We start from the raw sequence: 57,671 nt of genomic DNA on the forward strand, positions 1-57,671 counted from the left end.
AACACCGGCGAAACCGATGTCACGCGGTTCCTGCGCGAGCGTGCCACGGCGGCTTACCGTATTGTCGACGCGCACCTGGCGAAGACGCCATTCATGGTCGGTGGCCGGTTGACCATTGCCGACCTGTCGTTGGCGGGGTATGTGTTCATGCCAGAAGACACCGGTATCCCGTTGGCAGCGTTCACGCACATCGAGGCCTGGAAAGCCCGGATCCAGGCGCTGCCGGGGTGGAAACACCCGTATGAGCTGATGCCGCGCACGGCATCCTGACTCATTCGCGACTAAAACCGCCTGCACAGCGGCTACGCCAAATCATGTGTGTGGCACACCCCGAGTGGGTGCGCCGCCCGCATACTCTGGCTTCAGGTGCCCTTGCTCATCCAGCAGATAAGCATCCATCACTTCCCGCACCACCGGTCCTGCGACCCGGCCTCCAGCCTCACCGTTCTCGATCATGACCGCCACCACCACACTGGGGTGCTCAGCCGGAGCAAAGCCGACAAACAGGGCGTTGTCGCGGTGGCGCTCCAGGGTCTTGTTGCGGTTGTAACGCTCACCCTGTTTGATCGCCACCACCTGCGCGGTACCACTCTTGCCGGCGATCCGATACTGCGCGCCTGCTGCTGCGGCGCGGGCAATGCCGCGCGGGTCGTGCATGACCATCTGCATGCCCTGGCTGACCTGGTCCCAGGCATGCTTGTCGTGCAGCACGATGTCGGGCATGGGGTTTGGGTCGATCGGCGTATCGCCACCCACGGTCATGGCCAGGTGCGGGCGGTGCCACACGCCCTTGCTTGCCAGCAGGCTGGTGGCCTGGGCCAGCTGCAGGGGGGTGACCTGCATGTAACCCTGGCCAATGCCAAGGATCAGCGTCTCGCCCGGGAACCAGGCCTGGCGTCGTGTGGCGCGCTTCCACTCGGCCGAGGGCATCAGCCCGGAGGCTTCCTCGAACATGTCCAGCGACACCTTCTGACCCAGGCCGAACTCGGCCATGTAGTCGTGCAGGCGGTCGATGCCCAGCTTGTGCGCCAGGTCGTAGAAGTAGGTGTCGTTGGAGCGCATGATGGCGGTGTACATGTCCACCCAGCCGTCGCCGCTGCGGTTCCAGTTGCGGTACTTGTGGTCATAGTTGGGCAGTTCGTAGTAGCCCGGGTCGAACACCCGGCTGCCAGGGGTGATCACCCCGCTGTCGAGGCCAGCGATGGCCACTTCAGGCTTCACGGTCGAGCCAGGCGCATACAGGCCGCGCAGGACGCGGTTGAACAGTGGGCGGTCGATGGAGTCGCGCAGCGCGGCATACTGCTTGAAGCTGATGCCCTTGACGAACAGGTTGGGGTCGAAGCTGGGGTTGCTGACCATCGCCAGTACGTCACCATTGGCCGGGTCCAATACCACCACCGAGCCACGGCGGTCACCCAGCGCTTTTTCTGCGGCTATCTGCAAATGGGCGTCCAGGGTGAGGACTATATCCTGCCCTGGGGTCGGGTCCTTGTGGTTGAGCACGCGCATCACCCGCCCCTGAGCGTTGGTCTCGACCTCTTCGTAGCCCACGTGGCCATGCAGCTGGCTTTCGTAAAAACGCTCGATGCCGGTTTTGCCAATCGATTGGGTGCCGCGGTACTCCGTGCTGTCGAGCGTCTTGGCTTCTTTCTCGTTGATGCGCCCCACATAGCCCACTGAATGCGCGAAATGCCCGGCCAGTGGGTACTCGCGGATGAACTGCGGCTCCACCTCCAGGCCCGGCAGGCGGAACTGGTTCACCGCTACCAGGGCGATCTGCTCCTCGCTCAGGCCCACCATAAGGGTTACGGGCTCGAACGGTTTGCGGCCACGGCGCAGGTCCTTGTCGAACTGCTTACGGTCGTCTTCGGTCAGGCCCAGCACCTGCGTCAGGGTGTCGAGCACCTTGGCCGAGTCGCCGCCGGCCCGCTCACGAGTCATGGTCAGGTCGAAGCTGGGCTTGTTGTCGGCCAGTACCACGCCGTTGCGGTCATATATCAGCCCGCGTTCGGGGGCGATGGGCAGCACGTGCACGCGGTTGTTTTCCGACACGGCCGTTTGTTGGTCGTGCTGCAGCACTTGCAGCACATAGAGCCGGCCCACCAGGACGGCACACAGGCTGAACACCATGGCAGCGCAGGCCAGAAGCCGACGGTTGACCAGGTGCTTTTCCTTTTCGTGGTCCTTTAGCGGGATGGGTTGCGGCATCTGTGAATCGATCCTGAGGGGTGGCAATACGCGCGCGATCGTGCCGCGGATGCTACGCAACCCGTACCGCACCCTCAAGACGAGTCCCGGCTGCCCGCTGGCTGGCATCGGCTGTGCCCCCCATGATCAGGGCGCTGAGGGGGAATATGAAGATTTGTTCATTGCGGAGTCATGATGGCAGATCAGGGGTGGTTTCTGATGATTTGTGGATCCACAATTCGATTCTGTTCGGTAACCGAACATCAAGTTTCTTTGGTTGTAAATTTATAAGCTATTGAATTTATTTATAAAAAATATGCTTTTTGCTAGCGATGAACTGAAATTGGTCGAGCCTGATTGATAGGCAGTGCTTTCGTCACGTTGTCTGTGGATCCATTATCTGGTTGATTAGCGCCTGACAACGGCCGGAGCCCTCCTGCCGTATGCGATAACAATTACAAAAAGGGTCCAGTCATGAATGGCTATCCAGCGGCACTGAACCGTCAGGGTTCCTCCCGTTGCGCCTGCGCGTGCGCATCGTTCCTCTCGCCTGTGGCCAAGCCTGGCCGGCAGGTGACCCCATGAATACCGATCTCAAGCAACGTCTGGACAACGACCCGATGGGGCGCTTTCAGTGCCTGGCCATTGGTATTTGCATCATCCTCAACATGATCGATGGCTTCGACGTGCTGGTCATGGCCTTCACCGCCGCCTCGGTGTCTGCCGAGTGGGGCCTGAATGGGGCGCAGGTCGGGCTTCTGCTCAGTGCCGGCTTGTTCGGTATGGCGGCCGGGTCATTGTTCATCGCGCCGTGGGCTGACCGCTTTGGCCGACGCCCGCTGATCCTGCTGTGCCTGGCGCTGTCCGGTATCGGCATGCTGCTCTCGGCACTGAGCCAGAGCCCGCTGCAACTGGCGCTGCTGCGTGGCCTGACCGGGCTGGGCATCGGTGGCATCCTGGCCAGCAGCAATGTGATTGCCAGTGAATATGCCAGCAAACGCTGGCGCGGCTTGGCGGTGAGCCTGCAGTCCACTGGCTATGCGCTGGGTGCGACCCTGGGCGGTTTGCTGGCGGTATGGCTGCTGGGGCATTGGGGCTGGCGCTCGGTATTTCTGTTTGGCGGCATCGTCACCGTACTGGTAATCCCGCTGGTACTGCTGTGGTTGCCAGAGTCGCTGGACTTTCTGCTGGCACGCCGGCCGGCCAATGCGCTGGCCCGGGTCAACCGCCTGGCCGTACGCCTCGGCCAGCCGGCATTGGCGCAACTGCCGGCTGTTGCCGCACGGGCAGAAGGTGCCAGCAGGGGTTTCAAGCAGCTGCTGGCGCCGGCCATGCGCCGCACCACGCTGGTGATCTGGTTGCTGTTCTTCCTGGTCATGTTCGGCTTCTACTTCGTCATGAGCTGGACGCCGAAACTGTTGGTGGCCGCCGGCTTGTCGGCCCAGCAAGGCATCACCGGCGGGGTGCTGTTGAGCGTGGGCGGCATCGTTGGCGCGGCGCTGATCGGCGGCCTGGCTTCGCGCTGGCCACTGACGCGCGTGCTGGCGTTGTTCATGCTCATCACCGCCGCGCTGCTGGTGCTGTTCGTGGCCAATGGCGCCTCGGTCACTGCGGCGCTGGCGTTGGGCCTGCTGATCGGGCTGTTTTCCAACGGCTGCGTGGCTGGGCTGTATGCCTTGTCGCCGGTGGTCTATGACGCATCGGTACGTACCACCGGTGTGGGTTGGGGGATCGGCATCGGCCGCATGGGCGCAATCCTGTCGCCGACCGTGGCTGGCGTGCTGCTCGATGGTGGCTGGCAACCCCTGCATCTGTACGGCGTGTTTGCCAGCGTGTTCGTGCTTGCCGCGGGTTGCCTGCTGCTGTTGCGCCCAACGACCAAGCCTGCGTCCGCCTTGTCTGCTGATGCACTGAGCCACTGAGTGCAACCCGGCCTGGCCGGGTATCTGAATGCAACTTACTGCTCCGGGTCATGCTGGCCTGGGGCGGTCTGCTGCGCCTATTGAACGCGGAGAACAATAATAATGATGGACACAACTTGTACGCTGGCCCGTTCGGCCCTGGCAGTTTCGTTGGCGTTTGGCCTTGGTTTGCCGGCCTGGGCGCAAGAGGGGGGCTTCTTTGAAGATGCCAAGGGTGGGCTGACACTGCGCAACTACTACTTCAACCGCGATTTCCGCGACCCGGGGGCCGCCAAGGGCAAGGTTGAAGAATGGGCCCAGGGTTTCATCTTCAAGTTCAGCTCTGGCTACACCCCGGGGCTGATCGGTTTTGGCCTGGATGGTATCGCCCTGTTCGGCGTGAAGCTGGACAGCGGCGGCGGTACCAGCGGCTCAGAACTGTTGCCGGTGCACGATGACGGGCGAGCGGCCGACGACTACGGTCGGGCCGGGCTGGCAGCGAAGCTGCGTATGTCCGCGACTGAGCTGAAGGTGGGGGAGTTGTTGCCGGATATTCCGATGTTGCGTTACGACGATGGCCGCCTGCTGCCGCAGACCTTCCGTGGTGCCATGCTCGACTCGCGGGAAATCGAAGGCCTGAGCCTGCAGGCCGGCCAGTACCGCGAGGTGAGCCTGCGCCACTCTTCGGACATGCAGGACCTGTCTGCCTGGGCCGCGCCCGGGGTCACCTCGGACGGCTTCAACTACGCCGGCGCCGAGTACCGCTTCAACCAGCAGCGAACACTGATCGGCGCCTGGCACTCGCAGTTGGAGGACATCTACCAGCAAAGCTACTTCAACCTGCTGCACAGTCAGCGGGTAGGGGAGTGGACGTTGGGGGCCAACCTTGGCTACTTCATCGACCGGGATGACGGACAGGCGCGCATCGGCGACATCCAGAGCCGCACCGGCTACGCCTTGCTGTCAGCTTCGTACAGTGGCCACACGCTGTACCTGGGGTTGCAGAAGGTCAGTGGTGACAGCCAGTGGATGTCGGTGTATGGCAGCAGTGGGCGAACCTTGGGCAACGACATGTTCAACGGCAACTTCAGCAATGCTGACGAGCGTTCGTGGCAAGTGCGTTACGACTACAACTTTGCCGCGCTCGGTGTGCCAGGGCTGCTGGCCATGGTGCGGTACGGGCATGGCGAGAACGCCACCACGGCGGCGGGCAGCAATGGCAAGGAGTGGGAGCGCGATACCGAGGTGAACTACACCTTCCAGAGCGGGTTTTTGAAGAACCTCAACATCCGGCTGAACAACGCGACCAACCGGCGCAGCTTCAACAGCGATTTCGACCAGACGCGACTGATCGTCAGCTACCCGCTGACCTTGTAGGAACGGGTTCAGCCGCGAACACCGGCGCAGCCGGTGCCATGTTCCGTGTTGCCTGCTTCGCGGGTAAACCCGCTCCTACATCTACGGCGCCTGTTTCGAGACAGGTTGGTTTCTTGGCGCGCGCTCTGCCCGTAGGAGCGGGTTCACCCGCGAACACCGGCGCAGCCGGTGCCATGTTCCGCGTCGCCTGCTTCGCGGGTAAACCCGCTCCTACATTTACGGCGCATGTCTTGCGCCCGCTTGGTTTCTTGGCGCGCGCCCCCCCCCGTAGGAGCGGGTTCACCCGCGAACACCGGCGCAGCCGGTGCCATGTTCCGCGTCGCCTGCTTCGCGGGTAAACCCGCTCCTACAACAGGTCAGCAGCAACCCCACGGCTTGCGCTAAGATGCCCGCTCATGTCTTTGGAAGTCGCCTGGATGAGCAAACCCGGTCAAATGGTGCTGGTTGCGTTGCGCAAGATGATCGCTTCGGGCGAGCTGGCGGCCGGCGAGCGCTTGATGGAAGTCCCAACCGCCGAACTGTTCGGCGTTTCACGCATGCCGGTGCGCATGGCATTTCGCACCCTCGAACAGGAAGGCCTGCTGGTGCGCTTTGGTGGCCGGGGGTTCCAGGTGCGTTCGGTCAGCGCCGATGACATCGCGGGTGCGGTCGAGGTGCGCGGTGTGCTGGAGGGGTTGGCGGCGCGTCAGGCTGCAGAACGTGGCTTGTCGGTGCAAGCACGCGTTGCGCTGCAACAGTGCCTGGTCGACGGCGATCAGCTGTTCGACAAGGGCTTTGTGAGCGAAGACGACTTGCAGGTCTATCACGACCTGAACATGCGCTTTCATCAGGTGATCATCGACGCCAGCCACAACCCGGCCATTGCCGTTGCCCTGGCGCGCAACGATCACCTGCCATTCGCCTCGGTCACCGCACTGGCGGTGGACCGCCATGATCTGGCTCGCGAGTACCGGCGCTTCAACTTCGCCCATATGCAGCACCACGCCGTGTTCGACGCCCTGGTCAACCGCCAGGGTGCCCGCGCCGAAGCGATCATGCGCGAGCACGCCAATGCCACCTTGCGCTATGCCGAAACCTTTGGCGGGGCAGCGGCGGACGCGGGCATGAAAGTCATCCTGCCCTCGTCGTAAGCCGGGTCAGATGTCCAGCACCAGCAGCGGCGTCTTCGAGCGCGAGCAGCAGGGCGTGAACTGATCGTTCAGGGCCTGTTCCTCTTCAGTGAGAAACAGATCGCGATGGTCCGGTGTGCCCTGCAGCACGCGTGTCAGGCAGGTGCCGCAAATACCCTGCTCGCACGACATGGCGATCTCGATACCGTTCTCTTCCAGCACCTGCACCACGGTCCGGTCGGCTGGCACCTCGAACACCTGGCCCGTGCTGCCCACCTGCACCGAGAAACTGCCGTCGTTGCTGGCATCCACCGGTGCTGCGGCGAAGTACTCGCGGTGCAGGTTGGCCTCCTGCCAGCCCAGCCCCTTCGCGCTGTCCAGCACATGCTGCATGAACCCGCCGGGCCCGCATACATACAGGTGCACATCAGTTTGCGGGTTGCCCAGCACCTGGGCGATGTCCAGCGCCGTTTCCGGCTGCTCGTCAAAATGCACGAACAGCCGATCAGCGAACGGCGCGCTGCGAATCCGCTCGACAAACGCCGCCCGCTCGCTGGAGCGGGCACAGTAGTGCAGCTCGAAGGCCTGGCCGCAGTGGGACAGCTGCTCGGCCATGCACAGGATTGGGGTAATGCCGATGCCGCCGGCAAACAGCACACTGCGCTGCGCCCCCTCGGCCAGCGGGAACAGGTTGCGCGGCGCACTGATACGCAGCCGGGCACCGGCCTGCACCTGCTCGTGCAGGCTACGTGAGCCGCCCCGCGAAGCCGGGTCGTTGAGCACGCCTATCAGATAGCGATGGCGTTCTTCGGGGTGGTTGCACAGCGAATACTGGCGCACCAGCCCGTCGGGCAGGTGCACGTCGATATGGGCGCCGGCGCTGAACGCTGGCAGCAGGCTGCCATCTGCCGCTGCCAGCTCGAAGCTGCAGATACCCTGCGCTTCATCGTTACGGGATACCACTACGGCATCGATCATGTCGGCTGTTCCTCAGGCAGGGGTGGCGCTGGTGGCGATCAGTTGCGGATGCGGCGCCCGCTCTTTGGCGATGATCCGCTCCAGCACTTTGCGTGACTGCACGCCGCCGGCATCGATGTTCAGCTTCAGCAAGTTGCGCTCGGGGTAGGCCAGCAGGTTTTGCTGCTGGCGTTCGAGCATTTCCAGGTCTTCGCTGAAAATCTTGCCCTGGCCCTCACGAATGTTGTCGGTCAGGGTCTGGTCGTGCGCAGCGAAATTGCGTGCCATGCCCCAGAAGTACCAGATCGAGGTATCGCTTTCCGGGGTGATGAAGTCGACCACGATGCTCGATGCCTTGTGCTGTGCCTCGGCGTGGTAGCCGCCCTTGCCGGCATGCGCTACACCCACTTCGATCAGCACATGGCTAGGTGGGGTGAAACGGCAGATCTGCCAGCGGTCCACCGGTACATCGTCGGCCAGGCCGTTGCCACGCAAGGCCATGCGCCAGAACGGCGGCGCCATGATGTTTTCCATGTGCCGGGCGGTGACCACTTCGTCGCCGGTGACGGTGGTCACCGGCGGTGCCTCGTCGATCTCCTTCTGGCCGATGCTGGAGGCGTGCACATAGGTTTCATGGGTGAGGTCCATGAGGTTGTCGATCATCAGGCGGTAGTCGCAACCGATGTGGAACAGCCCGCCGCCGTAGGCCCAGTCATCATTCACCGCCCATTCCAGATGCGGAATCAGCGCCGGGTCGGCCTGCGCCTGGTCACCGGGCCAGACCCAGATGAAGCCATAGCGCTCGACGGCCGCAAAGGTCTTGTTGCAGGGGAAGCCACGCACCCGTTGGCCCGGCATCGACACGGTCTTGCCGTCGCAACCCATCACCAGGCCGTGGTAGCCGCACACCAGGTTGCCGTCCTCGACATAGCCCAACGACAACGGTGCGCCGCGGTGCGGGCAGAAGTCCTCGACGGCGGCGACTTGGTTCTCTCGGGCGCGGTAGAACACGATTTTTTCCCCGCAGATCTGCCGGCCCAGGGGTTTGGTGGCGATTTCGTCGGGGGTGCAGGCGACGTACCAGGTGTTTTTAGGGTACATGGGAGGCTCTCCGGGGTTTTGTTTTTATTTAATGGATCCATTAAGGCTGCGACTGGCGGACCTGGTCAATGCATTTTGCTTTGTTAATGCGGATTCTGTGCGATTATCGGTTTTTAGTGGATCCATTGAGGGGCGCCCCTGCGATTCTAGGGGGCGGCCGCAGCAGCACGTCGTCTGAACAGGAAGGCACCGGCGAGATCGATCAAAGCGGCCGGTGCAGGAGCAGGCTTGGCCGAACCTGCTATGCCTAAAGGGACACCCCACCCATCAAGGCCACTCGATGCTAGCCATCGAACAACTCTACAAATCATTCCCCACCCCCCAAGGCCCGCTTCCCATATTGCAGGGGGTGGACATGCGCCTGGCGCGGGGCAGCAGCCTGGCGCTGATGGGCGAGTCGGGCAGCGGCAAGAGCACTTTGCTGCACCTGGTGGCTGGCCTGGACCGAGCGGACAGCGGCCGTATTCTGATCGACGATGTTCCGCTCGATGGCCGTTCGGAAGCGTCGCTGGCGCAGTGGCGGCGGGAGGGGATCGGCCTGGTGTTTCAGCAGTACAACCTGATCAGCAGCCTGGACGTGGGCCTGAACCTTACCTTCCAGGCCCGTCTCGCCGGGCGGCATGACCCGCATTGGGCGGCTTACCTGGCGCAGCGCCTGGGCCTGGCGGACCTGCTTGAGCGTTACCCGGAACAACTGTCTGGCGGCCAGCAGCAGCGGGTCGCCATCGGCCGTGCGCTTGCCGGGCGCCCGGCCTGGCTGTTGGCTGACGAACCGACCGGCAGCCTTGACGAGGCCAGCAGTGACGAGGTGCTGAGTTTGTTGTTGCAGTTGGTCGCCGAAGCCGGCAGCGGGGTACTGATGGTGACCCACAGCCCGCGGCTGGCGGCGCGTTTGCAGCGCCGTTGCTACCTGCAGGCCGGCCGTGTGCGGCCCGAGCAGGGCTGATGAAGCTTTTGTCGCTGGCCCTGTTGGCGCTGCTCAGCCACTGGCGGCGCCATCGTGTGCAGTGCTTCAGCATCTTCACTGGCCTGTGGCTGGCCACGGCACTGTGGACCGGTGTGCAGGCATTGAACAGCCAGGCACGCAGCGACTATGCCCGGGCCAGCGCGGTACTGACCGGGCCGTTGCAGGCGCAACTGATCGCGCGCAATGGCGAGCGCTTCGATCAGGCGTTGTACGTGCAACTGCGCAGGCAGGGCTGGGCTGTTTCGCCGGTGCTGGAAGGGCGCTTGCGCTTGCCGGGCGAGCCCGCACGCAGTGTGCGACTGATCGGCATCGAGCCGTTGAGCCTGCCGCCTGCCAGCAGCATTGCCGGGGTGCAGGTGCAGGCATTCGACCTGCAAGCGTTCATCGGCACGCCCGGGCAAGCCTGGGTTGGGCCAGACACCTTGCGTCAACTGAACACAAGCCCCGGGCAGCCGACCCGCGACAGTGAAGGGCAGTTGCTGCCGCCTATGGTTTTGCAGCCTGCGTTGGCACCCGGGGTCATCGTGGTGGACATCGGCCACGCGCAGGCGTTGCTGAACGCACCGGGGCAGTTGTCTCGTCTGCTGCTGGCTGATACGCCCGGGCCGTTGCCTGCGGATATTGCCCGCCACCTTGAACTGCAGCCGCGGCAGGACGATGGCGGCTTGCAGCGCCTCACCGACAGTTTCCACCTCAACCTGACCGCCCTCGGCCTGCTGGCGTTCGTTGTCGGCTTGTTCATCGCCCACGCCGCGATCGGTCTGGCGCTGGAGCAGCGCCGTGGGCTGATCCGCAACCTGCGCGCGTGCGGCATCAGCCTGAAGACCCTGCTGGGTGCCCTGGTGCTGGAGCTGGGCCTGTTCGCGGCAGTGGGTGGGCTGGCCGGGGTGGTCAGTGGTTACGCATTGGCCGCGTGGCTGTTGCCCGACGTGGCCGCCAGCCTGCGTGGTCTGTATGGCGCCCAGGTCGCCGGCACGTTGAGCCTGCCGGCGGGGTGGTGGCTGCTGGGTGTGCTGGTAAGTGTACTCGGGGCATTGCTGGCAGGGCTGGAGAGTGTAATGCGTGCTGCCCGGTTGCCTTTGCTGGCGCTGGCGCAACCCCAGGCCTGGCGACTGGCGCAGGGGCCATGGTTGCAACGGCAGACTTTGCTAGCGGGCCTGCTGCTGTTGCTGGCCTTGGGCTGTGGTGTCTTCGGGGCTGGCCTGCTTAGCGCGTTCGGCATGCTGGCAGGGTTGTTGCTGGCGGCGGCGCTGCTGTTGCCGGCCTTGCTCGATCGGGTACTGGCGTGGCTGGCGCGTCGTTGCCACCGGCCATTGGCGCAATGGTTCGTGGCTGACAGCCGCCAGCAGCTGCCAGCCTTGAGCCTGGCGTTGGTCGCCCTTTTGCTGGCGCTGGCTGCCAGTGTTGGCGTGGGCAGCATGACCGAGGGTTTTCGCAAGACGTTTGTCGGTTGGCTTGACCTGCGCCTCTCCGCCGACCTGTATGTCACCCCGCGGGACACGGCCCAAGGCTTGCAGATAGTCGAGTGGCTCAAGCAGCAACCTGTGGCCAGCGTGGTCCTGCCTGGCTGGCGCGCAGACATGCAGCTGCAAGGTTGGCCGGTGCAAGTGCAGGGCATTGTCGATCACCCCGCCTATGGAACGCGCTGGCCATTGCTGGAACAGCATTCGCGCGCCTGGCAGCAACTGGCCAGTGGACAAGCCGTGATGCTCAGTGAGCAGTTGGCCAGGCGACTGAACCTGCAACTGGGCGACAGCCTGCAGCTGCCCGCAGACACGCCAGCCTTGCCCGTGGTCGGGATCTACGCCGATTACGGCAACCCCAAGGGGCATGTACTGGTCAATGCCGGCTGGTTGCGCGCCCACTGGCCACAGGCAACCCTGGCCGGCTTGAGTGTCGACCTGAGCGCTGAACGGGTGCCGGTGCTCAAGGCCGCGCTGCAACAGCACTTTGCCCTGGATGACAGCCGGGTGGTCGAGCAGGCGCGCCTGAAACGCTGGTCGACCGACGTGTTCAACCGCACCTTTGCCGCCACCGCAGCCCTCAACAGCCTTACCCTTGGCGTGGCCGGTGTGGCGTTGTTCATCAACCTGCTGACCCTGGGCCAGGCCCGGCTGGGCCAGTTGGCACCGCTGTGGGCGCTGGGGGTGCGGCGCATGCAACTGGTCTGGCTGAGCCTGGGGCAGACACTCATGCTCAGCAGCTTCACCGTGCTGCTGGCAATCCCGCTTGGGCTGTTGCTGGCCTGGTGCCTGGTCGCGGTGGTGAACGTGCAGGCCTTCGGCTGGCGTTTACCGCTGTATGTGTTCCCCATGCAACTGCTGCAGTTGACCGTGCTGGGCATGCTCACCAGCCTGCTGGCCTGCGCCTGGCCGCTGTGGCAGCTGGCGCGCCGCCAGCCGCGCGAACTGTTGAGGCCGTTGGCCGATGAAGCTTAATGCGTGGCTGTTGCTGAGCGGGTTGTTGTTGTGCGGCTGTGATCAGCCTGCACCGCAAAGCTATGCCGGGCTCGGGCAGCAGGCTGGCGAATTCAGCCAGGTGACCCGCGATCATCGTCTGGTCTTCCCGCATGACCACGGTCCCCACGACGGCTTTCGTATCGAGTGGTGGTATGTCACCGCCAACCTCAAGGACGCCCAGGGCCGAGATTGGGGCGCCCAGTGGACACTGTTCCGCTCGGCCCTGCGTCCCGGCCCGGAGACCACCGGCTGGAACAGCCCGAACCTGTGGATGGGGCATGCAGCACTGACCGGGCCGGGTGGCCATCAGGCTGCTGAAACCCTGGCGCGGGGGGGTATCGGCCAGGCCGGCGTGCAGGCCCAGCCGTTTCGTGCATGGATCAATGACTGGGTGTTACAGGGCCAGGGCGGTATTGAACAGCTACAGATGGTCGCAAGTGGCGACGGTTTTCGCTATGACTTGCAGTTGCACAGCGATCTTCCCTTGGTGCTGCATGGGGAGCAGGGCTACAGCGAAAAATCAGGCAAGGGCCAGGCTTCGTACTATTACAGCCAGCCGTTCTACCAGGTCCAGGGGCACGTCCAGCATGGCAGCCTGTGCATCGCGGTTACCGGGCAGGCCTGGCTGGACCGGGAATGGAGCAGTCAGCCGCTGGCGTCCGGGCAGACCGGCTGGGACTGGTTTTCCCTGCACCTGGACAGTGGCGCCAAGCTGATGCTGTTCCAGGTTCGGGAGACCCACGGGGAACCGTATCGCGCCGGGACCTGGGTAGGGCCACAGGGGGAGGTGGTGGCGCTGGACGCGGCACAGATCCAGCTGCAGGCCCTGGCCTGGTCTGCGCAGAAAAACGGCAAGCAGGTGCCGACGCGCTGGCGGGTACAAGTGCCGGAGCATGGGGTGGATGTGCAGGTCGATGCCGTGGAGCCGCAGGCGTGGATGCAGACACGGTTCCCGTATTGGGAAGGGCCGGTACGCTTTAACGGGAGTGCGGGCGGGCGCGGGTATCTGGAGATGACCGGGTACTAGTGCAACAACGTTTGCGCAAGACAGATGCGCCCATAAAGGTTGCGCCAGGCCCTTCAATCCTTGATCAGCCCTCGCAGCACTGCCCGCGCTTCTTCAGTACGCAAGCACTCGATGAACAGTCGGCTTTCCCGCGCCACCGTGGCCTCCAGCTCCGCCCGCTGGCTGTCCTTGAGCAGCCGCTTGCTGATCCGCAGTGCCGCCTGCGGGTAGCCTTGCAGCTGCCGCGCCAGCGTGCGGGCAGCGTCCAGGCATTGTTCGCCGTTTTCATGCAGCTCATTGGCCAGCCCCCAGGCCAGCATCTGTTCGCCATCCAGCAATGCATTGGTCAGCAGCAAGCGTGCCGCCCGGGCCTGGCCAAGCACACGCGGCAGCAGCAGGCTGGAACCAAACTCCGGGCACACACCCAGCGGCGCGAAAGGCATGCGCAGCTTGGTCGAGCGGCTGACCAGCACCTGGTCGCAGTGCAGCAACAGGGTGGCCCCGATGCCGATCGCCGCACCACTGACCGCTGCGATCAGCGGCTTGTCCAGGCCCATGACCACCCGCATCAGGCGGAACACCGGGCTGTCCAGGTCGCTGGGCGGGTTGTCGAGGAAGTCGCGAAGGTCGTTGCCAGCGCTGAAGCAGTGCGGCCCACCGGTGATGATGATGGCATCGACAGCGGGGTCTTCACCTGCCGCCAGCAATAGGTCGCCCAGCAGCTGGTACATGGCAGTGTTCAGGGCATTGAGCTTGTCGGGGCGGTTGAAGGCCAGGGTCAGCAGGCCTTGGTCCAGCTCGCGTGTGATTAGGTCGTTCATGGCAGCCGCTTTTATTGTTGTGAGGGGGCCCTGACGGGCAGTGGCGCTTAGGGTTTATCACGCAGTCCGGCTTGTTGTACAGTCGTTCAGTCCAGCCCCTAACCAGAGACCCACCGATGACTCAGGAAGCCCGCTACCACCGCATGCTGCCGGAATTGCGCAAAGCCAACCTGGTCGAGGCGACCCTGGTGTGCCTCAAGCGCCATGGTTTCCAGGGGGCTTCGATCCGCAAGATTTCGGCCGAGGCCGGGGTCTCGGTCGGGTTGATCAGTCACCATTACGCCGGCAAGGACGAACTGGTGGCAGAGGCTTACATGGCCGTCACCGGTCGGGTGATGGGCCTGTTGCGCGAGGCCATGGCCCAAGCTGCGCCCAATGCCCGCGAGCGGTTGTCGGCGTTTTTCCGTGCCTCGTTCTGCGCCGAGCTGCTCGACCCGCAATTGCTCGATGCCTGGCTGGCCTTCTGGGGCGCGGTGAAGACCGCCGACGCGATCAACCAGGTGCACGACCACTCCTACGGCGAGTACCGCAACGAACTTGGCCAGCTACTGGCCAGGCTGGCCGAGGAGGAGGGCTGGCAGGGCTTCGATGCCGACCTGGCGGCCATCAGCCTGAGCGCCTTGCTCGACGGCCTGTGGCTGGAGTCGGGCCTGAACCCCGGCACCTTCACCCCCGAGCAGGGCGTGATCATCTGCGAGGCCTGGGTCGACGGCCTGCAGGCCGGTGGCCGGAGGCGCTTCAGCCTGTCCGAGGGCTGTTGATCACCTGTTCAGTAACGAGTACGCTGCTGTCGCGAGTGTGTAGAACAACACCAATAAAAAGAGACAACACGCAATGACGCCTCGGGTATTGATCGTCGATGACGATCCGCTTATTCGTGACTTGCTGCAGGCCTACCTGTCCCAAGAGGACTACGACGTACACTGCGCCGACACCGCGGAAAGGGCCGAAGCCCTGCTTGCCAGCCAGGATGTCGACCTGGTGCTGCTGGACATCCGCCTGCCCGGCAAGGACGGCCTCACCCTGACCCGCGAACTGCGGGTGCGCTCGGAGGTTGGCATAATCCTCGTCACCGGGCGCAATGACGACATAGACCGCATCGTTGGCCTGGAATGCGGTGCAGATGACTACGTGATCAAGCCACTCAACCCCCGCGAGCTGGTGTCCCGGGCGAAAAACCTGATCCGCCGCGTGCGCCATGCCCGCGAGGCGCACCCCGCCCCGGCCTGCGCGCAATCGCTGAAGCAGTTCGCCGACTGGGCACTGGATACCGACCGCCGGCGCCTGATCGACGCCTGTGGCGGGCAAACCCTGCTGACCCACGGCGAGTTCCAGTTGCTCAGCGTGTTCCTGCGCAACAGCGGCCACACCCTCAGCCGCGACCAGTTGATGGACCAGATTCGCAACCGCGAGTGGGTGCCCAACGACCGCTCCATCGACGTGCTGGTCGGCCGCCTGCGACGCAAGCTGCATGACGACCCGGCCGAACCGCAGTTGATCATCACCATTCACGGCACCGGCTACCTGTTCACCGCCAGCGTGGCAGCATGATTCCTCGCGCCTGGCAGTTGGCGCTGGCCTTGACGTTGCCCACCCTGCACGCCAGTGCCAGTGAGCCGGTGCGCTACTGTGACTACCCGGTGTACCCGCCCATTTCCTGGAGCGACGGCCACCAGGTGCGCGGCCTGGCCCCCACCGTAGTGCGCGAACTGTTCGCGCGCATGGGCTACGAGGTGCAAACCGTGGTGCTGGGCAACTGGAAGCGCTGCTTGATGGACGCCGCCGCCGGGCGGGTGGACGTGGTCCTGGCCTACAACAGCGACCAGCGTGACCAGCGCATGCGTTTTTCCACGGAGCCGGTGGTGCGCGAGGAAGTGGCCGTGTTCTACAACCGCAAGCGGCCGGTGCAGTTCCAGCAGCTGGAGGACCTGGCGGGTTACCGCGGCGGCCTGCTGTACGGTGAAAGCTATGGCGCCGAGTTCGACCGATTCGTCGCCCGGCATCAGAACATCGAGCGGGTGTCTTCCAGCCAGCAGAACTTCGGCAAGCTGATCCGCGGGCGCATCGACTATGTGATTCAGGAGCGGCGCACCGGGCTGCTGTTCATCGAACACCTGCCCGGGGCGCAGGATATTCGCGCATTGCCCACGGCACTGAGCGTGGACTACCTGCGGGTGGCGGTATCGCGACAGTCACCCTTGAGCCAGCACATGGCTGAAATCGACGCGCAGTTGCAGCGGATGAACCAGGCGGGCGAGATCGCGCGTTGGTTGGAGCAAAGTGAGGTCACTTACCGCGACATGATCAACCTGCCGGCGGATGCACGATGATCCGCCTGCGCACCGATGGCCTGCTGCGCCGCCTGCTGCTGTTCATCCTGCTGTTCAGCTTGTGCTTCACGGTGCTGGCCAGCGGCGTGCAGCTGTACTTCGAGTACCGTCGCGAAATGCGGGATATAGAGGCACGCATGGCGCTGATCCGCGCCGGCTACCTGGCCAGCCTGGAGCGCAGCCTGTGGGACCTCGACGAGGCGCAGCTGGATGTTCAGTTGCGCGGCCTGGTGGACTTTTCCGATGTGGCGCGGGTGCGTCTGATCAGTGATGATTTCCCATTGTTACGCGGTGAGGCCGACCCTCAAGGGCCGCTGCGCATCGAGCGCTTCCCCCTCGACTATCAGCCGCCCTCAGGGCCGGTCAGGCACCTGGGCGAACTGGAAGTCAGCATCGACCTTGGCGCGGTACACCGGCGGCTTTACGCCACGGGCCTTGCCAGCCTGTTGTGGATGGGCGTGTTTCTGTGCGGCCTGGCAGTGGCGCTGTCAGGGCTGTTCTACCGCCTGGTTACCCGCCACCTGCAAGTGATGGCCGAGTTCGCCCGCCGCATTGGCGCCGGCCAGTGGCAGGAGCCGTTGCGCCTTGGCCGCCGCCGTTCATCGCGCCCTGACGAGATCGACACGGTGGCCAATGCCCTGGACGATATGCGCCGCGCCATCCTCAGCGACATTGAACGCCGCGAGCGCGACCGCCTGGCGTTGCAAGACAAGCGCGACGAACTGCAGGCCATGGTCGAACGACGTACCGCCAGCCTGGCCCGGGCCAAGGATGACGCCGAGGCCGCCAACCTGGCCAAGTCACGCTTCCTGGCGACCATGAGCCACGAACTGCGCACCCCGCTCAACGGCATCCTGGGCATGGCCGAGCTGCTACGCGGTGGCCGGCTGGAAGCGGCCGACCGTCAGCGCCTGGAAGCCTTGTACAAGGCCGGCGAGGGGCTGTTGGCGATTCTCAACGAAGTGCTGTATTTCGCCCGGCTCGAAGAAGGTGAGAGCCGCGCCGAGCTGGTCGGCTTTTCGCTGCGCCAGTTGTGCCAGGAAGTGCTGGCGCTGCTCGAACCCATGGCCGCGGACAACGGAGACACACTGCATCTGGAGATTGATGAGCAATTAGCCGGTTACCAGCACGGCGCCGAGCAGTACCTGCGTCAGGTGCTCAGCAACCTGCTGGCCAATGCCATCAAATTCACCGAGCACGGCCAGGTGCGGCTCAAGGTGCAGGTGCTGGTCAGCGATACGACCACGCAGCGCCTGCGGGTGTCGGTCAGTGACAATGGCATCGGCATCGAGCCGGCCGTACAGGCAAAAATCTTCGACCGCTTCGTCCAGGCCAGCGAGGCCGTGGCACGCCGCTACGGCGGCACCGGTCTGGGACTGGCGATCTGCAAGCACCTGGTGGAAAAGCTGGGGGGCTGCATTGGCCTGGACAGTGTACAAGGGCAGGGCAGCTGCTTCTGGTTCGAACTCGACATCGCCCTTGGGCAGCCGGTTGCGGCCAATACCCCGGCCCAGTCGGTCAGCGCCAGCCTGGATATCCTGGTGGTCGAGGACGTCGCGCTGAACCGTGAGGTGGCGAGCGGCCTGCTGGTGCGCGATGGCCACCGGGTGAGCTTTGCCGAGGATGCCGGGCAGGCCCTGCAGTTGTGCGCACAGCGGCGCTTCGACCTGATCCTGCTGGACGTTCACCTGCCCGGCATGAGCGGGGTGGAACTGTGCCGGCAGCTTCGCGCCACCCCCGGGCCTAACCACCACAGCCGGATAGTGGCGCTGACCGCTGGCGTGCAACCGGGGCAACTGTCGGATTACCTGGAAGCCGGCATGCAAGGTGTGCTGGCCAAGCCCCTGCGGCTGGCCAACCTGCGCCAGGCGCTGGCCGACGCAACGCCGACTGAAGAGGCCGGTATTGACGCAAACATGGACTGGTCGCTGCTGGCCACCCACCGCTCGCTGCTGGGCGAGCAGAAGCTGCAGGGCCTGCTGAATGTGTTGCGCCAGTCACTGGAGCAGCACGCCACAGCGTTGGCCGAGGCGCTGCCAGCCCAGGACTTTACCGAGGTGCTGCACCTGGCCCATCGCCTGGCCGGCAGTTGCGACTCCCTGGGTTTTTCTGGCCTGGCTGCGCTGTTGCGACGCCTGGAAGACGCAGCCCGCCAGCATGATGGGCAGGCGCTGAACGCACTGGCCGAGCCACTGGCAAGCCAGCTCGGCCAGGCCCGTGCGACCCTGGAACAGCTGATTCAGAGCTGACGTACAAAAAACTTACGACTTTTTACATCTTCGATCCGTTCGTACAACGGCACCTTACATCCGTTTCCAATAATCCATGGCAACCGTGTTGCACGCGGTCCATGAGGCTTATTGGAGACAAGAATAATGACATGCCGTAGCGCTCAGCCCCTCGTTCGCATCGCCACACGTACCTGCCGCAATGGTGAGGTGCGCCATGACTGACAACGTTGAAAAGATCCAGCTCACCCGCGCCCTGAAAAGCCGACACATCTTCATGCTGTCGCTGGGTGGGGTTATTGGAACCGGCCTGTTCATGGGCTCGGGCGTAACCATCAATCAGGGTGGGCCGGTGGGCGCGATCCTGGCTTACCTGGTCGCGGGCTTGCTGATGTACCTGGTGATGGTCTGCCTGGGTGAGCTGTCGGTGCAGATGCCGGTGTCCGGTTCGTTCCAGGCCCACGCCACTAAGTACATTGGCCCGGCCACCGGCTTCATGATCGGCTGGGTGTACTGGATGAGCTGGGCCACCACCGTAGGCCTGGAGTTCACCGCTGCCGGCATGCTGATGACCCGCTGGTTCCCGGAGGTGCCGATCTGGTACTGGTCGGCGCTGTTCGTGGTGGTGCTGTTCGGCCTCAACGCCCTGGCCACGCGTGCCTTTGGCGAGGCCGAGTACTGGTTCTCGGGCATCAAGGTGGCAACCATCCTCGGCTTCATCGTCATTGGCCTGCTGGTGATCTTCGGTGCCATCCCCCTGAGCAGCGGGGCACCCGCACCGATGCTGAACAACCTGGTGGGCGAGTCGCTGTTCCCCCACGGCCTGTCGGCAGTGTTCGCGGTGATGATGACCGTGGTCTATGCCTTCCAGGGTTGCGAAATCATGGGGGTGGCGGCTGGTGAGACCGAGCACCCGGAAAAAAGCATCCCGCGGGCGGTGCGCAATGTGGTGTTCCGCGTGCTGATCTTCTATGTGCTGGCGATTGCCGTGCTGTCGGCCATTGTGCCGCACGAGCAGGCCGGGCTGATGGAAAGCCCGTTCGTGCAGGTGTTCGACATGGTCGGCATCCCTTACGCCGCCGACTTGATGAACTTCGTCATCCTTACGGCCATCCTCTCGGTGGGTAACTCTGGGTTGTATGCCTCCACGCGCATCCTCTGGGCCATGTCCAAGACTGGCATGGCACCGAAAAGCCTGTCGCCGCTGAGCAAGCGTGGCGTGCCGCTGCGGGCGCTGAGCATCACCCTGTGCTTTGCGCTGATCTCGCTGATGACCAGCTTCGTTGCGGCTGACACGCTGTTCATGGTGTTGATGGCGGTAAGCGGTATGTCCGGCACCGTGACCTGGATCGTCATCGCCCTGGCGCAGTACCGCTTCCGCAAGGCCTGGCTGCGCGACGGCGGGCAAGTGCAGGACCTGAAGTACAAGGCGCCGCTGTACCCGCTGGTGCCGCTGCTGTGCATCACCCTGTGCAGCTCGCTGTTCGTGTTCCTGGCGCTGGATGAAACCCAACGACCGTCGCTGTACTGGGGCTTTGGCTTCATTGCCCTGTGCTACGCGGCGTACTTCTTCGTCAACCGCCGCCGGCAGGGGGCCTTCGCACCCAGCGCACCAGGGGTTTGACACCGCAGCTCGTCGCCGGCGGGTGTCAATCGCTGCATGTTCAGCACCTGTGAGATCGAGCACCGCCCGCGCGGCGCGCGATCTCACAGGCCATAAAGCCGTCACGACGAACGCCCTTGTGTAACGCCAAACACCGAGTTGTGCGAAGTTGTAACAGCCCATCCCGTCTTGTTGAACACTCGTTTAGTATCTTCCTCGTCAAGCCCTCCAAAACCATCACAACAACACCGAGGCCCCCATGACTACCCCGTCGTCGCCACTGTTGAGCAAGGTCGAAGCTGGCGTTGCCTGGATCACCCTCAACCGCCCCGAGCAGCGCAACGCGCTGGACATTCCCACCCTCAAGCAACTGCACGCCTTGCTCGACAGCCATGCCGACGACCCCGCCGTACGCGTGGTGGTGCTGACCGGCAGCGGCCGCAGCTTCTGCGCTGGCGCCGACCTGGCCGAATGGGCTGCCGCCGAAGCTGCCGGCACCCTGGAAAGCTATGGCTGGACCGAAACTGCCCATGCCCTGATGTTGCGCCTGCACAGCCTCGACAAACCCACCATCGCCGCCATCAACGGCACCGCCGTGGGCGGTGGCATGGACCTCAGCCTGTGCTGCGACCTGCGCATCGCCGCCGCCTCGGCGCGCTTCAAGGCCGGCTACACCAGCATGGGCTACAGCCCCGATGCCGGCGCCAGCTGGCACCTGCCACGGCTGATCGGCAGCGAGCAGGCCAAGCGCCTGCTGTTTCTCGACGAGCTGTGGGGCGCTGATCGCGCCCTGGCCGCCGGGTTGGTCAGCGAAGTCTGCGCCGACGAGCAGTTGCCTGCCGTTGCCGCCGAACTGGCCGGGCGCCTGGCCAACGGCCCGACCTTCGCCTATGCGCAGACCAAGCGGCTGATACGCGACGGTGCCCGGCGCACGCTGGCTGAACAGCTGGAAGCCGAGCGCCACGCCGGCCTGCTGTGCGGCCGCAGCCAGGATGGCGCCGAGGCCCTGCAAGCCTCGGTGGAACGTCGCACCCCCCGTTTTACCGGCCAGTAATCCGATACCCGACCCTCATCAGGACCTTCGCAGATGAATTTCCAACTGACCCAAGAACAAGAAATGTTGGTGGAAGCGGTACGCAGCTTTGTTGCCAAGGAGCTGCTGCCCCATGAGGAAGCGGTGGACCGCGCCGACGCCGTGTCACCCGAACTGGCCGCACAGATCCGTGGCAAGGCCATCGCAGCCGGTTTTTATGCCTTCAACATGCCCGAGGAAGTGGGAGGGGGCGGTCTGGACTACCTGTCCCAGGCGCTGATCGAACGTGAGCTGTCCAAGGTGTCCTGGGCGCTGCATGTCTTCGTTGCACGGCCGTCGAAAATCCTCATGGCCTGCAAGGACGAGCAGATCAACGACTACTTGCTGCCTTGTGTGCAGGGCGAGAAAACCGACTGCTTTGCCCTCACCGAACCGGGTGCCGGTTCCGATGCCAACGCCATCAAGACCCGCGCCGTGCGCCAGGGCGATGACTTTGTCATCAACGGCAGCAAGCACTTCATCAGCCACGCCGGCCACGCCGATTTTGCCATCGTCTTCGCGGTCACCGACACCTACGAGCACAACGGGCGCAAGCGCAATGCGGTCACCGCCTTGCTGGTCGACCGGGGTACGCCGGGCATGACCATCCGCCGTGGTCCCAAGTGCGTGAGCAACCGTGGTTATCACACCTACGAGCTGTTCTTCGACGACTGCCGGGTGCCGGCCAGCAAGGTGCTGGGCGAAGTCGGCAAGGGCTGGGAAGTGGCCAACGCCTGGCTTACCGCCGGCCGGGTGATGGTCGCCGCCAACTGCGTGGGCCAGGCCCAGCGCGCCCTCGACCTGTCACTGCAATGGGCCGCCGACCGCAAGCAGTTCGGCCAGGCCATCGGCAGCTACCAGGGGGTGTCGTTCAAGCTGGCCGACATGGCCACGCAGATCCGCGCCGCGGAGATGCTCACCCTGCACACCGCCTGGAAGATGGACCAGGGCAACATGACCGACGGTGAAGCCGGCATGGCCAAGCTGTTTGCCAGCGAAGTGCTGGGCAAGGTCGCCGACGAAGCCGTGCAGATCTTCGGCGGCATGGGCCTGATGGACGAAGGGCCGGTTGAGCGCATTTGGCGCAACGCGCGTATCGAGCGCATCTGGGAGGGCACTTCGGAAATCCAGCGGCATATCATCGCCCGCGAACTGCTGCGCCCGCTGCTGCGCTGAGCGCCAGGAGAACACCCATGTCGCAATCGATTCGTGACAACCTCAAGCGCCTGCTGGCGCCCCGGCACCTGGCCTTCGTTGGCGGGCGCAGCATGGCGCGGGCGCTCAAGCGCTGCGCCGAAGGCGGCTTTGGCGGTGAGCTGTGGCTGGTCAACCCGCAGCATGAAAGCCTGGAAGGCATCCCTTGCGTGGCCCGCGTGGCCGACTTGCCTTACGCCCCGGACGCGGTGTTCATCGCCACCAACCGTGAGCTGACGTTGCAGTGCGTTGCCGAGCTGGCCGCGCGTGGCGCCGGGGGGGCCATCTGCTATGCCTCCGGCTTTGCCGAAAGCGGCGAAGAGGGCTGCCAGTTGCAGCAGCGCCTGCTCGCTGCGGCCGGCAACATGGCCCTGCTCGGCCCCAACTGCTATGGCCTGCTCGACTACCTGCACGGTGCAGCCCTTTGGCCGGTGGCCCATGGCGGCCAGCAGGTGGAGAAGGGCGTGGCGATCCTCACCCAGAGCGGGAACTTTGCCTACAACCTGTCCATGAGCGACCGCTCGCTGCCGGTGGCCTACATGGCCTCGGTCGGCAACCAGGCGCAACTGGGTGTGGCCGAGCTGATGGATGTGCTGCTCGACGACCCACGGGTAACGGCCATCGGGCTGCACCTGGAAGGCTTGAAGAACGTGCCGGGCTTTGCACGCGCCGCCTACAAGGCATTGCAGCAGGGTACGCCGATCATTGCCCTGAAGACGGGCGTTTCGCAGATCGGCGCTGAACTGGCGCTCAGCCACACCAGCTCGTTGTCCGGCTCCGATGCGTTGTACGACAGCCTGTTCCAGCGCCTGGGCGTGATCCGCGTCAGCGGCCCGGTGAGCTTTGTCGAAACGCTCAAGGCCGCAGCCTGCGGATGCTTGCCGGCAGATGGCGAGCTGATTGCGCTGGCCTGCTCAGGCGGCGATGCCGGCCTGATTGCCGACTATGCCGAACGCAACCAGTTGCAACTGCCGAAGCTCGAGCAACGGCAGGTGGCGGCACTGGCCGAGGTGTTGCCGGGCTATGCCAACCTGGTCAACCCACTGGACTTCACCACAGCCATCTGGGGCGATGAGGCCGCCCTGCAACGCATGCTCGACAGTACCCTGAGCGGCGCCGCGGGCGCGGCGATGCTGGTGCTGGACTACCCGGCGGCGTTCACCGGCGAGCGCAAGGAATGTGACCTGCTGCTGGGGCTGTACTGCGATGCCGTTGAACGCCACGGCAAGATCGGCTTCGTCACCTCGGCTTTCCCGGAACTGTTGCCTGCCAGTGCGCGTGAGCGCCTGCATGCGCGGGGCATCGCTGCCCTGCAGGGCGTGGAAGACGCCCTGGCGGCCTGGGGGCGTATCGTCGCTTACCAAAGGAACCGCCAGCGGTTACTGGACCAGGGCGAGGCTGCGCGGGTACCGCTGTGCCCGCAGGCCCTCACGGGCGAAAGCCGACTGTTGGACGAATGGCAATCCAAGCAGGCCCTGCGCGCTTTCGGTCTGCCGGTGCCTTCGGGCGTGCTGAGTACGCCCGAACGCGCCGTGGCAGACGCCGCCCGCGTCGGTTACCCCTTGGTACTGAAGGCGGTCAGCGCGCAGTTGCCGCACAAGACCGAAGCTGGCGCTGTGGCGTTGAACCTGCGCGATGCCCGCGCCCTGGAAGCTGCACTGGTGCAGATGCGCCAGTGCATCGCTGACTACGCCCCGCAGGTTGCGTTTGATCAGGTGCTGCTCGAGCCCATGGCTGAGCCGCCCTTGGCCGAGCTCATAGTGGGCATCAAGCGTGAACACGACTTTGCCCTGGCCTTGGTGATCGGTGCCGGCGGCGTGCTGGTCGAACTGCTCAAGGACAGTGTCAGCCTGTTGTTGCCCACGACCGACAGCGCCATCCGCGCCGCACTGCTGAACCTGCGCAGTGCCAGCCTGCTGCAAGGCTTCCGTGGCCGCCCGGCTGCCGATCTCGACGCCTTGGTCGCAGCTATCCGTGCGGTGGCCGACTACGCCTGCGAAAACGCCGGGCAGCTGTTGGAGCTGGATGTGAACCCATTGATGGTCGGTGCCCATGGCACCACCGCGGTCGACGCGCTGATCCGCCTCGGCCAGGCGCAAGGAGAATGACATGAATGACCTTACTCTGACGGCCGGCCAGGCGCTGGTGCGGTTGTTGGCCAACTACGGTGTGGAGACCGTGTTCGGCATCCCTGGGGTGCACACCCTGGAGCTGTACCGTGGCCTGCCGGGCAGTGGCATTCGCCATGTACTGACCCGCCACGAGCAGGGCGCCGGCTTCATGGCCGACGGCTATGCGCGGGTCAGTGGCAAGCCGGGGGTGTGCTTCGTCATTACCGGCCCAGGCGTGACCAACGTCGCCACCCCCATCGGCCAAGCCTATGCCGACTCGGTGCCGATGCTGGTGATTTCCAGCGTCAACCACACCGCCAGCCTGGGCAAGGGCTGGGGCTGCCTGCATGAAACCCAGGACCAGCGCGCCATGACTGCGCCCATCACGGCGTTTTCTGCGGTGGCCCTGCAGGGCGACGACTTGCCCGAGCTGATCGCTCGCGCCTGGGCAGTGTTCGACAGCGAACGGCCGCGCCCGGTGCACATTTCGGTGCCGCTGGACGTGCTGGCGGCATCGGTCAGCCGGGACTGGAGCGACGAGGTGGTACGCCGTCCTGGGCGTGGCCAGCCGTGCCGCGAAACCCTCGAGCAGGCTGCCCTGAAGCTTGCCGCCGCCCAGCGGCCGATGATCATTGCCGGGGGTGGCGCGTTGCACGCGGCTGAGCAGTTGCAGCAACTCAGTACACGGCTGGCAGCGCCTCTGTTCACCAGCGTGGCCGGCAAGGGCGTGCTGCCACCAGACGCGCCACTCAATGCTGGCGCCAGTCTGTGCGTCGAACCCGGCTGGCAGCTGATCAGCCAGGCTGATGTGGTGCTTGCCGTGGGCACCGAAATGGCCGACACCGACTTCTGGCGCGAGCGCCTGCCGATCACTGGCGAGCTGCTGCGCGTGGACATCGACCCGCGCAAGTTCAACGACTTCTACCCCTGTGCCATTGCCCTGCAGGGCGATGCCCGGCAAACCGTGGACGGTTTGCTCGAACACCTGCCTGCACTCGACCGAGACCCTGCTCAGGCGAGCGAAGCGGTGAGCAACCTGCGCCAGGCCATTCGTCATGGGCATGCACCGTTGCAGGCCACCCATCAGGCGATTCTTGACCGCATTGCCGCCGTGCTGCCCGACGATGCGTTCATCAGCAGCGACATGACCCAACTGGCCTACACAGGCAACTACGCCTTCGCCAGCCGGGCACCACGTAGCTGGCTGCATCCGACCGGCTACGGCACACTCGGCTACGGCCTGCCGGCCGGTATTGGCGGCATGCTTGCCACCGACCATCGCCCAGGCCTGGTGCTGGTGGGCGACGGCGGTTTCCTTTATACCGCCCAGGAGCTGGCCACGGCTGTAGAGGAACTGGACCGGCCGTTGGTGGTGCTGCTGTGGAACAACGACGCCCTCGGGCAGATCCGCGATGACATGCTCGGCCTGAACATCGAGCCGGTCGGCGTGCTGCCGCGTAATCCGGACTTCATCGGCCTGGCCCGTGCCTTTGGTTGCGCGGTGCGCCAGCCGCGTGATCTGGACGCGCTGCAGGCCGACCTGGCCAGCGGTTTCGCCACACCCGGCGTGACCTTCATCGAACTCAAACACACCTGCGTCTGTTAAGCCGCGAACAACCAAAAGAACAAGAGAAACCCACATGCCATTTCGCCGTACACTTCTGGCCGCATCCCTGGCCCTGCTGATCACCGGCCAAGCCCCACTGTATGCCGCCCCCCCGCTGTCGATGGACAACGGTACCAATGCCCTGACCGTGCAAAACAGCAATGCCTGGGTCGAAGTCAGCGCCAGCGCCCTGCAGCACAACATCCGCACGCTGCAGGCCGAGCTGGCCGGCAAGTCCAAGCTGTGCGCCGTGCTCAAGGCCGATGCCTATGGCCACGGTATCGGCCTGGTAATGCCATCGATCATCGCCCAGGGCGTGCCCTGCGTGGCGGTGGCTAGCAACGAGGAGGCCCGCGTGGTCCGCGCCAGTGGCTTCACCGGGCAACTGGTGCGGGTACGCCTGGCCAGCCTCAACGAGCTGGAAGATGGCTTGCAGTACGACATGGAAGAGCTGGTGGGCAGCGCGGAATTTGCCCGCCAGGCCGATGCCATCGCCGCGCGCCATGGCAAGACCTTGCGCATTCACATGGCGCTCAACTCCAGCGGCATGAGCCGCAACGGGGTGGAGATGGCCACCTGGTCCGGCCGTGGCGAAGCGCTGCAGATCACCGACCAGAAGCACCTCAAGCTGGTCGCGCTGATGACCCACTTCGCCGTGGAAGACAAGGACGATGTCCGCAAGGGCCTGGCGGCCTTCAACGAGCAGACTGACTGGTTGATCAAGCACGCGAAGCTCGACCGCAGCAAGCTCACCCTGCACGCCGCCAACTCGTTCGCTACGCTGGAGGTGCCGGAAGCGCGCCTGGACATGGTACGAACAGGGGGCGCGCTGTTCGGTGACACCGTGCCGGCGCGCACCGAGTACAAGCGTGCGATGCAGTTCAAATCGCACGTGGCTGCGGTGCACAGCTATCCGGCTGGCAACACCGTGGGCTATGACCGCACCTTCACCCTGGCCCGTGATTCGCGCCTGGCCAACATTACGGTCGGGTACTCCGATGGCTACCGCCGGGTATTCACCAACAAGGGCCATGTGCTGATCAACGGCCACCGTGTGCCGGTGGTGGGCAAGGTGTCGATGAACACGCTGATGGTCGATGTCACCGACTTCCCGGACGTGAAGGGGGGCAACGAAGTGGTGCTGTTCGGCAAGCAGGCCGGGGGCGAAATCACCCAGGCCGAGATGGAAGAAATCAACGGCGCGTTGCTGGCCGACCTGTACACCGTGTGGGGCAGTTCCAACCCGAAGATCCTCGTCGACTGAAACCGCCAAAGAAGGGAGATTGCCATGCGCTACGCCAAGCTTACCCAACGCATCGCCGGCGACGGGGCTGCGGCCTGGGACATTCACTACCGCGCCCTTGCGCTGCAGGCCGAGGGTAAGGACATCCTGCTGCTGTCGGTGGGTGACCCGGACTTCGACACCCCCGCGCCTATCGTCGAGGCGGCCATCGACAGCCTGCGCGCTGGCCATACCCATTACGCCGATGTACGCGGCAAGCTGGCGCTGCGCCAGGCCATCGCCAACCGTCACCGGCAGCGCAGTGGCCAGGCGGTGAGCGTCGACCAGGTGACCGTGCTGGCGGGTGCCCAGTGCGCGCTGTTCTGCGTGGCCCAGTGCATACTCGACCCAGGCGATGAGGTGATCGTTGCCGAACCGATGTATGTCACTTACGAGGCCGTGTTCGGCGCCTGTGGCGCCAAGGTGGTACCGGTACCGGTCAAGCCCGAGAATGGCTTTCGCGTGTGCCCGCGTGACGTCGCCGAGCGCATTACCCCGCGCACCCGCGCCTTGGCGCTGAACAGCCCGCACAACCCTTCGGGGGCGAGCCTGCCGCGCGCCACCTGGGAGGCGCTGGCCGAACTGTGCATTGCCCATGATCTGTGGCTGATCTCTGACGAGGTCTACAGCGAGCTGCTGTATGAAGGCGAGCATGTCAGCCCCGGCAGCCTGCCGGGCATGGCCGAGCGCACTGCAACGTTGAACAGCCTGTCCAAGTCGCATGCCATGACCGGCTGGCGCATGGGGTGGGTGGTCAGCTCGACAGCACTGGCCACGCATCTGGAAAACCTCGCCCTGTGCATGCTCTACGGCTTGCCGGACTTCGTCCAGGATGCCGCCGTGGTGGCGCTGGAGCAGCCGTTGCCCGAGCTGGACGCCATGCGCGAAGCCTACCGCGAGCGGCGCGATCTGGTGTGCGAGCAGCTGGCCGGCTGCCCGGGCCTCAAGGCATTGAAGCCCGATGGTGGCATGTTCGTGATGGTCGATATTCGTGAGACCGGCGTAAGTGCCCAGGCCTTTGCCGACTACCTGCTGGACAGCCAGGGCGTGTCGGTGCTTGCCGGCGAAGCGTTCGGCCCCAGTGCTGCCGGGCATATCCGCCTGGGCCTGGTGCTGGGCAATGCGGCGCTGGTCGATGCCTGCCAGCGCATCGCCCGCTGTGCCGACGAACTGAAACGGGAGTACGGCCATGCGTGAGTATGCGCGGCTGTACATTGATGGCGCCTGGCAGGTGCCGAGCGGGCAGGGCATGGCTGAGGTGATCGACCCGGCCACCGAGCAGGCCATTGGCCGGGTACCCTTGGGCGCCGAGGCCGATGTCGAGCGGGCGGTGATGGCGGCGCGGCGGGCCTTCGATGGCTGGTCGCGCACACCGTCCAGCGTGCGCGCCGGGTACATCCGGGCATTGGTCGCACAGCTGAAAAACCGTGCGGCGCAAATGGCCGAGGTCATCACCGACGAGTTGGGCATGCCGGTGCAGTGGTGCCAGGCGGTGCAGGTCGAAGGCCCGATTGCCGGGTTGGAGCAATACGCCGAACTGGCCGGGCTGATGGACGAGGTGCGCGAAGTCGGCAACTCGTTGGTGTACCGTGAGGCCGTTGGCGTGTGCGCATTCATCAACCCGTGGAACTACCCGCTGCACCAGATGATCGGCAAGCTGGCGCCGGCCCTGGCTGCCGGGTGCACGGTGGTGGTCAAACCCAGCCAGGAAACGCCGCTACACGCATTTGTGCTGGCCGAAATGATCGACGCCATCGGCCTGCCGGCAGGGGTGTTCAACCTGGTCAGCGGCCCAGGTGCCAAGGTTGGTGAAGCCCTGGCCCGGCACCCGCAGGTGGACATGGTGTCGTTCACCGGCTCAACCGGTGCCGGGGTGCGGGTGGCACAAGCGGCTGCGCCGACGGTGAAGCGGGTATGCCTGGAACTGGGAGGCAAGTCACCGTTGCTGATTACCGCCGATGCCGACCTGCACGCTGCGGTGCGCTATGGCGTGCAGGACGTGATGATCAACTCGGGGCAGACCTGCACGGCACTGACCCGCATGCTGCTGCCGGCCAGCCGCTATGCCGAGGCGCTGGACATTGCCCAGGCCGAGACCCGCGCACTGGTCATGGGCGACCCGCGTGACCCCGCCAGTTTCCTAGGGCCGATGTGTTCGGCAGGACAGCGGCGCACGGTGCTCGACTACATTCGCCAGGGACAGGAGGAGGGCGCGCGCTTGTTGTGCGGTGGTGATCACGGCGGCTTCGAGCACGGGTTCTACGTGGCGCCCACGTTGTTCGCCGACGTCGACAACCGCATGCGCATTGCCCAGGAAGAAATCTTCGGTCCGGTGCTGTGCCTGATCCCCTACGCCGACGAGGCCCAGGCGCTGGCGCTGGCCAATGACTCGCCGTTCGGCCTGTCCAGCGCGGTGTGGGCGGGCAGCCGCGAGCACGGCCTGGCGCTGGCGCGGCAGATACGGGCCGGGCAGTGCTTCATCAACGGGGGCGGGTTCAACTACCGGGCGCCGTTCGGTGGCTACAAGCAGTCGGGCAACGGTCGCGAGTGGGGCGAAGAGGGCCTGGCCGAGTTCGTCGAGGTGAAAGCCGTACAGTGCTGAGCCACCGCTGGAAGACAACCTGTTTTGTGTAAGGAGAATGCTTGTGAATGTACTGATCGTCCACGCTCACCCCGAACCGCAATCGTTCACGGCAGCCCTGCGTGACCAGGCTGTGGAAACCTTCCGCGCCCAAGGCCATCAGGTGCAGGTCAGTGACTTGTACGCCATGGGCTGGAACCCGGTGGCCAGTGCCGATGACTTTACCCAGCGCGAGAACCCCGAGTACCTCGTGTATGCGCTGGAGCAGCGTCAGGGCGTCAAGCGCGGTGCCATTGCCGCAGATATCCAGCAGGAGCTGGACAAGCTGTTGTGGGCCGATCTGCTGGTGTTGAACTTCCCGATCTTCTGGTTCTCGGCCCCGGCCATGCTCAAGGGCTGGATCGACCGTGTGCTGGTGTCGGGGGTGTGCTATGGCGGCAAGCGCTTCTACGACCAGGGCGGCTTGGCCGGCAAGAGGGCGCTGGTGACCGTGACCCTGGGCGGGCGCGAGCACATGTTTGGCGATGGCGCGATTCACGGGCCGTTGGAAGACATGCTGCGGCCGATCCTGCGGGGCACGCTGGCCTATGTCGGGTTCGAGGTGCTGCCGCCGTTCGTGGCTTGGCATGTGCCTTACATCAGTGCTGCTGCGCGGCAGGACTTTCTGCAGCAATACCGGCAGCGTCTGGAGCAGCTCTCGGACGACCAGCCACTGGTGTTCCCGCGCCTGGCGCAGTTCGATGAAGCGTTGTACCCGCTGACGTGACCTTTCTCCTGTACTGAGCACTGGGGCCGCGTTGCGGCCCTTTCGCGACACAAGGCCGCTCCCACAGGATTACCGCCAGCTTCGAAGGCTGCGCCGTCCTCCCACAGGATTACCGCCAGCTTCGAAGGCTGCGCCGTCCTCCCACAGGATTACCACCAGCTTCGAAGTCTGCGCCGTCCTTGTGGGAGCGGCCTTGTGTCGCGAAAGGGCTGCAAAGCAGCCCCAACATTTTGTCGGCATACGATGTTCTGCAAACCTTCCAGCGCCACCTGCCCAAAAACGACCACCCACACATTCGGGGTATGTCACCCCTGGACGAATCCACCGATAGTGAACCCATCGGCTCGATCCGGAGCACTCACACGATGGAGTTGCCATGCGCAAGGTACTGAAGGTGATTGGCGGTCTGCTGCTGGCGTCTGGCGCCAGCCTGGCCCAGGCGGCAGAGGTGGACAGTGGTAACACGTTACGGTTGTACAACTGGACCGACTACATCGGTGAAACCACCCTGGCCGACTTCGAGAAGGCCACCGGCATCAAGGTCATCTACGACACCTTCGATGGCTACGAAACCGTGCAGACCAAACTGCTCACCGGCCGTTCCGGCTACGATCTGGTCATGCTCAACGCCTCGCTGGTCCCCCCGCTGATCAGCGCCGGCGTGTTCCAGGCACTGGACAAGCAGCAACTGCCTAGCTGGCAAAACCTCGATCAGCAGGTGGTCAACAACCTGCAGGGCTACGACCCTGGCCTGAAGTACTCGGCGCCCTATACCTGGGGCAGCTCGGGGGTCACCTACAACGTCGACAAGATCACCGCGCGCATGCCCGACGCGCCGATCGGTTCGCTGGCCATGCTGTTCGACCCCAAGATCGTCTCGCGCTTCGCCGACTGCGGCGTCACCCTGATGGACGCGCCCACCGAGGTCATTCCGCTGGCCCTGCAGTACCTGGGCAAGGACCCACGCAGCGCGTTGCCTGCCGACCTCAAGGCGGCCGAGCAACTGCTGCTGGGCATCCGCCCCTACATTCGCAAGTTCGACTCGGTCAACTACCTCACCAGCCTGCCCAACGGCGATGTCTGCCTGGCGCTGACCTGGTCCGGTGACTACGCCACCGCCCAGGCCCGTGCTGTGGAAGCGAAGAAGGACATCAAACTGTCGTTCTTCATCCCCCAGGAAGGTTCGCTGATCTGGTTCGACAACCTGTACATCCCCAAGGATGCGCCGCACGCGGCCAACGCCCACCGCTTCATCGAGTTTCTGCTGCAGCCGCAGACCATGGCCAAGGTCACTGACTACATCCACTACGCCAACAGCAACGCCGCCGCCACCGCGCTGGTGCGTGACGACATCCGCCAGGACCCGGCCATCTACCCCGACGCACAAACCCGTGAGCGCCTGTTCGCGCAGAAAACCCAGAGCCCCAAGGACATGCGCGCCATCACCCGGGTCTGGAGCACGGTCAAGACCGGTTTCTGAACACTGCCCAAACATTCTCGCCAAGGAGCTGCCCATGGCCACCCCAAGCAAAGCATTCGCTATCGCCCACGACCCGCTGGTGGAGGCCGACAAGGCCCACTACATGCACGGCTACCATGTGTTCGACGAGCACCGCGAGCAAGGCGCGCTGAACATCGTCGCCGGTGAGGGCGCCTACATTCGTGACACCCACGGCAACCGCTTCCTTGATGCCGTCGGCGGCATGTGGTGCACCAACATCGGCCTGGGCCGCGAGGAAATGGCCCTGGCCATCGCAGACCAGGTGCGCCAGCTGGCGTATTCCAACCCGTTCTCCGACATGGCCAACGATGTGGCCATCGAACTGAGCCAGAAGCTTGCGCAGCTGGCGCCGGGCGACTTGAACCATGTGTTCCTCACCACCGGCGGCTCGACCGCTGTCGACACCGCCTACCGGCTGATCCAGTACTACCAGAACTGCCGCGGCAAGCCACACAAGAAGCACATCATCGCCCGCTACAACGCCTACCACGGCTCCACCACCCTGACCATGTCGATCGGCAACAAGGCCGCCGACCGGGTGCCGGAGTTCGACTATCACCACGACCTGATCCACCACGTCTCCAACCCCAACCCGTACCGTGCCCCGCACGACATGGACGAGGCCGAATTCCTCGACTACCTGGTGGCCGAGTTCGAGGATAAGATCCTGTCGCTGGGTGCCGACAACGTGGCGGCGTTCTTCGCCGAGCCGATCATGGGCTCGGGCGGGGTGATCATTCCGCCCGAGGGCTACTTCCAGCGCATGTGGCAGCTGTGCCAGACCTACGACATCCTGTTCGTCGCCGACGAAGTGGTGACCTCGTTCGGGCGCCTGGGCACCTTCTTCGCCAGCGAGGAACTGTTTGGCGTCACCCCAGACATCATCACCACCGCCAAAGGCCTGACCTCGGCGTACCTGCCGCTGGGCGCGTGTATTTTTTCCGAGCGCATCTGGCAAGTGATTGCCGAGCCAGGCAAGGGTCGTTGCTTTACCCACGGGTTTACCTACAGCGGCCACCCGGTGTGCTGCACGGCGGCGCTGAAGAACATCGAGATCATCGAGCGCGAGCAACTGCTCGATCATGTCAACGACGTGGGGGGTTACCTTGAGCAACGCTTGCAGAGCCTGCGCGATCTGCCGCTGGTGGGGGATGTGCGCTGCATGAAGCTGATGGCCTGTGTCGAGTTCGTCGCCAACAAGGCCAGCAAGGCACTGTTCGCCGATGAGGTGAACATCGGCGAACGCATCCACAGCAAGGCGCAGGAAAAAGGGTTGCTGGTGCGCCCGATCATGCACCTGAACGTGATGTCGCCACCGTTGATCATCACCCATGCGCAGGTGGACGAGATCGTCGAGACCCTGCGCCAGTGCATCCTCGAAACCGCGCGTGAACTCACAGCGCTTGGCCTGTACCAAGGCCGATGAACCTGGCGCAAAGGGCTGTGCGCGGGCGTGCCTGGCAGGCTAGACTGCCGGGCATGACCCAGGCCTCCCCCGATACCCCGCTTACCCTCACAATGGGCGCGCTGCAGCAGTGGCACGTGGCGTTGCAGCGCGCCCTGGCCCATGGCGAAACCCCCGAGGCGCTGGAGTATGTGGCCGCTGCCATCGGCCAGTTGGTGCAGGTGGAGTCGATGATGATCAGCCTCGAGTGCCAGGGGCGGGCACCGCAGTTGCTGTACCAGCAAGGCATTCCTGAACTGCACCGGGCTGCCGTGCTGGAGCGCTATTTCAGCGCCGGCTACCTGCTGGACCCTTTCTGCCTTGCCGTGCAAAGCGGCCTGGCCGAAGGCTTCTACCACCTGCAGGAAATCGCCCCCGACAACTTCTTCGACAGCGACTACTACAAGGCTTATTACCTGGGTACAGGTTGCAGTGAAGACAGCTACTACATTGTCGACCTCAGCGCAGGCCGCAAGCTGTCGCTGAGCCTGTTCCAGGGCTGCAGCGGCACGCGCCTGAATGCCGGGCAGGTCGACCTGTTGCGTGCGCTGGAGCCGATGGTGCGCGAACTGCTGGGGCGCTATGCCCGGCACAACCTGGAACCGGGCGCTGCATCAACCGAACGCGGCAGCCTGCAGGCAGCGTTCGACAGCTTTGGCTGCCAGGTGCTGACCGACCGCGAGCGCGAAGTGGCCCACATGATCTTGCGCGGGCACTCGGTGAAATCTACTGCGCAGGAGCTGGGTATCTCGCCGGAGACAGTGCGCATGCACCGCAAGAACCTGTACATGAAGCTCGGGATCAACTCGCAATCGGAGTTGTTTGCACGGTTCATCGACTGGTTACGCGGTGATCAGCTGGAAATCCATAGCGTAACGCGGTGATCAATTTTCTATACCTCCCGGTATATGGACAGCCCTGCACCTTGCCGCATAGCTTAACCCTCGACGGGGCGCGCCATGCTCAAGCCATAACAACAACGATGCCCCGTTACATTTCAGTCCTGCCAACCCAAAACTCTAAAAATGAGGCGGCAAATGGAAAGCATCGGCACCTATGTCATCTACGTCATCATGGTGTGCGCGGTACTGGGTGCCGTGGCATCCATCTACAACCCCGAAGGCGAACTGGGCCAGGAGTTCATCGCCGGCCTGCACAGCATCGGCCCCATCTTTATCCCGGTAGCCGGCATCATGGCGGCGATCCCGTACATTTCAGCTGGTATCAGTCATGTGATCGCGCCACTGTTCCAGGCCATCGGGGCCGACCCTGGCATCGCCGGTCCCATCTTCATCGCCTCGGACATGGGCGGCTACCAGTTAGCCAAAGCGCTGGCGCAAAGCCAGGAAGGCTGGATCCTCGGCCTGATCACCGGCTTTCAGTGCGGCGCCACCATCATCTTCGTCATTCCGGTCGGGTTGGCCATGCTGCGCAAGGCCGACCACAAGTACATGGCACTGGGGATCATGGCCGGGCTGCTGACCATTCCGCTGAGCATCATGATCATTGCCATGACCATGCAGGCGCTTGGCCTGAGCGTGCGTCCGGACATCGCTACCACTGGCGCCGCTACCCAGGCACTGCACTTCACCTGGGCAATGCTGCTGCGCAACCTGATGCCGTTGATCCTGTTTTGCATTGCCTTGGCAGCAGCATTGCGCTACTTCCCCACACTGATGGTGTACCTGTTCCTCAAGCTCGGCCAGTTCATGTACATCGCCGTGGTTCTGGTGCTGGTAGCGTCCATCGTGCAGTACTTCACCGGCCTGTTCAGCCACCTGTTCGGCAGCTGGGGTTTTGCGCCGATCATCGCCGATGCCGATGATCAGTTTCGCGCCTTGGAAATTGCTGGCTACATCGGCCTGATGCTGTGCGGGGCGTTCCCCATGGTGCACTTGCTCAAGCGCTTCCTGGCGCAGCCAATCGAACGGGTGGCCTCGCGCTTTGGCATGTCTGGTGTCGGTGCGGCCGGGGTATTGGCGGCCTCGGCGAATATCCTGGCCATGTTTCGCTTGGTCAGCGAAATGCCGCCCAAGGACAAGGTATTGGTGATCGCTTTCTCTGTGTGCGCCGCGTTCACCTTTGGCGACCACATGGCCTTCTCCGCCAACTTCCAGCCCTCGCTGATACTGCCGTTGATGATAGGCAAACTCAGTGGCGGCCTGATCGCCATGCTGCTGGCCAGTTGGCTGGCGGTGCCCAAGGCGCAGGAGTTGGGGCGTCAGGACGCTGCCGCAGGTGTCTGCAAGGGGGTGGCCGAGCCGTCCTGAGCAAAAGCGTCATGCGCATGATCCGGAGCGTCCTGGGCGCTCCGGATTTTGTGTTTTTAACCGATCAAGGCGGTAAGGTCATGCAGGCCTTCGGTGCATGAGCGTGTGGTGAACAATGACAAAAGATGAGGCAAACGAGTTGGCAGCGGTGATCGAGGCGATCGGCAGCGAACAGCTGGGACCGGCGCTGGATGCGTGGCTGCGCAGCAAGCTGACGTTCGACATGAGTTGCGCCTACCTGTTCCAGTTCAATCAACCAGCACTGCTGGTGCATAACGGGTACAACCGTACGGTCACGGAGCGTACGTTGAACGCCTACGTGCGCGGCGGCTACCTGCTTGACCCGTTCTACGTTGCTTGCGTCAACGAGCACCCATCCGGGCTATGGCGCATGAGCGAACTGGCACCTGACTGCTTCTTCTCTTCAGGGTTTGCCATTTCCAAGGACATCCACCCCTGCGTGTCGTCCGACTATGGGACGGCGGTGGATGAGGTGGGCTTCATCATTCCCCTTCGGCCCCGGTTGGCGATCGTCTATTCGCTGATGCGCAACCACGGCAGCGGGGATTTCGGTGCAGGAGAAATGGACCTGTTGGCTGCAATGTCGCCGCTGCTGGCTTCGGTTTTTGGTCAGCACTGTCGATTGCGTTACGCTGATATCCTGCGCGCAGCACCAGAGGGGGTGGTGCTGGAGGACGCCTTCGTAGAGATCTTGCAAGGGCAACTGACTGAAACCCAGCGCCTTATCGCCAAGTTGTTGTTACAGGGGCACAGCAATGCGTCGATTGCGCGGCAGCTGAATATTTCCGATGGGACGGTAAAGGTGCACAAGCACAACATCTATCAGCGCCTGGAAATTTCATCCAACGCCGAACTGTTTCGCCTGTTTATCGATTATCTGGCCAAGGGCTGATACAGCAAGGGGCTGCAAAGCAGCCCCTTGCTGTATCAGGTACAGGTCACCTGAACAGCGGACTCAGGTGCTCGCTGAGGTAGATCCCTTGCGGATCGAGCTGGCGGCGCAGCTTACGGAAGTCCTCGGCCCGCGGGTATATTGCACTCACATCTTCACCCGTCAGGAAATGCAGCTTGCCCCAGTGCGGTCTGGCGCCATAGGAACGCAGGATCTGATCCACCGCCCGCAGATAGTCCCAATAGTCGGTACCCGGCTGGCCGGACACCGAAATGGTCACGCTGTCCTGCTCGAAGAATGGGCTCATCCACGCCCCGTCACCGGCAGTAAAGCGGTACTCGATGGGGTAGATGGCCTTGGGGAAGTCCTCCAGCATCAGCTTGCGCACGGCCCGCAACGCTTCCTTGCTGTGGCGCAACGGCACAGCGTATTCCAGCTCGTGAAAGTTGGGCAGGTACTCGATCGGGTACACATCCGAGCTGTAGGCCACTTTCTCGAACTCGCTTTCCCAGATCGGGTGGCCGGTGATGTCCATGACCTTCACTTCGCAGACATCGGTGGTGCGCCCGCTTGTAGAGGTGGCGGCGGTATCGGGTAGGCAATAGCAATGCCGGCTTTGCTCGTAGGGGCACCAGAAGAAGCTGAAGTGGCGGTGTTTGCGTGCCAGTTCGTCGTGCTTTTCCATCACGCTTTCGAAGTCTTCGCGCCAGATGCGCTCGTGCAGGTTGAAGCTGTCGGTCACCTGCAAGGTCAGTTCGGAAACAATGCCCAGTACGCCCAGCGACACCCGACCCGCTTGTAGCAGGTCAGGGGTGCTTTCGTCGACCACGAGTATTTCGCCATTGGGTTGCACCAGCTTCATGCCGACAATCGACGAGGCCAGGTTGCCGAGGGTCAGACCGGTGCCGTGGGTACCGGTAGTCAATGCGCCTGCAATCGACTGGCTGTCGATGTCGCCCTGGTTGACCATTGATAACCCGGCGGCACGCAATGTCTTGCCCAAGGCATTGATGGTGGTGCCGGCGGCAGCGGTGACGCGCTTCCTCTCGTGGTCGATATGGCGTACGCCGCTCATGTTGGCCAGGGTCAGGTGCAGGCCATTGGTCAGTGCCACCGGGGTGAAGGAATGCCCCGAGCCGGCCACGCGCACGTTCATGCCATTGCTGCTGGCCTGGCTGACCATTGAGCACAGTTCGTCCTCGCTGGCCGGTGCTCCGCGTGCTGTACGGATGCAGGACTGGTTACCGGCCCAGTTGCGCCAGTGCGCGTGTTCAAGGCCGAATTCGTTGATATGCATGTTGTTGGAAGAGGTGCTCACATCGTTCTCCTGCCGGTTGTTCTTGTAATCAGAGGGCGGTGTAGCCATTGTCGGCAAACAGGTGCGCACCGTTTACGAAACTGGCGTCGTCACTGGCCAGGAACAAGGCTGCGCTGGCGACTTCCGAGGGTTGGCACAAGCGCCCCTGGGCGGCAGCGATGGCCTGTTCGCTGACGTCCACGCCATGTTTGCGCAACATATCGATCTCGCGCAGGCCGTGGGCGGTGGCGATGAAGCCCGGGCAGATGGCATTGGCGCGAATGCCTCGGTCGCGAAACTCCACAGCGATAGCCCGGGCGAACATATGGGTGGCACCCTTGCTGGTGCAATACAGCACCTCCATCGGCGTGCCCACCACTGCCGAGATGGATGAAGTGCAGACGATACTGCCGCCGCCGGCCGCGAGCATGCCCGGCAACACCGCGCCGGTGACCAGGAACATGCTCTTCACGTTCACGGCCATGATCCGGTCCCATTCTTCTTCACTGGTTTCCAGGAAGGGCATGGCCGACAGGATGCCCGCGTGGTTCATCAGCACGGTGATGTGGCCGAATGCCTCTTCTACGGCCGCCACCGCGGCCTTCACTTGTTGTGCGTCCGAGACATCGGCGGCGGCGAAGATGGCCTGGTAACCTGCATCACGCAATCGCCTTGCAACTTCGGCGCCCTTGCTGCCGGGCAGGTCGACAATGCCTACCATTGCCCCTTCTGCCGCGAACAGCTCCGATGCGGCCAGCCCGCAGCCACCCGCACCGCCAGTGATCAGCGCCACCTTGCCGTTAAGACGTCCAGCCATGTTCGACTCCCGATGATTTTTGATTGACTGTCTTGAGCCCGGGCGTTTCGCGATTCGCGTGCCGGAGCATGAAACAGATCATCGGGAACATCCATATACCGATGGGTATACGGGGCACGCATAGGCAATGGGGCAGGGCTATAGAGTCCCTGTGGGGCCTGCCCGCGAAGCAGGAGAACCGGTGCATAGCACGGGCTTTGCCCGTGTTCGCCGGCGCGTCCGCTCCCACAAGGTGCATGGTGTGTTCAGAGTGCCTGTTGCTCGATCAACGTCAGGCACCGCTGCACGATCGGGCTTACATCACCCTTGCGCCGGCTGAGGATGATGGGGCTGACGGCGCCGCTATCAAGCAGGCCGACATACTCGATATCGGGACGGTGCTGCTGCTGTACCGATGCTGGCACCAGGGTCACACCGACGCCAACCGCTACCAGGCCGATGGCGGTCTGTAGTTCGTTGGCCCACTGGCTGACACGAATGCTCATGCCGTGGTGGGCGAACAGCGCCAGCACGTGGTCGGCATAGCTGGGCCGGGGATTGGCCGGGTAGAGGATGAACGCTTCGCCAGCCAGCTGGGCCAGACTGAGCGGGCTGCCCGCCAGGGGGTGGCCCTTGGGCAGCACGGCCACCAGTGGGTCCTCGCACAGCACCTGCTGGTGAATCACCGGGTCGTCGATGCGAATGCGGCCGAAGCCAATGTCGATACGCCCGCTTTTCAGCGCCTCCACCTGTTGCAGTGTGGTCATCTCGTTCAGGCCCAGTTCCAGCTCGCTGTCCTGGCGAAGTTCGCGGATCAGCTCCGGCAGCACGGTGTACAGGGTAGAGGGCGCAAAACCGATGCCCAGCCACTGGCGCTGGCCCTGGCCGATGCGGCGGGTGTTGTCGCTGATGTTCTGCAACTGCTGCAGCACGGTGCAGGTCTGTTCGTAGAAGAAACGGCCGGCCTCGGTCAGCCGCAGCGGACGTTCGCGCACCACCAGCAGGGTGCCGAGCTGGTCCTCCAGCTGGCTGATCTGCCGGCTCAGGGGTGGCTGGGCGATGTGCAGCAGCTCGGCGGCGCGGGTGAAGTTCAGGGTCTCGGCCAAGACTTTGAAGTAACGCAGGTGGCGCAGCTCCATCAGACCTCCAGGGTATGGTGGGAGATTCATTTGATATTGGACGGTCGTCAGGGTCTCGCGCAATCCTTCAACAATCAAGTAAACGCATCACTCGGGCTCACGACTGTAAGCCCGACCTGACGGGACCTGGCAACAATGACAAGCGCGCTGATTGAACACATAGATGCAATTATCGTCGATCTCCCGACCATTCGCCCGCACAAGCTGGCGATGCACACCATGCAGCAGCAGACCCTGGTGGTATTGCGACTGCGCTGCAGTGATGGCGTGGAAGGCATCGGTGAAGCCACCACCATCGGTGGCCTGGCGTATGGCTACGAAAGCCCCGAAGGCATCAAGGCCAACATCGACGCGTACCTCGCCCCGGCGCTGATCGGCCTGCCGGCAGATAACATCAATGCCGCCATGCTCAAGCTGGACAAGCTGGCCAAGGGCAACACCTTCGCCAAGTCCGGCATCGAAAGCGCCTTGCTCGACGCCCAGGGCAAACGCCTGGGCCTGCCGGTCAGCGAACTGCTGGGGGGCCGCGTGCGTGACAGCCTGGAGGTGGCCTGGACCCTGGCCAGCGGCGACACCGCCCGCGACATCGCCGAAGCTCAGCACATGCTGGACATTCGCCGGCATCGGGTGTTCAAACTGAAAATCGGCGCCAACCCGGTGGCGCAGGACCTCAAGCACGTGGTCGCGATCAAGCGCGAGCTGGGTGACAGCGCCAGCGTGCGGGTCGACGTCAACCAGTACTGGGACGAGTCCCAGGCCCTCCGCGCCTGCCAGGTATTGGGCGACAACGGCATCGACCTGATCGAGCAGCCCATCTCGCGCATCAACCGCGGTGGCCAGGTGCGCCTGAACCAGCGCAGCCCGGCACCGATCATGGCCGATGAGTCGATCGAAAGCGTCGAGGACGCCTTCAGCCTGGCCGCCGACGGCGCCGCCAGCATCTTCGCCCTGAAAATCGCCAAGAATGGTGGCCCGCGCGCGGTGCTGCGCACTGCACAGATCGCCGAGGCCGCTGGCATTGCCTTGTACGGCGGCACCATGCTCGAAGGTTCGATCGGCACCCTGGCTTCGGCCCACGCATTCCTCACCCTGCGCCAGCTCACCTGGGGTGCAGAGCTGTTCGGGCCGCTGCTGCTGACCGAGGAGATCGTCAACGAGCCGCCGCAATACCGCGACTTCCAGCTGCACATCCCCCATACCCCAGGCCTGGGCCTGACGTTGGACGAACAGCGCCTGGCGCGCTTCGCTCGTCGCTGACAAGCAAGGAGATAACCATGTTGTTCCACGTGAAGATGACCGTGAAGCTGCCGGTCGACATGGACCCGGCCAAGGCCGCCCAGCTCAAGGCCGATGAAAAGGAACTGGCCCAGCGCCTGCAGCGCGAAGGCACCTGGCGCCACCTGTGGCGCATTGCCGGGCATTACGCCAACTACAGCGTGTTCGATGTGCCCAGCGTCGAAGCGTTGCATGACACGCTGATGCAGCTGCCGCTGTTCCCGTACATGGACATCGAGGTCGACGGCCTGTGTCGGCATCCCTCGTCTATTCACAGCGACGATCGCTGATTCGCACCTGTATGCCTGACAAGAACAATACGAGGTAAGCACGATGACCGTGAAAATTTCCCACGCTGCCGACATTCAAGCCTTCTTCAACCGGGTGGCTGGCCTGGACCATGCCGAAGGAAACCCGCGCTTCAAGCAGATCATTCTGCGTGTGCTGCAAGACACCGCTCGCCTGGTCGAAGACCTGGACATCACCGAGGACGAGTTCTGGCACGCCGTGGACTACCTCAACCGCCTGGGCGGCCGTAACGAGGCAGGCCTGCTGGCTGCTGGCCTGGGCATCGAGCACTTCCTCGACCTGCTGCAGGACGCCAAGGATGCCGAAGCTGGCCTTGGCGGCGGCACCCCGCGCACCATCGAAGGCCCGTTGTACGTTGCCGGGGCGCCACTGGCAGAGGGCGAAGTGCGCATGGACGACGGCACTGACCCAGGCGTGGTGATGTTCCTTCAGGGCCAGGTGTTCGATGCCGACGGCAAACCGTTGGCCGGTGCCACCGTCGACCTGTGGCATGCCAACACCCAGGGCACCTATTCGTACTTCGATTCGACACAGTCCGAGTTCAACCTGCGTCGGCGTATCATTACCGATGCCGAGGGCCGTTATCGCGCGCGCTCGATCGTACCGTCGGGGTATGGCTGCGACCCGCAGGGGCCAACCCAGGAATGTCTGGACCTGCTCGGCCGCCATGGCCAGCGCCCGGCGCACGTGCACTTCTTCATCTCGGCACCGGGGCACCGCCACCTGACCACGCAGATCAACTTTGCGGGCGACAAGTACCTGTGGGACGACTTTGCCTATGCCACCCGTGACGGGCTGATCGGCGAACTGCGTTTTGTCGAGGATGCGGCGGCGGCGCGCGACCGCGGCGTGCAAGCAGAGCGCTTTGCCGAGTTGTCATTCGACTTCCGCTTACAGGGTGCCAAGTCGCCTGACGCCGAGGCGCGAAGCCATCGGCCGCGGGCGTTGCAGGAGGGCTGAGTTCAAGGTTGTGTCACTGTGATTTTGCCTGGGGCTTTCCGTGCGGGGAGGTCCCGGGCTTTTTGTCGCCAGGGGCGGGTGATCTAGAATCGTCTTTTTGTTCAGGCCTCCCACACCATGCTCCCCATCGCGCTGCTGCCAACCACCCTCGACCAGGCTTCGCTGATCCGCAATCTCTACCAGTTCTATTGCTACGAGTCCTCCGACTGGGAGCAGGAAGACGTCGAGGCGGATGGCCGTTTCTACATCCACGAGGAGCACCTGCAACGCTACTGGCAGGACGACGGCTGGGGCGCGTATCTGGTGCTGGTGGACGGATTCATCGCCGGCTTCGTCCTGGTCGAGCGCAGCGAACTGCCTGGCATCGATGCGCAGGAACTTGCCGACCTGTTTATTTTAAAGAAGTACCGTCGCCAGGGCATCGGCCAAGCGGTGGCGTTGCAGTTGCTGAGTGGCGAGGGAGACTGGCTGCTGCGTTGCTACGCGCAGGATCTGCCCGCCGTGGCTTTCTGCAATGCCGTGCTGGCGAGCCTGCCGCGGCCGGTGCAGGCTATCGCCTTGGGGGATGAGCCGGACTTGCTCAATTTCCTGGTGACCGGCACCCGCCATTGAGGGGGCGCCTTTTCGTTGGTGCGGATAAGGGATAGTGCCATTTTTGTGATGTGCTTCACAAAATGCTCACGAGCGGCATAATGCCACCATCGCTTTCCAAGACCCGGCCGCCGCTTGCCGGGGTCCCTTTTCATGCGCTTCGAAGGTTCAGGTAAAGTTCATGTCGCTCGCAGCAAACCCCGACATCATGTACCGGCTGTTGATCCAGAGCGTGGTGGATTATGCCATCTACCTGCTCACCCCTGAAGGTATCGTCGCCAACTGGAACCCCGGCGCCCAGCGTGCCAAGGGGTACCGTGCCGAGGAAATCGTCGGCCAGCATTACTCGTTGTTCTACACCGATGCCGAGCGCGTAGCCGGGTTGCCGGCGTTAAACCTGGAGCAGGCGCGCAGCACCGGACGCTTTGAAGAAACGGGCGCACGCCTGCGCAAGGACGGGACGGTCTTCCACGCCCATGTGGTCATCGAAGCGGTGTACGACGATGCCGGGCAACTGGTGGGTTACGCCAAGGTCACCCGCGACATTTCCGAACGCCACCGCCAGGAGCTCGAACTGCTGCAGGCCAAAGAGCTGGCCGAGCAGTACAGCCAGGAAATGGCCAAGCTTTCGCAGTTTCTCGATTCGGTGATTGCCAACATTCCCGCGAGCGTCATCGTCCAGGACCTGGAAAGCCAGCGCATCCTGTTGGCCAACCAGCAGGCCGAACGCCTGTTCGGCGGGCCGCAGCGCAGCATGATCGGCCAGTTGCCCAAGGAATGCCTGGCGCCGGCTGCCGGTGACTACCTGGAGCAGCAATTCGTGCGGGGTGCCCGCAGCACCAAGGGACACGCCGCCGAAACGCGCGTCGAGACCGCCCGTGGCCCTCGCACCCTGCGCAGCCGTACCCTGCTCAGCCAGAGCCGCGAGGGGCAGGCCGATTACGTGTTGTTCGTGGCTGAAGACGCCACCGAAGAGCTGGCCGCCCATGCGCAGATCCATCACATGGCGCACCATGACGCGCTCACCGGGCTGCCCAACCGTACGCTGTTCCACGAACGGCTACGCCAGGCCCTGTTGCGCGGCAGCGAAAACGCCAAGCTGACGGCTGCCCTGTGCCTGGACCTGGACAACTTCAAGAACATCAACGACTCCCTTGGCCATGCGTTTGGTGACAAGTTGCTACGCGAGTTGGGCAAGCGTCTGCGCCGCGAACTGCGTGAGCACGACACCTTGGCCCGCCTGGGTGGCGACGAGTTTGCCGTGGTGCTGACGGGCCTGGAGGGGCGGGATGCCGCGTGTAATACCGCGCAGCGCCTGATCAAGGCCATCAGCCCGCCATTCCAGATCGAAGGGCATCAGTTCGTGGTGGGGGTGAGCATCGGCATCGCCATCGCGCCTGATGACAATGACCAGGCAGAGCAACTGTTGGGTTACGCCGACATGGCCCTGTACCAAGCCAAGCGTAACGGCCGTAATCGTTATGAATGCTTTGATGTCGAACTGGACGTTGCCGCCCGTCAGCGCCGCCTGGTGGAAACCGACCTGCGCACAGCGCTGCACCTGGGGCAGTTGCAGTTGCACTACCAGCCGGTAGTCGATCATCAGACCAGCAGCGTTACCGGTTATGAGGCGCTGCTGCGCTGGGAACACCCGACCCGTGGCATGGTCATGCCGATGGACTTCATCCCCATTGCCGAAGAAACCGGGTTGATCCACGAATTGGGCAACCGTGCGCTGAATCTGGCCTGCCAGGAGGCGGCCAGTTGGGAGAGTGAGCAGACGGTGTCGGTCAACCTGTCGGCGGTGCAGTTCAAGAACGGCGATCTGGTGCATACCGTCGCCCTCGCGCTGGCCGACTCGGGCCTGCCGCCGCAGCGGCTGGAGCTGGAAATTACCGAGTCGGTACTGCTGGGCAACAGCGAGGAAAACGTGCGCACCTTGCGCGCGCTGAAAGACCTGGGCGTGTCCATTTCACTGGATGACTTTGGTACCGGCTACTCATCGTTGGGCTACCTGCGTTCGTTCCCGTTCGACCGGATCAAGATCGACAAGTCGTTCGTGCATGACATGTGCGACAGCCGCGAGGCCATGTCGATCATTCGCGCCATTACCGAGCTGTCCAACAGCCTGATGATCAAGACCACGGCCGAAGGCGTGGAGTCGGAGGAGCAGATGCGCCGGCTCGCGGCGGAAGGCTGTTCGCACTTCCAGGGCTACTTTTATGGGCGGCCGGCACCGGCGAGCGAGCGGTTGAAGCAGGTCATCACGCAAGAACAATGACTTGCGCGGCGGCCTCAGCTGTTCCAGTCCGGCGCAAACGGCGGGCTAACCACGCGCTGGTCTTTCGGCAGCCCGGCAATGGCTGCGCGGTCTTCGTCATCCAGCTGCACGGTCAACGCGGCCAGGTTGGCCAGCTGGTTTTCGCGGCTGCTGGCTTTGGGGATCGCCGCCACGCCGTCCTGGTCCAGCAGCCATTTCAGCGCGACCTGGCTGGGCAGTACGCCATGCTTGCGGGCAATCGCCTGGATCACTGGCTGCGCCGCTGCCTGGCCGCGTGCCAGCGGGGTGTAGGCGGTGAGCAACAGGTCATGGCTGCGAGCGAAGTCGAGTAGCGGTTGCTGGCTGAGCAGAACATGGTATTCCACCTGGATCGCCGACAACGGCGCGCCCAGGGTTTCCACCACCTGGCGCAGTAACCCCAACGGGAAGTTGGCCACCCCAATATGGCGCGCCTTGCCTTCGTCACGCAGGGCTACCAGGGTGTCGATGCTGCGGGCCAGGTCCCAGTCTTTGCCTGGCCAGTGGATGTGGAACAGGTCGACCTGTTCGGTACCCAGCGCGCGCAGGCTGTCTTCCAGCGACTGACGCATGGCGTTGGGCTCCAGGCGGTCCCACCAGACCTTGGTGGTCAGGTGGATCTGCTCGCGTGGCACGTCGCTGTCGCGCAGCGCCTGGCCAACGGCTGCTTCGTTTTCGTAGGCGGTGGCAGTGTCGATGTGCCGGTAACCCACGTCCAGTGCCTGGCGCACGGCCTGGGTGCATTCACTGCCGGTCATTGGCCAGGTGCCCAGGCCGATGGCGGGCAGGTCCAGGCCGGTGCGGGTGCTGAGCCTTTGCATGTAAATTCCTTGTAGGGTGTGCAGGGTCGGTCGATGGTCGGCGATCAACCGTGCACGGGCCATGCAGACAAGGTGGAAAGTGGTCGATCAGCGAACACAAATTGCACTTGACCGGGTCAAGCGGCAAATGAACTTCCTTATGCTGCGGCATCTCTTCTAGAATCCCAGCTGTCACATCCGCCAGGCAATGCCTGCGCGGCCTTCCTTGGGCGGGGCATGTTGCCGCGCCGTCATCGAGAGAGCCATGAGTTCCAGCACACCGCTGTCCGGCGTCAACCAACCCCTGCGCGGCATCGCTTTGGTGGTGGTGGCGACGTTCCTGTTTGCCAGCCACGATGCCTTGTCCAAATTCCTGGGTGGCCTGTACCCGATAGTCATGGTGGTGTGGGCGCGTTATGTGGTGCACACGTTGCTGATGGCCGGTATCTTCCTGCCCAAGTCTGGGCTCAATGTATTGCGCACACGCCGGCCGGTACTGCAGACCTTGCGGGCCCTGAGCCTGCTGAGCACCAGCCTGCTGTTCACGACCGGTTTGCAATACCTGCCACTGGCCGAGGCCACGGCTGTCAACTTCCTTGCCCCGGTGCTGGTCACCGCGCTGTCGGCGCCGCTGCTCAAAGAGCGAGTGACAGTGGGGCAGTGGGTGGCGGTGGTCATGGGCTTTATCGGCGTGCTGGTGGTGGTGCACCCGGGTGGGGCGATGTTTACCCCGGCCATTCTGTATCCGTTCGGTTCGGCGTTGGGCTTCTGCTTCTATCAGTTGCTGACGCGGATTCTGGCGGCGCATGACAGCCCGACCACCAGCAACTTCTACGCGGGGCTGTGCAACACCTTGGCAATGAGTGCGCTGGTGCCGTTCTTCTGGGAAGTGCCGCGCTGGGACCATGCCCTGTTGATGCTGGCACTGGGCGGCTTTGGCATGACTGCGCACCTGCTGCTGACCCAGGCCTTCCGCCATGCGGCGCCGGCGTTGCTGGCGCCGTTCAGCTATTGCCAGATCGTGTTTGCCGGGTTGCTTGGCTTCGTGGTGTACAGCCAGGTGCCGGATACCCTGAGCCTGGTGGGGATTTTGGTGATCTGCCTCAGTGGGCTTGGCGCAGCGTGGATGCAGCGCAGCAAATAGCAGCTGCGTACTTCAGGCTTTACGGCCGGTAGCAACAGCGTTGTGCTGCGAAGAGGGCATCACGGCGTGGCCATGAACTGCAGGATGCGGTCGCGCAGCCAGCGCTCGGCGGGGTCGTTGTCCTGGGCGCCGCTCCAGACCATCGACAGCTCGGCCTCGGTGATGTCGAACGGTGCTGGGTCGGCGCGCAGGCTGCCGTCGTCGGCGAGGGCACAAGCGGCATAGTCCGGCACCGTGGCGATCAGCTCGGTGTTGCGCAGCAGGGCGCGCAGGCTACCGAACTGCGGCACCGCCAGCACCACCTTGCGGCAACGGCCGATGCGTGCCAGGTCGAGGTCGATGTTGCCGCTCATGTCACCGGAAAACGACACCATCACATGCGGGCGGGCGCAGTATTCGTCGAGGGTCAGCGGCCCCGGGCGGTCGTCGGCGCGCAGCACCCGTACACCGATGTCGCGCAGCTTGCGGCGTTTGGCGGTGGCCGGCAGGTCGGTGGTATAGCTCACACCTACCGAGATCTCGCCGCTGGCAAGAAGGCCCGGCATCAGCAGGAAATTGGCTCGCCGCACTACCACGCTAATGGCGGGGGCTTCTTCACGCAGGGCCTGCAGCAGGGCCGGAAACAGGCCGAACTCGGCATCGTCAGAAAGGCCCAGGCGGAACACGTTGCAGCTGTTGGCCGGGTCAAACTCGCGGGCGCGGCTGATGGCGGCGGAAATCACGTCCATGGCCGGGCCCAGTTCGGCAAAGATCTGCATGGCCCGTGGGGTGGGTTCCATGGCCCGGCCGCTGCGGATCAGCAGCGGGTCGTCGAACAGCTCGCGCAGGCGGGCGAGGGCGGCGCTGACGGTGGATTGGGTGATAAACAGCTTTTCACCCACGCGGGTCAGGTTGCGTTCGATCATCAGGGCTTCGAACAGCACCAGCAGGTTCATGTCGACGTGGCGCAGGTCGTTGCGGTTCATGAGGGCTCGGCGTCCTGGGCAAAGGGTATGGCTGTGTATTGAAGCATGGTGCAGGGCCCTGTGCCTTGTATGGATGTGCCGGCCTCATCGCGGGCTTGACCGCGATGAGGCCGATACAGGCCTGCGCCTGACAGAGCCAGCCTATCAGGCTCCAACAGCCACTCTATTAGAACTCTGCCCAAGCTCGGCTAGTCTTTCTCGTGGCCCCGCGAATTCCGCGACAGGGCAGCGCGTCAGCACCTGCGTGCAAGACCGTGCCCCCCCGCCGTGACAGCTTCGCAAGCCCCGTGTACACCTGATGAGGGGTAGTACGAGCCCACCCGCTCGGCTGAAAGAACACTGGCATAGACCGGAAATCTGGATAACCGACCCAAAGGTACCCGCAGATGTCGAACGAATCGAAATGCCCGTTCCATCAAACCGCAGGTGGCGGCACCACCAACCGTGACTGGTGGCCTGACCAGCTCAACCTGAGAATTCTTCACCAGCATTCCTCCAAGTCCAGCCCCGACCCGGACTTCGACTATGCCAAGGCGTTCAAGAGCCTCGACTTCCAGGCCCTGAAGAAAGACCTGACTGCCCTGATGACCGACTCGCAGGATTGGTGGCCGGCCGACTTTGGCCACTACGGCCCGCTGTTCATCCGCATGGCCTGGCACAGCGCGGGCACCTACCGCATTGGTGATGGCCGCGGTGGTGCGGGCTCTGGCCAGCAACGCTTCGCCCCGCTCAACAGCTGGCCGGACAACGTCAGCCTGGACAAGGCCCGGCGCCTGCTGTGGCCGATCAAGCAGAAGTACGGCAACAAGATTTCCTGGGCCGACCTGATCGTACTCACCGGTAATGTTGCCCTCGAATCCATGGGCTTCAAGACCTTCGGCTTCTCCGGCGGGCGTGCCGATGTGTGGGAGCCGGACGAAGACGTGTACTGGGGGTCGGAAAAGGTCTGGTTGGGCGGCGATACCCGTTACGGCAAGGATCAGGTCAAGGCGCAGCCGCCGGGGCAGGGTGACCTGGTGGCCGAGCCGGCCAAGCATGGTGAAGAGCAGAATCGCGACCTGTCGGCCGAACGTAACCTGGAAAACCCGCTGGCCGCCGTGCAGATGGGCCTGATCTACGTGAACCCGGAAGGCCCGGAAGGTAACCCCGACCCCGTGGCCTCGGGCAAGGACATCCGTGAAACCTTTGGCCGCATGGCCATGAACGATGAAGAAACCGTGGCCTTGATCGCCGGTGGCCACGCGTTCGGCAAGACCCATGGTGCCGGCCCCGCCGACAACGTCGGCCCCGAGCCGGAAGCGGCAGGCCTGGAGATGCAGGGCCTGGGCTGGCACAACACGTTTGGCTCCGGCAAAGGCGGGGATACCATCACCAGCGGCCTGGAAGTGACCTGGACCTCCACCCCGACCCGGTGGGGAAACGAGTACCTGAATAACCTGTTCGACTTTGAGTGGGAGCTGACCAAAAGCCCGGCCGGCGCGCACCAGTGGCGGCCGAAAGACGGCAAAGGCGCAGGCACGGTGCCCGATGCACACGATCCCGGTAAAAAGCACGCACCGTCTATGTTGACCTCCGACCTGGCATTGCGTTTCGACCCCATTTACGAGCCAATCGCTCGCCGCTTCAAAGACAACCCTGAGCAACTGGCGGATGCTTTTGCCCGTGCATGGTACAAGCTGATCCACCGCGACATGGGCCCGCTGGCGCGCTACCTGGGCCCGGAAATGCCCAATGAAGAGTTGCTGTGGCAAGACCCGTTGCCCAAAGCTGACCCATCCACGATCAGCGAGCAAGACATCGCGGCCCTCAAGGCCAGGATCCTGGCCTTGGGTTTGAGCGTGGGCGAACTGGTCTCCACCGCCTGGGCATCCGCGTCGACCTTCCGCGGCTCCGACAAGCGCGGTGGTGCCAACGGCGCACGTTTGCGCTTGGCGCCACAGAAGGACTGGGCTGCAAACCAGGGCGTGGACAAGGTGTTGGCGGCATTGGAGAAGATCCGGGGCGAGTTCAACAACGGCGGCAAAAAGGTTTCCCTGGCCGACCTGATCGTGCTGGCCGGTACCGCGGCAGTCGAAAAAGCTGCCAAGGATGCGGGTTACAGCGGCAGCGTAGGGTTCCGCCCGGGCCGAGTCGATGCGTCCCAGGAGCAGACCGACGTCGAGTCGTTCGCCGTGCTGGAACCGCTGGCCGATGGCTTCCGCAACTTCACCAAGGCACGCTACAGCGTCAAGGCCGAGAAACTGTTGCTGGACAAGGCGCAGTTGCTGACCCTGACCGCGCCGGAACTGACCGTGCTGATCGGTGGCCTGCGGGTGCTCGGTGCCAACCAGGGTGGCAGCAACCTCGGCGTGTTCACCGACAAGCCGGGGACGCTGAGCAACGACTTCTTCCGCAACTTGCTGGATATGAGCGTGGAGTGGAAACCGACCTCGGCGGACAACGAAACCTTCGAAGGCCGCGACCGCAAGACCGGGCAGGTGAAGTGGAGCGGTAGCCGGGTCGATCTGGTGTTCGGTTCGCATGCCCAGTTGCGGGCGTTGAGCGAGGTGTATGGCAGCAGTGATGGGGGTGACAAGTTTGTCCGCGACTTTGTGGCCGCCTGGCAGAAGGTCATGGAGCTTGACCGCTTTGATTTGAAATAGCGTTGCCTGGCGGGGGGCGCGCTCAGCGCCCCCTTGGCCAGTGGTTATCCCGCCAATTCCAGGTCGGATAGATACAAAAGTGTCCTCGTCGGTTCTGTTGCAATGCTTCTCAGGCGGCCGGCCTGAACAGCGTGCTCACAACGACAAGGAACCCCGACCATGCAAATGCCCAAGACCCTGAAAATCCGCAATGGCGACAAGGTGCAGCCAACCTTCTCCGCTCAGGAATACGCTGCTCGCCACGCCCGGCTGCGGGCCTATATGGCCGAGCAGGACATCGAGGCGGCAATCTTCACCTCGTACCATAACGTCAACTACTACAGCGATTTCCTCTACTGCTCGTTCGGCCGCCCCTATGCGCTGGTGATCACCCAGGACAAGGTGGTCTCGATCAGTGCCAACATCGATGGCGGGCAACCTTGGCGGCGCACGGTCGGTACTGACAACATCGTCTACACCGACTGGCAGCGCGACAACTATTTCGTCGCCATCCAGCAGGCGTTGCCGCTGGCCTCGCGCATCGGCGTGGAGTACGACCACCTGAACCTGCAGAACCACGGCAAACTCGCCGCCTGCTACCCCAAGGCCGAGCTGGTGGACATCGCTGCGCCGTGCATGCGTATGCGCATGATCAAGTCGGCCGAGGAGCAGGCACTTATCCGTCACGGTGCACAGGTGGCCGACATCGGCGGGGCGGCAGTGGTCGAGGCCCTGCGTGAGCAGGTGCCCGAGTACGAGGTGGCACTGCATGCCACCCAGGCGATGGTGCGCGAAATTGCCAAACGCTTCCCCGACGCCGAGCTGATGGACACCTGGACCTGGTTCCAGTCCGGGCTCAACACCGATGGCGCACACAATCCGGTCACCAGCCGCCGTGTGGGCAAGGGCGAGATCCTCAGCCTCAACTGTTTCCCCATGATCGCCGGCTACTACACCGCGCTGGAGCGCACCCTGTTCCTTGACCACTGCCCGGACGAGTACCTGCGCCTGTGGCAGGCCAACGTCGAAGTGCACGAAGCCGGGCTGAAACTGGTGCGCCCGGGCATGCGCTGCAGCGATATCGCCCGCGAACTGAACGAGATCTTCCTGCGCCACGACCTGCTGCAGTACCGCACCTTCGGGTATGGCCATTCGTTCGGCACGCTCAGCCATTACTACGGCCGCGAGGCGGGGCTGGAGCTGCGCGAGGACATCGATACCGTGCTGGAACCGGGCATGGTGGTGTCGATCGAGCCGATGATCATGCTGCCTGAAGGGCGGCCGGGGGCGGGCGGTTATCGCGAGCATGACATCCTGATCGTCAACGACAGCGGCGCCGAGAACATCACCAGGTTCCCGTATGGGCCGGAGCACAACATCATTCGCAAATAAGCATCGGCGTCGGCTGCTTCGCGGGCAAGCCCGCTCCTACGGGGATTTCACCGTTGTCGTAGGCGCGGGTTTTCCCGCGAAAAGGCTGGCCCAGACAACAACAAGATCCCCGTATGACCACCAGACCCTGCCTCCAATTAAAAGAACCAGAGGGTACCCGTCATGTCCAGCACCACCCTAGACCCATCCGCCATCGCCGGCCCCGCGCACAACGCCGAACGCCAGGCGCTGCGCAAGGCCGCCCGGGCCAGCTTCATGGGCAACTTCGTCGAGTGGTTCGACTACGCCGCCTACGGCTATCTGGCCACCATCATCGCCGCCACCTTCTTCCCGCAAACTGACAAGACCACCGGCCTGCTGGCTACCTTCGCGGTATTCGCGTTGTCTTTCCTGGTACGCCCGCTGGGCGGCATTGTCTGGGGCCATTTCGGCGACCGACACGGTCGGCGCAACGCGTTGTCCTGGTCGATCCTGATCATGTCGGTATCCACCTTCTGCATCGGCTTGTTGCCGGGCTATGCGCAGATCGGGCTGTGGGCGCCGGCCTTGCTGTTGCTGATCCGCCTGGTACAGGGGTTTTCCGCCTCGGGTGAGTACGCCGGGGCCGCTGCGTTCCTGGCCGAGTACGCGCCGCCTGGGCGGCGTGGCTTGTACACCAGCATCGTGCCGGCCAGCACGGCGGCGGGGTTGTTGTTCGGTGCGGCGTTCGTCGCGGTGCTGCATGAGCTGCTCAGCAGTGAAGCCCTGCATGAATGGGGCTGGCGCCTGCCGTTCCTGCTGGCGGCGCCGTTCGGCCTGGTAGGGCGCTATATCCGCATGAGCTTGCAGGACACGCCCAAGTTCCTGGAGATGGAGCAGCGCCTGGAAACCAAGGCCGGCATGGCCACGACGCCGCTGCGCGAACTGCTGGGCCAGCACCGGCGCAGTCTGGCGATCGGCATAGGTGTCACCTGCCTGAATGCGGTTGCGTTCTACCTGTTGCTCAGTTACATGCCGACCTACCTGTCCAGTGAAATGGGCATGAGCGAGCGGGATTCGTTCATCGCCTCGACGGTGTCGCTGGCCACCTATATCGGCTTGATCTTCCTGATGGGGCGGCTGTCCGACCAGTTTGGTCGCAAGACCATGCTGGTGGTGGCCTCGCTGTTGTTCCTGGGGTTGACCGTGCCGTTGTTTCGCCTGCTGGATGGCCAGCCGCTGCTGGTGATTCTGGCCATCCAGATCCTTTTCGGTGCGATGCTGGCGATGAACGATGGGACCTTGCCGTGCCTGCTGGCCGAAATCTTTCCGACCCGGGTGCGCTTCAGCGGGTTTGCCCTGAGCTTCAATGTGGCCAATTCGCTGTTTGGCGGGACTGCGCCGTTCATTGCCACCTGGCTGATTCAGGTGACGGGCAGCAAGCTGGCCCCGGCAGGATACCTGCTGGCGGCAGCACTGGTGGCGCTGGTGGCCATGCTGATGTGTCGGGAGACGGCGCACGGGGCCCTTGAAGATTAGTTGACCTGCACTGGCCTCTTCGCGGGCAATGCCAATACCTGACCCCCGTCAGTGGAGAGAGGCCTGCCGCCGTTCCCCTAAAGGCGACAGCCCGAAGAATCGGCTATAACTCTTGGAAAAATGCGCAGGCGAACTGAAGCCGCAGGCCAGCGCTACCTCACGCACTTGCACGTCGCTGCGCAGCAGTAACTCCCGCGCCCGCGACAGCCGCAGCTCCAGGTAATACTGGCTGGGCGTGCGCTGCAGGTACTTGTGGAACAGCCGCTCCAATTGGCGCACGGTCACGTCGTTGAGGCTGGCCAGTTCCTCCAGCCCCAGCGGCTCCTCCAGATTGGCCTCCATGATCGCCACCACCTGGCTCAGTTTGGGCTGGGCGCTGCCGAGCAGGGTACGCAGCGGCACACGCTGCCGCTCACGCTCACCGCGTACGCGGTCGCACAGCAACAGCTCGGCGGCCTTGGCCGCGATGTCCTGGCCGCCCGTGTCGCGGGCCACCAGTTGCAACATCATGTCCATGGCTGCCACGCCGCCTGAGCAGGTGTAACGGTCGCGGTCCAGTTCGAACAGCTGGCTGGAGATCACGATACCGGGGAAGTGTGCCTGCAACGTCGGCAGGTCTTCCCAGTGGATGGTGCAGCGGTAACCCTTGAGCAATTCGGCCTTGGCCAGCAGGTAGCTACCGGTGCAGATACCGCCTAGCGGCAAGCGCTGGCGGGCCAGTTGGCGCAACCAGTCGATCAATGGGCGGTTGCTACGGCTTCGGTCGATCGGGTTGGCGCCAACCACCAGCAAAGCATCCAGCGCGGGGGCGTTGGTGATGTTGTAGTCGGGCAGTACGCGCATGCCGTTGCTGGCCACCACCGGCGCGTCGTCTGCGGCGATCAGCACACTGCGATACAGTGGCTTGCGCGCGGCCAGGTTGGCCATGCGCAGGGTCTCTACCGCCGACGCAAGGCCGATGGTGGTGAAATTGGGCAAAATCAGGAAGCCAAAGGTCTTTGCCGAACAATTCTTTACACTAGACGGCGATAGGTTTGCAGAAGCGGGGTGGACCATTGCGCTGTTCCTGTGCAAGCTGAGGCCTGGTTGGTCAGGGGCAGTGAGAAAGCAGAGCCTCGCGTGGTTCTTGTTGTTATGGGTCGTTGCCGGGTCGATCATACACCCCGGATGCAGCGGCCAGGAATGGCCCCGCCGGCTGGCAGGGCCGACAGTGATTGCACAGAGAAGGTGAGCGTCAGTGAACCCCGAAACCATGCTGGCGGGCTTGCCAGGCTATGCCATGGCCCCCGAAGCGATCCAGGTGCTGCCCGATGCCAGGGCTTACCGCGCCTGCCTGTTCGAGCGCATCCGTACGGCGACTCGGCGCATCGTTATTGTCGCGTTGTACCTGCAGGAGGATGAGGCTGGCCAGGAAGTCCTGGATGCCTTGTACCAGGCCAAGGCCGAGCGGCCAGGCCTGGAGATCACCATCGTGGTCGACTGGTTCCGCGCCAGGCGCGGGCTGCTGGGGGCCGGGCGTCAGCCGGGCAATGCCGCCTGGTATCAGGCCCAGCGCCAGTTGCGCGGGCTGGACATCGCGATCCATGGCGTGCCAGTGCAGACCCGCGAACTGTTCGGGGTGTTGCACCTTAAAGGCAGCATCATCGACGATTGCGTGATCTACACCGGCGCCAGTCTGAACAACGTCTACCTGCATCGTTTCGACCGCTATCGCCTGGATCGCTACCACGTGTTCCAGTCACCGGCACTGGCTGATGCCATGGTCGGCCTGGTGCAGCGTTTGCTGCACCACACCGCCACACCGCGCCTCGACCTGCCGGCGCCACCTTCCACCCGCAGCCTGCGCGGCGACATTCGGCGTTTGCGCGCACGGCTGCGACGCATGGCCTACGAGGTACCTGCCAGCATGACGGGGCAGGGCTTGCAGGTGATCCCGCTGCTGGGTGTGGGCCGTGGCAATCCACTGAATCGGGCGCTGTGCGCCTTGCTGGCAGTGGCGCGCACGCAGATCATCATCAGTACGCCGTATTTCAACCCGCCACAGGTCGTGATGCGCGAACTTGACCATGCCCTGGCACGGGGGGTTGGGGTGGAACTGATTGTCGGTGACCGCACCGCCAACGACTTCTACATCGCCCCTGGCGAACCGTTCAGTGCCAGTGGTGCATTGCCCTATCTGTATGAGGACAACCTGCGCACCTTCGCCCGCCGCCGCCACGCCGCGATTGCCAGCGGCCAGCTGCAAATACGCATCTGGAACGATCCGGGGCATACCTTCCATGCCAAGGGCGTGTGGATCGACCAGCGTTATTCGCTGCTGACCGGCAACAACCTGAACCCGCGCGGGTTCAACCTGGACCTTGAGAACGGCCTGCTGATCGACGACCCGCAGGGGCAATGGCTGGCGCCACGGGAAGCGGAGTTGAGCGAACTGCGGCGCTTTGCGCCGAGAATCGGTTCGGCAGAGGCGCTGGGGGAGAAGGCCGAACATCCCAAGCAAGTGCGCAAGTTTCTGCGTCGGTTGCGCTATAGCCGGTTGGAACCGTTGATCAAGCGGGTGCTCTGACATCGCCTGTACTGGCCCTGTCGCCGGCAAGCCAGCGACAGGGCCAGAGTGGTGCGCACCGCGCATTGATGTCATTATGATATTGCTGCCCACGGCCCTTTGTCAGGGGCTGGATTACAATGTGCAGGCAACCGTGCAAGGCCCCTCTGAACGTGATCACGATCGCATACAGTCGGGCCTTTTCCCGTTAACCAGACAGGCCAATGCGTATATGGCGTTAGATCCACCCACGATGCTGACTATTTCAGTCGCTTTGGCCGCTGCGGCCGCCTTGTACCTGGCGATTGAATGGCGCAGTGTGCGCGAAACCTCATTGCTTTACTGGAGTGCGGGTTTCGCCACGATTACGGTTGGTAGCACCCTGGCATTGTTGCGCGGGGTCGGCTTGCTGTTCATCGGTATCTGGTTCGCCAATGGCTTGCTGGTGGTGGCCCACGTTTTTTTCCTGATCGGCGTGCTGCGCTTCACCCAGGAGCGCTTGTCACGTGCCTGGTTGATGATCGTGCTGGTCTGGTTCGCCTTGCTGCTGCTGCCCGTGGGCCCGCAGTGGTCGAAGGTGATGCTGATGGTCAACTCGTTGTTGGTGGCCTCGCTGACGCTCAAGGCCAGTTTCCTGCTGCGGCCACATGGCAAATCGCTGAGTGTCGGGGCCGTGCAGCTGCGCTATGTGTTGCTGATCCATGGGCTGTTCTATGTGGCCAAGGCGGCCATCGCGATCACGCCAGGCACGCTGATTGACCTGGCGACCTTTGGCGGGCTGATCATTCAGGTTTCGCTGGTGGAAGGCGCGATGGCGATCATGCTGATTGCCTTGTCGATGACCGGCACCGTACGTTACCGGCGTGAAGAGCGGATTGCCCGGCTGGCAGCCCGTGACCCGCTGACTGCGCTGTACAACCGGCGTGCACTGGAGGTACGGGCGGGGCATTTCTTCAAGGACGTGAGCCCGGCGCAACCTGGGGCATTGCTACTGATCGACATCGACAACTTCAAACTGGTCAACGACCTGCACGGGCATATCGCCGGCGACCGTTTGCTGATTGCCTTGAGCGAGATGATCCGGACGGCGCTGCCCGAGCGTTCGCTGGCGGCGCGGTTGGGCGGGGATGAATTCGTCATCTTGCTCAGTGGCGCGAGCAGTGAACGGGTCATGGAACTGGGTAGTGGGCTGCGTGAGCAGTTCCAGCAGTACGCCGACAAGACCGTGCCTACGCCCCAGGCGGTTACCTTGAGC

Annotated in this window: 46 protein-coding genes (2 of these 46 cut by a window edge); 36 read left to right on the forward strand and 10 right to left on the reverse strand. The window is 63.8% G+C overall.

The annotated features are described in order from the left end of the window. On the forward strand, positions 1-270 hold the 3' portion of the coding sequence (locus BJQ17_RS06290) for a glutathione S-transferase family protein (RefSeq protein ID WP_060546021.1). It extends 357 nt beyond the left edge of the window; 270 of the gene's 627 nt are visible here — the last part of the coding sequence; the start codon falls outside the window, past its left edge; it ends in the stop codon at positions 268-270. Positions 271-312: 42 nt separating this feature from the next. Here the strand turns inward: BJQ17_RS06290 and mrdA are convergent, their stop codons facing one another. Beyond that, positions 313-2,208: a penicillin-binding protein 2 gene (gene mrdA, locus BJQ17_RS06295; RefSeq protein WP_010954574.1), complete on the reverse strand. Its 1,896-nt coding sequence runs from the start codon at positions 2,206-2,208 to the stop codon at positions 313-315. Between the two features lie 560 nt (positions 2,209-2,768). On the opposite strand from mrdA, the gene BJQ17_RS06300 reads away from it, so the two are divergent. The 3 genes from BJQ17_RS06300 (at position 2,769) to BJQ17_RS06310 (ending at position 6,595) form a co-directional block, all read left to right on the forward strand. After that, positions 2,769-4,109, forward strand: a complete 1,341-nt coding sequence (locus BJQ17_RS06300) for an MFS transporter (RefSeq protein WP_070095775.1) — start codon at positions 2,769-2,771, stop codon at positions 4,107-4,109. Between the two features lie 102 nt (positions 4,110-4,211). Next, on the forward strand, positions 4,212-5,465 hold the full coding sequence (locus BJQ17_RS06305) for an OprD family porin (RefSeq protein ID WP_070095776.1): 1,254 nt from the start codon (positions 4,212-4,214) through the stop codon (positions 5,463-5,465). A gap of 416 nt (positions 5,466-5,881) precedes the next feature. Next, on the forward strand, positions 5,882-6,595 hold the full coding sequence (locus tag BJQ17_RS06310) for a GntR family transcriptional regulator (RefSeq protein ID WP_060546025.1): 714 nt from the start codon (positions 5,882-5,884) through the stop codon (positions 6,593-6,595). Positions 6,596-6,601: 6 nt separating this feature from the next. Here the strand turns inward: BJQ17_RS06310 and BJQ17_RS06315 are convergent, their stop codons facing one another. Beyond that, positions 6,602-7,552, reverse strand: a complete 951-nt coding sequence (locus tag BJQ17_RS06315) for a PDR/VanB family oxidoreductase (RefSeq protein WP_070095777.1) — start codon at positions 7,550-7,552, stop codon at positions 6,602-6,604. Positions 7,553-7,564: 12 nt separating this feature from the next. Beyond that, positions 7,565-8,632, reverse strand: a complete 1,068-nt coding sequence (locus BJQ17_RS06320) for an aromatic ring-hydroxylating dioxygenase subunit alpha (RefSeq protein WP_070095778.1) — start codon at positions 8,630-8,632, stop codon at positions 7,565-7,567. A gap of 280 nt (positions 8,633-8,912) precedes the next feature. On the opposite strand from BJQ17_RS06320, the gene BJQ17_RS06325 reads away from it, so the two are divergent. The 3 genes from BJQ17_RS06325 to BJQ17_RS06335 are packed head-to-tail and all read left to right on the forward strand — an operon-like array spanning position 8,913 to position 13,085. Further along, positions 8,913-9,578 (forward strand): ABC transporter ATP-binding protein, encoded by a 666-nt coding sequence (locus BJQ17_RS06325; RefSeq protein WP_014860003.1) that lies wholly within the window; start codon positions 8,913-8,915, stop codon positions 9,576-9,578. Next, positions 9,578-12,037 carry an ABC transporter permease gene (locus tag BJQ17_RS06330; RefSeq protein WP_070095779.1) on the forward strand — a complete coding sequence of 820 codons (2,460 nt, stop codon included), beginning with the start codon at positions 9,578-9,580 and terminating at the stop codon, positions 12,035-12,037. The genes BJQ17_RS06325 and BJQ17_RS06330 overlap by 1 nt, the downstream gene beginning before the upstream one ends. After that, complete coding sequence (locus tag BJQ17_RS06335; RefSeq protein ID WP_070095780.1) at positions 12,027-13,085, forward strand: lipocalin-like domain-containing protein; 1,059 nt, start codon at positions 12,027-12,029, stop codon at positions 13,083-13,085. Before BJQ17_RS06330 ends, BJQ17_RS06335 begins: the two co-directional genes overlap by 11 nt. Positions 13,086-13,138: 53 nt before the next feature. On the opposite strand, the gene BJQ17_RS06340 is transcribed toward BJQ17_RS06335, so the two are convergent. Continuing rightward, positions 13,139-13,885: an enoyl-CoA hydratase-related protein gene (locus tag BJQ17_RS06340; RefSeq protein ID WP_019751073.1), complete on the reverse strand. Its 747-nt coding sequence runs from the start codon at positions 13,883-13,885 to the stop codon at positions 13,139-13,141. 116 nt (positions 13,886-14,001) lie between these two features. Between BJQ17_RS06340 and BJQ17_RS06345 the strand changes: the two genes are divergently transcribed. From BJQ17_RS06345 to BJQ17_RS06430, 18 genes are all read left to right on the forward strand, one after another. Further along, positions 14,002-14,646, forward strand: a complete 645-nt coding sequence (locus BJQ17_RS06345; RefSeq protein ID WP_010954566.1) for a TetR family transcriptional regulator C-terminal domain-containing protein — start codon at positions 14,002-14,004, stop codon at positions 14,644-14,646. Between the two features lie 73 nt (positions 14,647-14,719). Continuing rightward, positions 14,720-15,436: a response regulator gene (locus BJQ17_RS06350; RefSeq protein WP_070095781.1), complete on the forward strand. Its 717-nt coding sequence runs from the start codon at positions 14,720-14,722 to the stop codon at positions 15,434-15,436. Then, entirely contained in the window at positions 15,433-16,215 is a 783-nt protein-coding gene (locus BJQ17_RS06355) for an ABC transporter substrate-binding protein (RefSeq protein WP_070095782.1), read from the forward strand. The genes BJQ17_RS06350 and BJQ17_RS06355 overlap by 4 nt, the downstream gene beginning before the upstream one ends. Beyond that, a complete protein-coding gene (locus BJQ17_RS06360) occupies positions 16,212-18,464 on the forward strand; it encodes an ATP-binding protein (protein WP_070095783.1) in 2,253 nt (750 codons plus the stop codon). The genes BJQ17_RS06355 and BJQ17_RS06360 overlap by 4 nt, the downstream gene beginning before the upstream one ends. Before the next feature lie 196 nt (positions 18,465-18,660). Continuing rightward, positions 18,661-20,067 (forward strand): amino acid permease, encoded by a 1,407-nt coding sequence (locus tag BJQ17_RS06365; RefSeq protein ID WP_019751076.1) that lies wholly within the window; start codon positions 18,661-18,663, stop codon positions 20,065-20,067. 238 nt (positions 20,068-20,305) lie between these two features. Then, entirely contained in the window at positions 20,306-21,100 is a 795-nt protein-coding gene (locus BJQ17_RS06370) for an enoyl-CoA hydratase/isomerase family protein (protein WP_003256131.1), read from the forward strand. 33 nt (positions 21,101-21,133) lie between these two features. Next, entirely contained in the window at positions 21,134-22,294 is a 1,161-nt protein-coding gene (locus BJQ17_RS06375; RefSeq protein WP_003256129.1) for an acyl-CoA dehydrogenase family protein, read from the forward strand. A gap of 17 nt (positions 22,295-22,311) precedes the next feature. After that, positions 22,312-24,420 carry an acetate--CoA ligase family protein gene (locus BJQ17_RS06380; protein ID WP_070095784.1) on the forward strand — a complete coding sequence of 703 codons (2,109 nt, stop codon included), beginning with the start codon at positions 22,312-22,314 and terminating at the stop codon, positions 24,418-24,420. 1 nt (position 24,421) lies between these two features. After that, positions 24,422-26,029 (forward strand): 5-guanidino-2-oxopentanoate decarboxylase, encoded by a 1,608-nt coding sequence (locus BJQ17_RS06385; protein WP_047603061.1) that lies wholly within the window; start codon positions 24,422-24,424, stop codon positions 26,027-26,029. 34 nt (positions 26,030-26,063) lie between these two features. Continuing rightward, positions 26,064-27,293, forward strand: coding sequence for an alanine racemase (gene alr, locus BJQ17_RS06390; RefSeq protein WP_004576440.1), 1,230 nt, complete (start codon positions 26,064-26,066; stop codon positions 27,291-27,293). 24 nt (positions 27,294-27,317) lie between these two features. Continuing rightward, a complete protein-coding gene (locus BJQ17_RS06395) occupies positions 27,318-28,508 on the forward strand; it encodes a pyridoxal phosphate-dependent aminotransferase (RefSeq protein ID WP_014860013.1) in 1,191 nt (396 codons plus the stop codon). Next, positions 28,501-29,913, forward strand: coding sequence for an aldehyde dehydrogenase family protein (locus BJQ17_RS06400; protein ID WP_060538041.1), 1,413 nt, complete (start codon positions 28,501-28,503; stop codon positions 29,911-29,913). Before BJQ17_RS06395 ends, BJQ17_RS06400 begins: the two co-directional genes overlap by 8 nt. 43 nt (positions 29,914-29,956) lie before the next feature. Then, on the forward strand, positions 29,957-30,658 hold the full coding sequence (locus tag BJQ17_RS06405) for an NAD(P)H-dependent oxidoreductase (RefSeq protein WP_017148265.1): 702 nt from the start codon (positions 29,957-29,959) through the stop codon (positions 30,656-30,658). A 376-nt stretch (positions 30,659-31,034) separates the two neighbouring features. Next, positions 31,035-32,138, forward strand: a complete 1,104-nt coding sequence (locus tag BJQ17_RS06410) for a polyamine ABC transporter substrate-binding protein (RefSeq protein ID WP_070095785.1) — start codon at positions 31,035-31,037, stop codon at positions 32,136-32,138. 34 nt (positions 32,139-32,172) lie between these two features. Beyond that, positions 32,173-33,585, forward strand: a complete 1,413-nt coding sequence (locus BJQ17_RS06415) for an aminotransferase (RefSeq protein ID WP_019751082.1) — start codon at positions 32,173-32,175, stop codon at positions 33,583-33,585. A 53-nt stretch (positions 33,586-33,638) separates the two neighbouring features. Continuing rightward, positions 33,639-34,487: a helix-turn-helix transcriptional regulator gene (locus tag BJQ17_RS06420; protein WP_080580376.1), complete on the forward strand. Its 849-nt coding sequence runs from the start codon at positions 33,639-33,641 to the stop codon at positions 34,485-34,487. Between the two features lie 153 nt (positions 34,488-34,640). Next, positions 34,641-35,873 (forward strand): ethanolamine utilization protein EutH, encoded by a 1,233-nt coding sequence (eutH, locus tag BJQ17_RS06425; RefSeq protein ID WP_014860018.1) that lies wholly within the window; start codon positions 34,641-34,643, stop codon positions 35,871-35,873. 115 nt (positions 35,874-35,988) lie between these two features. Further along, positions 35,989-36,786 carry a helix-turn-helix transcriptional regulator gene (locus BJQ17_RS06430; protein WP_004577507.1) on the forward strand — a complete coding sequence of 266 codons (798 nt, stop codon included), beginning with the start codon at positions 35,989-35,991 and terminating at the stop codon, positions 36,784-36,786. 46 nt (positions 36,787-36,832) lie between these two features. Here BJQ17_RS06430 and BJQ17_RS06435 read toward each other — a convergent pair whose 3' ends face one another. From BJQ17_RS06435 to catR, 3 genes are all read right to left on the reverse strand, one after another. Beyond that, positions 36,833-38,104 (reverse strand): D-arabinono-1,4-lactone oxidase, encoded by a 1,272-nt coding sequence (locus BJQ17_RS06435; RefSeq protein ID WP_017148266.1) that lies wholly within the window; start codon positions 38,102-38,104, stop codon positions 36,833-36,835. Between the two features lie 28 nt (positions 38,105-38,132). Continuing rightward, positions 38,133-38,900 carry an SDR family NAD(P)-dependent oxidoreductase gene (locus BJQ17_RS06440; protein WP_004577505.1) on the reverse strand — a complete coding sequence of 256 codons (768 nt, stop codon included), beginning with the start codon at positions 38,898-38,900 and terminating at the stop codon, positions 38,133-38,135. 245 nt (positions 38,901-39,145) lie between these two features. Beyond that, entirely contained in the window at positions 39,146-40,018 is an 873-nt protein-coding gene (catR, locus tag BJQ17_RS06445; RefSeq protein WP_004577504.1) for an HTH-type transcriptional regulator CatR, read from the reverse strand. A 135-nt stretch (positions 40,019-40,153) separates the two neighbouring features. On the opposite strand from catR, the gene BJQ17_RS06450 reads away from it, so the two are divergent. The 5 genes from BJQ17_RS06450 to BJQ17_RS06470 all read left to right on the forward strand — a co-directional run bounded on the left by BJQ17_RS06450 (position 40,154) and on the right by BJQ17_RS06470 (position 45,434). Then, positions 40,154-41,275 (forward strand): muconate cycloisomerase family protein, encoded by a 1,122-nt coding sequence (locus BJQ17_RS06450; protein WP_070095786.1) that lies wholly within the window; start codon positions 40,154-40,156, stop codon positions 41,273-41,275. A 17-nt stretch (positions 41,276-41,292) separates the two neighbouring features. Continuing rightward, complete coding sequence (gene catC, locus BJQ17_RS06455) at positions 41,293-41,583, forward strand: muconolactone Delta-isomerase (RefSeq protein ID WP_003256111.1); 291 nt, start codon at positions 41,293-41,295, stop codon at positions 41,581-41,583. A gap of 43 nt (positions 41,584-41,626) precedes the next feature. Continuing rightward, positions 41,627-42,562, forward strand: a complete 936-nt coding sequence (gene catA, locus BJQ17_RS06460) for a catechol 1,2-dioxygenase (protein WP_070095787.1) — start codon at positions 41,627-41,629, stop codon at positions 42,560-42,562. Between the two features lie 117 nt (positions 42,563-42,679). Beyond that, positions 42,680-43,174, forward strand: coding sequence for a GNAT family N-acetyltransferase (locus BJQ17_RS06465; protein ID WP_060546040.1), 495 nt, complete (start codon positions 42,680-42,682; stop codon positions 43,172-43,174). Between the two features lie 160 nt (positions 43,175-43,334). Then, positions 43,335-45,434: a bifunctional diguanylate cyclase/phosphodiesterase gene (locus tag BJQ17_RS06470; protein WP_004577501.1), complete on the forward strand. Its 2,100-nt coding sequence runs from the start codon at positions 43,335-43,337 to the stop codon at positions 45,432-45,434. 14 nt (positions 45,435-45,448) lie between these two features. Here the strand turns inward: BJQ17_RS06470 and BJQ17_RS06475 are convergent, their stop codons facing one another. Then, the gene (locus tag BJQ17_RS06475; protein ID WP_003256107.1) at positions 45,449-46,273 is read right to left on the reverse strand and encodes an aldo/keto reductase; all 825 of its coding nucleotides are present in this window, start codon (positions 46,271-46,273) and stop codon (positions 45,449-45,451) included. A 244-nt stretch (positions 46,274-46,517) separates the two neighbouring features. Here BJQ17_RS06475 and BJQ17_RS06480 point away from each other — a divergent pair, with 244 nt between their 5' ends. Next, positions 46,518-47,396: a DMT family transporter gene (locus tag BJQ17_RS06480; protein WP_003256106.1), complete on the forward strand. Its 879-nt coding sequence runs from the start codon at positions 46,518-46,520 to the stop codon at positions 47,394-47,396. Between the two features lie 59 nt (positions 47,397-47,455). On the opposite strand, the gene BJQ17_RS06485 is transcribed toward BJQ17_RS06480, so the two are convergent. Beyond that, positions 47,456-48,361 carry a LysR family transcriptional regulator gene (locus BJQ17_RS06485; RefSeq protein WP_070095788.1) on the reverse strand — a complete coding sequence of 302 codons (906 nt, stop codon included), beginning with the start codon at positions 48,359-48,361 and terminating at the stop codon, positions 47,456-47,458. A gap of 386 nt (positions 48,362-48,747) precedes the next feature. Between BJQ17_RS06485 and katG the strand changes: the two genes are divergently transcribed. The 3 genes from katG (at position 48,748) to BJQ17_RS06500 (ending at position 53,871) form a co-directional block, all read left to right on the forward strand. Beyond that, positions 48,748-51,003, forward strand: coding sequence for a catalase/peroxidase HPI (gene katG / locus BJQ17_RS06490; RefSeq protein WP_070095789.1), 2,256 nt, complete (start codon positions 48,748-48,750; stop codon positions 51,001-51,003). A 159-nt stretch (positions 51,004-51,162) separates the two neighbouring features. Then, positions 51,163-52,374, forward strand: coding sequence for a M24 family metallopeptidase (locus BJQ17_RS06495; RefSeq protein ID WP_003256102.1), 1,212 nt, complete (start codon positions 51,163-51,165; stop codon positions 52,372-52,374). A gap of 162 nt (positions 52,375-52,536) precedes the next feature. Beyond that, entirely contained in the window at positions 52,537-53,871 is a 1,335-nt protein-coding gene (locus tag BJQ17_RS06500) for an MFS transporter (protein ID WP_003256101.1), read from the forward strand. 48 nt (positions 53,872-53,919) lie between these two features. Here BJQ17_RS06500 and BJQ17_RS06505 read toward each other — a convergent pair whose 3' ends face one another. Then, entirely contained in the window at positions 53,920-54,927 is a 1,008-nt protein-coding gene (locus tag BJQ17_RS06505; protein WP_019751089.1) for a GlxA family transcriptional regulator, read from the reverse strand. A 181-nt stretch (positions 54,928-55,108) separates the two neighbouring features. On the opposite strand from BJQ17_RS06505, the gene pssA reads away from it, so the two are divergent. After that, positions 55,109-56,437, forward strand: a complete 1,329-nt coding sequence (pssA, locus tag BJQ17_RS06510; protein WP_004577497.1) for a CDP-diacylglycerol--serine O-phosphatidyltransferase — start codon at positions 55,109-55,111, stop codon at positions 56,435-56,437. Positions 56,438-56,669: 232 nt separating this feature from the next. After that, a protein-coding gene (locus tag BJQ17_RS06515) for a GGDEF domain-containing protein (protein ID WP_004577496.1) crosses the window boundary here: on the forward strand, positions 56,670-57,671 show its 5' portion. Its footprint extends 144 nt past the window's final position; only the first 1,002 of its 1,146 coding nucleotides appear in the window; it begins with the start codon at positions 56,670-56,672; its stop codon lies off the right edge, out of view.

Origin of the sequence: Pseudomonas sp. NBRC 111139, from assembly GCF_001753955.1 — a bacterium.
Classification (GTDB): Bacteria; Pseudomonadota; Gammaproteobacteria; order Pseudomonadales; family Pseudomonadaceae; genus Aquipseudomonas; species Aquipseudomonas alloputida.

Coding starts and splice junctions, on each gene's coding strand:
- BJQ17_RS06355 (WP_070095782.1), top strand. CDS start 15,433: ATGATTCCTCGCGCCTGGCAGTTGGCGCTGGCCTTGACGTTGCCCACC.
- BJQ17_RS06365 (WP_019751076.1), top strand. CDS start 18,661: ATGACTGACAACGTTGAAAAGATCCAGCTCACCCGCGCCCTGAAAAGC.
- BJQ17_RS06440 (WP_004577505.1), bottom strand. CDS start 38,900: ATGGCTGGACGTCTTAACGGCAAGGTGGCGCTGATCACTGGCGGTGCG.
- alr (WP_004576440.1), top strand. CDS start 26,064: ATGCCATTTCGCCGTACACTTCTGGCCGCATCCCTGGCCCTGCTGATC.
- BJQ17_RS06315 (WP_070095777.1), bottom strand. CDS start 7,552: ATGATCGATGCCGTAGTGGTATCCCGTAACGATGAAGCGCAGGGTATC.
- BJQ17_RS06305 (WP_070095776.1), top strand. CDS start 4,212: ATGATGGACACAACTTGTACGCTGGCCCGTTCGGCCCTGGCAGTTTCG.
- BJQ17_RS06430 (WP_004577507.1), top strand. CDS start 35,989: ATGACAAAAGATGAGGCAAACGAGTTGGCAGCGGTGATCGAGGCGATC.
- BJQ17_RS06480 (WP_003256106.1), top strand. CDS start 46,518: ATGAGTTCCAGCACACCGCTGTCCGGCGTCAACCAACCCCTGCGCGGC.
- BJQ17_RS06375 (WP_003256129.1), top strand. CDS start 21,134: ATGAATTTCCAACTGACCCAAGAACAAGAAATGTTGGTGGAAGCGGTA.
- BJQ17_RS06505 (WP_019751089.1), bottom strand. CDS start 54,927: ATGGTCCACCCCGCTTCTGCAAACCTATCGCCGTCTAGTGTAAAGAAT.
- BJQ17_RS06450 (WP_070095786.1), top strand. CDS start 40,154: ATGACAAGCGCGCTGATTGAACACATAGATGCAATTATCGTCGATCTC.
- mrdA (WP_010954574.1), bottom strand. CDS start 2,208: ATGCCGCAACCCATCCCGCTAAAGGACCACGAAAAGGAAAAGCACCTG.
- BJQ17_RS06370 (WP_003256131.1), top strand. CDS start 20,306: ATGACTACCCCGTCGTCGCCACTGTTGAGCAAGGTCGAAGCTGGCGTT.
- BJQ17_RS06360 (WP_070095783.1), top strand. CDS start 16,212: ATGATCCGCCTGCGCACCGATGGCCTGCTGCGCCGCCTGCTGCTGTTC.
- BJQ17_RS06395 (WP_014860013.1), top strand. CDS start 27,318: ATGCGCTACGCCAAGCTTACCCAACGCATCGCCGGCGACGGGGCTGCG.
- BJQ17_RS06335 (WP_070095780.1), top strand. CDS start 12,027: ATGAAGCTTAATGCGTGGCTGTTGCTGAGCGGGTTGTTGTTGTGCGGC.
- BJQ17_RS06420 (WP_080580376.1), top strand. CDS start 33,639: ATGACCCAGGCCTCCCCCGATACCCCGCTTACCCTCACAATGGGCGCG.
- BJQ17_RS06310 (WP_060546025.1), top strand. CDS start 5,882: ATGAGCAAACCCGGTCAAATGGTGCTGGTTGCGTTGCGCAAGATGATC.
- BJQ17_RS06415 (WP_019751082.1), top strand. CDS start 32,173: ATGGCCACCCCAAGCAAAGCATTCGCTATCGCCCACGACCCGCTGGTG.
- BJQ17_RS06350 (WP_070095781.1), top strand. CDS start 14,720: ATGACGCCTCGGGTATTGATCGTCGATGACGATCCGCTTATTCGTGAC.
- catR (WP_004577504.1), bottom strand. CDS start 40,018: ATGGAGCTGCGCCACCTGCGTTACTTCAAAGTCTTGGCCGAGACCCTG.
- BJQ17_RS06485 (WP_070095788.1), bottom strand. CDS start 48,361: ATGAACCGCAACGACCTGCGCCACGTCGACATGAACCTGCTGGTGCTG.
- BJQ17_RS06380 (WP_070095784.1), top strand. CDS start 22,312: ATGTCGCAATCGATTCGTGACAACCTCAAGCGCCTGCTGGCGCCCCGG.
- catC (WP_003256111.1), top strand. CDS start 41,293: ATGTTGTTCCACGTGAAGATGACCGTGAAGCTGCCGGTCGACATGGAC.
- BJQ17_RS06385 (WP_047603061.1), top strand. CDS start 24,422: ATGAATGACCTTACTCTGACGGCCGGCCAGGCGCTGGTGCGGTTGTTG.
- BJQ17_RS06300 (WP_070095775.1), top strand. CDS start 2,769: ATGAATACCGATCTCAAGCAACGTCTGGACAACGACCCGATGGGGCGC.
- BJQ17_RS06470 (WP_004577501.1), top strand. CDS start 43,335: ATGTCGCTCGCAGCAAACCCCGACATCATGTACCGGCTGTTGATCCAG.
- BJQ17_RS06465 (WP_060546040.1), top strand. CDS start 42,680: ATGCTCCCCATCGCGCTGCTGCCAACCACCCTCGACCAGGCTTCGCTG.
- BJQ17_RS06320 (WP_070095778.1), bottom strand. CDS start 8,632: ATGTACCCTAAAAACACCTGGTACGTCGCCTGCACCCCCGACGAAATC.
- BJQ17_RS06345 (WP_010954566.1), top strand. CDS start 14,002: ATGACTCAGGAAGCCCGCTACCACCGCATGCTGCCGGAATTGCGCAAA.
- katG (WP_070095789.1), top strand. CDS start 48,748: ATGTCGAACGAATCGAAATGCCCGTTCCATCAAACCGCAGGTGGCGGC.
- BJQ17_RS06400 (WP_060538041.1), top strand. CDS start 28,501: ATGCGTGAGTATGCGCGGCTGTACATTGATGGCGCCTGGCAGGTGCCG.
- catA (WP_070095787.1), top strand. CDS start 41,627: ATGACCGTGAAAATTTCCCACGCTGCCGACATTCAAGCCTTCTTCAAC.
- BJQ17_RS06340 (WP_019751073.1), bottom strand. CDS start 13,885: ATGAACGACCTAATCACACGCGAGCTGGACCAAGGCCTGCTGACCCTG.
- BJQ17_RS06410 (WP_070095785.1), top strand. CDS start 31,035: ATGCGCAAGGTACTGAAGGTGATTGGCGGTCTGCTGCTGGCGTCTGGC.
- BJQ17_RS06475 (WP_003256107.1), bottom strand. CDS start 46,273: ATGCAAAGGCTCAGCACCCGCACCGGCCTGGACCTGCCCGCCATCGGC.
- BJQ17_RS06325 (WP_014860003.1), top strand. CDS start 8,913: ATGCTAGCCATCGAACAACTCTACAAATCATTCCCCACCCCCCAAGGC.
- BJQ17_RS06495 (WP_003256102.1), top strand. CDS start 51,163: ATGCAAATGCCCAAGACCCTGAAAATCCGCAATGGCGACAAGGTGCAG.
- BJQ17_RS06500 (WP_003256101.1), top strand. CDS start 52,537: ATGTCCAGCACCACCCTAGACCCATCCGCCATCGCCGGCCCCGCGCAC.
- eutH (WP_014860018.1), top strand. CDS start 34,641: ATGGAAAGCATCGGCACCTATGTCATCTACGTCATCATGGTGTGCGCG.
- BJQ17_RS06330 (WP_070095779.1), top strand. CDS start 9,578: ATGAAGCTTTTGTCGCTGGCCCTGTTGGCGCTGCTCAGCCACTGGCGG.